This window comes from Bacillus sp. N1(2025) (genome assembly GCF_053470005.1).
In genome coordinates, this window is sequence record NZ_JBLTJB010000004.1 from 392,621 (window position 1) to 436,864 (window position 44,244).

The window sequence follows — 44,244 nt, forward strand, 5'->3', positions numbered from 1 at the left end:
CTGCACCATTTGACCGAATTCATCAAACAGACCGGATACAGGATGTCCGTTTTGGATTCGTTTTCCGTAGCCTTGCATACGTTCAACGAAGTCCGGGTTCGCTGATACATATACAGTCCGGACATGTTTATCGGCTGATTTCACCTTATCGGTAATTTTATTTTTTAAATGGTTGGCGATGGCGCCTTTTTGCCCGTTTGTCAGAACAACGGCAACATATGCGCTGTTTCCGGCAACGATCACAGTCGCATTTTTAACTTCTTTTAAATCAGTCACCTTGTCAGCGGCTTTATCAGCCACTCTCAGGTTACGATTGTCATTGTGATCGGTGTTTTGGTTATGACGGTTCACTGTATTCATATTTGTCGCACCGTCGTTAGGCGTGTTGCGGTAATTTACATTCTGGGTGCGGTTGTCATTTCGTTTTCCTTCCCCCTGGTTCCCCATACTGCACCCTGCGGTAATCAGCATCGGCAGAAGAAGGGCAGAGATAACTGCTTGCTTTTTTATCATGTGAATTCCTCCTTTCTCACTTTACGTATAGGTTTTTCTATTCGGCGGGATTTATGCACGCCGTTTGCATTCTGAGCGGTTTGGATAAATATCAGAAGGAAAGGGAAAGGTAAGCGTAATCAATTGAATGAGGAGGGATTTAACTTGTTCAGAAAAAAAAGCGGCATCAGCCCGACAGCGCTGCTGATCGGATCATCGATTCTGATTGCAGCTTTATCACCCGAAATCCGCCGGAAAATCTCCGGAATGGTTTCAGGCAGTATGCAGCATAAAGATGGCACACATTCCATGCAGCCTGCTGACCTGATTCAACAGGCGTTCGGCGGGGATTCCGGCGGACAGCAGCACACAGACAAAGCCCGGCATTCACAAAACGGCTCCACGCAGCCTGCCGAGCTGATCAAACAGGCGTTCGGCGGGGATTCCGGCGGACAGCAGCACACGGACAAAGCCCGGCATTCACAAAACGGCTCATTGCAGCCTGCCGAGCTGATCAAACAGGCATTCGGCGGGGATTCCGGCGGAAGGCAGCAAGAGCAGACTTCCCGCAATCACTCCGGCTCATCCCATACGGACGGACAGGCAGACCGCAGTAAAGAAACTTCGCCGAAGCCTCACTATACCGAGCCGATTCACTTCGAAGAAAGCGCGGTAAATGTTTTAAATGACAGCACCGTGATGAATATGCTGGAAGAAATTGAACCCGGAAATCATTAGAAACGAAAAAATCCTTCATTCGTTCAACGATGAAGGATTTTTCGTTTTAGCGCTCTATCTATTATTTTTCTATAAGAGAATGAACCATCGATCTGCTGTTAAGCTTCTTCAGCTTCAATGACGATTGAGGAATCATTGTACACCGCGGTATCGGTTTCCTTCGTCATTTTACTTGTTAACAGCCCTGCGGTCATACTGCCGCTCACATTTAAGGCGGTACGCCCCATGTCAATTAACGGCTCAATTGAAATGAGCAGCCCGGCAAGCGCGACAGGCATGTTCAAAGCGGATAGGACGAGCAGAGCCGCAAATGTCGCGCCGCCTCCCACGCCTGCTACACCGAATGAACTGATTGCCACGATGGCGATGACGGAGATGATGAATCCCGGTTCAAACGGGTTTTGCCCTACTGTCGGCGCAATCATCATCGCGAGCATCGCCGGGTAAATGCCGGCACAGCCGTTTTGACCGATCGATAAACCGAATGAACCGGCGAAGTTCGCAATTCCTTCAGGGACGCCCATGCTTTTTTGCGTTTTAATATTAAGCGGCAAAGCCCCTGCGCTTGAACGGGACGTAAACGCAAACACCATGACAGGAAATGCTTTTTTCACGTATGTGATCGGATTTAAACCGCTGAACGTAATCAGCAGCAGGTGAATGATAAACATGACGATAAGCGCGGCGTATGAAGCGATCACAAACATCCCCAGTTTCGCAATGCTGTCGATGTCGCTTGTCGCGATCGTCTTTGTCATAATCGCCAATACCCCGTAAGGCGTCAATCTTAAAATTAACGTCACGACGCGCATAATAATCGCGTATACCGCATCGACAATTCCGCTGAACGTCGCAGCGTGCTCCGGCTGCTTCCGTTTCACGCCCAGAAAAGCGATGCCGAGGAAAGCGGCGAAAATAACGACTCCGATGGTGGAAGTCGGTCTGGCCCCCGTGAAATCAAGAAACGGATTTCCCGGCAGAAGCTCAACGATTTGCTGAGGCAGCGTTTTGGCCGTCATATCCTCAGATTTTTGCTGCAGCTCCTGGCCTCTTGATAACTCGGTGCTTCCCTGGTCGATATGAACGGCTTTCAGATCAAAGGAAAGCGCCGAAACAATTCCGACTGCCGCAGCAATTGCTGTTGTAGCGATCAAAATCCCAATGATCAGTCCGCTGATTTTCCCGATGTTATGGGTCAGTTTCAGCTTCGTAAATGCGCCGAGAATAGAAATAAAGACTAGCGGCATGACGATCATCTGAAGCAATTTGACATAACCGCCGCCGGCAATATTAAACCAATCGGCCGTTTGTGTCACGATATGTGAAGCCGGCCCGTAAATCAATTGCAGTGCAAAACCGAATACAATGCCTAGTCCGAGCGCGGTAAAGACACGTTTAGAAAAGGAAACGTGTTTTTTTTGCATGACAAACAGACCTGCTATAAGCAAAAGCATAATAAAAACATGTAAGACTATAAATAAATTCTCCAAAACAGGTAAACACTCCCTTGCTCATTATCCTTTAACACTATATTATATGAATTCCGATCGGTCAAGTAAGGATTGACAAAATATGTATTTTTATAGACTTTTCTCTTTTCTTTCCACCCTTTCTCTAGTAACTTATATAAGGGTGATTGTTATGCTGAAGGAACTGTTTCTTAATTTGACGATTTTAATTACATTTAATTATCTGTTCACCCTTCTTTTTAAAGAGTCGCTTTCGTATAAAGAAGACCGTCTGATGTTTCAATTACTGAAGGGGACGGTCTGCGGGCTTTTAGGGGTTTTTCTGATTGCTTTCGGCTTTTCTTACTCCGATTCCATCATTGATCTCAGAAATATCCCCATTATCATCGCCGCTCTTTACGGAGGCTGGGTGTCTACGGCAGCCGCCTTTGCGATTATCGTCGCAGGCCGTATCCTGATCAATTTCAATGCCAGCGCCATTTTTTCCATCGCCGCCGTCGGGGTTATTGCGATACTTTCTGCGGCCGTCCTCAGAGAAAAAAAGCCGGATCACAAAATGGCGTTCGTTATGCTGCTTTTTTCAAATGTTATTTTCACCCTGACGCTGCTGTTTCTTATGCCCGAACAGCCTGCCGGGGCCCTCGTTTATTATTGGCTCATTTCCGTCTTGGGCGGAATGCTGTCGCTGTATATTATTAAACACGAAGCCGATGCCCGCCTTTTGTTCAAGCAATACAAGTTTCAAGCGAATTATGATTTTCTGACGGGGATTTTTAATAAGAGAAAATTCGAGGAAGTCTCGCGCGTTCTGTACGATCGGGCGTCTCAATCCCCCTCGTCTCAGCTCGCGCTTATTTATTTGGATATTGATCACTTTAAGCAGATCAATGATCAATACGGCCATTATGAAGGGGATCAAGTGCTGAAGGAACTGGGGGCGCGCCTGAGGTTCTTACTCAGCAGTTCTGATCCGTCAGCCCGCATCGGCGGGGAAGAATTTGCCGTGCTTATGCCCAATTGCACGTATACGAAAGGGCTTCACCTCGCAGAAGAAATCAGGCACACGATTGACTCGAACCCGGTTCTGCTGACGAGCGGAGATACAATTCCCGTGACCGTTTCCCTCGGCATCGCGCATTATCCGACAAATACATCGGATCCTCAGACATTGCCCCTGATCGCGGACCGGATGCTGTACAAAGCGAAAACATCAGGGCGCAATCAAGTGTGCAGCACTGAAAAAAAAGAATGATCGCCCGAAGCGGAAATCATTCTTTCTTTTCAGTGAGAAAGCCGCCCCTCAGGAAAACAGGAATCAGGCTGCCCTCATATTCTTTTTCAATAAACGCCGCGGTATCATCTGATTGATACAAAGACAGGAGTTTTTGCATCCGTTCATCATCTTTATCCTCAGCTCTGACGGCGACCAGATGAATATACGCTTCCTTCATTTGCGCCGATCGGATCAGCGCGTCCTTCTCCGCATGAAATCCTGCTCTTTTCGCCTCGCTTTGACTGAGAACTGCTGCGTCAGCATGTTTCGCCGTCTGATATGCGTTCTTTTTTGTTTCCGTTTTTAAGGTCAGATGCTTCGGGTTGTCCTTGATCATATCAGTTGAACCCGTACCGGTGAATCCCTTTTTCAATGTCATCAGTCCGGCCTCCTGCATGAGAAAAAGCGCCCTGCCGAAGGCCGCCGCTTCATCAGGCACGGCAATGACCGCTCCGTCCGGTATATCCTTCAGCCGTTTATGCTGCTTGGAATACACCCCCAGCGATACCGCATATGTCGTTCCTAAAGGAGCCAGCTTCTTTTTCACATGAGGCGGCAAAGATTGAAAATAAGAAACGGATTGAAACGCATTGGCGTCGAGATCCCCGCCGGCAAGCGCCAAATCGGCCTCGGCATAATCCGAAAACGTTACCAAAGAAAGCTGCAAACCTTCCTCACCGGCTTTTTTCGCGACAAACTCCCAGATCGATTGATCAGATTCATTGATTCCGATAGTAATTGTCCGGTTCCCGTCAGGATAATGGCATGAAGTAAGTAACATGATCAAAATGAAAAGAAACAGACTGTTTATAAGCCGCAGGTTCAAGTTGACCTACTCCCTATCTATTTTTATGTACAGAGGCTGCACCATGGTATTCGGGCTCATGATTACATACAATACCGATTAAAAAAAGGGTTGTCAATTGCTTCCTTAAGAGGCTGCAAAGCGGTTTTTATCAGCTGAAAATGGGCTGTTCTAGTCTCAAATCAGATTTCCGTATCAGAGCGTTCCCCTCTTAAAACATGTTATTTCGAAAAAAGTTACATTTAGCAGTTGTTTTTTCTTCGAATTACTGGTAGAGTAAAGGTAATTATTTTTGTTCGAACTATCTTTAAGAAGAAAGTTTTGTAAGAGTTTTCGTCTTGGAAGTTTGTTTTAGAGCAAGAATAGTGAATTTAAGCGTTATGTCGCTTTAGGAGGAAATTTCATGTTAGAAGGTAAAGTAAAATGGTTCAACTCTGAAAAAGGATTCGGATTCATCGAAGTAGAAGGTCAAGACGATGTATTCGTTCACTTCTCTGCTATTCAAGGCGAAGGCTTCAAAACTTTAGAAGAAGGCCAATCTGTTTCTTTCGAAATCGTTGAAGGAAACCGCGGACCACAAGCTGCTAACGTAACAAAAGCATAAATTGTTTAAAAAACCTGCCGGTTTACGCCGGCAGGTTTTTTTCATCTAAAACGAAAAGCTGTTTTGCAAAGGCAAAACAGCTTTTTTATATCAGGTGGCAATATCGCGTTTTAAGAAGACGCCGAATGCGAGCGCCAGAAAAATAACGAAGTAAATCACAAGCATCACAACCGAAAATGTCATCGTCATCCCCTCTACTAAAGGAGTCCCGTTCATATATTGCGACAAATCTGTGTTCGCAAATAAAATATATTTGGTCCATTCAAATTTCGCAGCAAGAAATACCGTCGCCGTGTTCCCCATAACCAATAGAAAAATAGAAAATCCGACCGCTAATGAGCTGTTCCGGAATACCGCAGACAGCATAAACGCCATCGTCGCAAGCATAAAAGCGGAGACAGATTCATAGACATATGTTTTAGCGAGGAAAGCGATGATATTTTGCTCAAAAACATGGCCGTCTTTGTATACGAGATGAACATCAGCCGCAGTATCTCCGCCTGTACCGAAAAAGACCAATCCCAACAGAGCGGAGCCGGCAAATAAAATCACAAGCATCAGCAGTCCGAACAGCAGCACCGTCATATATTTAGATAGCAAAATCTGAAAACGGCTGAGCGGACGGATGGCCAGCAGTTTGATGGTTCCCCAGTTGAACTCATTCGCCACGATGCCTGCGGCAATGATAATCGTAAACAGCCCGGTCAAAACAGTCATCATCGAAGAATCAGCTACGTATGACCACACTGTGTACCCTGTATCCTCGGGGATGTTATGATCCATACGGTATTGATTTATCGCGACATTCTGTTTCAGGTTATCAATGAGCGTCTGGTTTCCGGTTTCCTTCATCTGCTGTTTCATTTCTTTGTTTTCAGCTTGGAGCTCCTGTTTCCAATTCGGATTGGCTTCGTTCGAGGTGAAATGGTTTGACAGAAGCGCAAAACCGATCATCGAAACGCCTAAAATTACAATCATAGCCCACGTGCCGACGCGGCTGAAAATTTTTATCCATTCATTATAGATCAGCTTAAACATATTGAACCTCCTCTTTCGTCCCGCCGGTAATCTCCAAGAAACGGTCTTCCAAAGATTTTGTCATGATTTTCACTTCATATAAGCGGATGTTTTCACGGACGAGCAGAGATATCACATCAGGCACTTCCTGTTTTGACAGCTTGATCTCAATACCGTTTGTCTTCTTCACACAGTCAAACTGACTCAGAACGGCAAGAGCCTCTTCTCTTTGTTCAATATGGAAGAAGTATGTATCTTTGTCCTCTTTTCCTTCATCCCTTACTTTTTGAATATCGACAAGCTCCCCTTTTTGCAGAATGCCGATTCGGTCGCACATTAACTCCATTTCTGACAGCAGATGGCTAGAGACGATGACAGCCATTCCTTTTTCACGTGTCAGCTTTTTCAGATGGTCCCTGATTTCCCTGATGCCCGCGGGATCAAGGCCGTTTGTCGGTTCATCCAGAATCAGCACCTTAGGATTATGCAGCAGGCTTTGGGCGAGGCCGAGACGCTGTCTCATTCCGAGAGAGTAGGTTTTTACTTTGTCATGTATTCTGTCCTGCAACCCGACGAGCTCGATGACCTCATCTATTTTTTCTTTCGTAACGCCTTTTACCATCCTTGCGTACTGCTGTAAATTTTTATAACCGCTCAGGAATTTGTACAGCTCCGGGTTTTCCACGATGGCTCCGACGTGCCTGACCGCTTTTGCATAGTTTTTCGTAATGGATTCCCCGCAGATTACGATGTCTCCCTGAGACAGTTTCATTAATCCGACCATCATTCTGATCGTAGTGGTTTTCCCCGCTCCGTTCGGCCCTAAAAATCCAAACACTTCGCCCGCCCGGACGGAGAAGCTCAAATTATGAATAATCGTTCGTCCTTTTATCGTTTTCTTTACCTGTTGCAGTTCTAATACCGTTTCCAATTAGAATCCCCCTTCTATTTCGTGCGCCTGCATGACGCTTCTGTACCATTGCAGCACGGACATTCCTTCCTGTTCCCGGATTTCTTCGACCTCGCGCCGTTCAGCGATTTTCCCTTTTATGAAAACCATCACTTCGTCTAACAGCGTCTCAATCTCGCCGATCTCATGCGTGGCAATGACGGCGATCTGGCTGTCAAAATCAATATAAGATACGAGACTGTTGACAATCGACTCTCTGACCGCCGGATCAAGGCCTGAAAACGGCTCATCCAGCAGAATGACGGATGCTTTTCTCGACAGGGCCAAAACGATTTTCAGCCTGCCCCGGCTGCCTTTGGAGAGCTCTTTTATCTTCTGCTTCGCTGAAAGATTCATTTCCGTTAATAGGTTATGTGCTTTTTCCAGCTGAAAATCCGGGAATTGCGAATGATAAAATGTGAGCATATCACCGACGGTCGTCCGGGCGGAAAACATATCATGTTCGGTTAAATAAGCCGTACGAAACAGCATGTTCCTGCTTACTGCGCAGTCTCCGATCCGGACGGCGCCCGATGTCGGGAACGCAAGCCCGGCAAGCATTTTAAGCGTTGTTGATTTACCGCTTCCGTTCGGCCCTAAAATTCCGTAGATTTTACCCGGAGACAATGAAAATGATACATCGCTGACCGCAAGCCTGCGGCCGTATTTTTTTGTTACGCGTTCAAAATCAAGATTCATCGTTTGCTTCCTCCGCATATCGTTTGATCCCGTCGAGCATTTCCTCATGAGATAACCCCAGCTCCGCCATTTCCTGAATAAAGCGTTTGAAAACGTCTTTTGTCAGCCTGTCTTTCAGCTCCGCTTTCAGATCGGATCTTTCCGCTATAAAGGTTCCCTGTCCTCTTCTCGTCTCCACGATCCCCAGCCTTTCCATTTCACTGTACGTTCTTTGTATCGTGTTTGGATTCACTTTCATCTGTACGGACATCTCCCTTACGGACGGCAGTTTGTCCCCCGGTGAAAGCTCACTTCGGATCAGCCGGTAATATACACGATCGGCAATCTGCAGATAAATCGGCTTGGATGACTGAAATTCATTCTCCATCATTACACCTCAACCTTTCGATTCAGCAGCATAGAGGCCAGCGCGAGACAGAGCGCCGCAAGCACGATCACTGCCAAGAAGCTGAAAAGCGAAATGTGGACGGCTTTCAGCTCCATCGTCCATCCGGTCAATTTTGTATAATGAAAATGAAAATTCGCATACACTTTTACCGGCCATAAATCATGTTGAGATGAAGTGAAAGGCGTAATGATTTTATCGTCAATATAGGTCCAGACAAACGCAAGCACGATGCAGATCACCCAACGGAGGACGGGAACATGTTTTAATGAGTGAAAAACAGTCCAAAATACGGCCACGATCACAGATAAGTACGCTGAACTGATCAGCAGGTAAGCATTCAGTCCGGTTAATGTGCCGGCCAGGGGAATGGCGTGTTCCAGCGCTCCTTTTGCAGAAAGCATCCGGTACATCCAAATGCCGTAACCGGTCAGCGCCAGCTGCCCGATCAACTGATACAGCAGTGAGGCCGTCAGCTTGGAAGCCAGCAGATAAAATCCTCCATTCGGATTGTAAAGCCACAGCTGGTTTTTTCCTTCTTTATGAAGGTGATAGTACATAAAAAGCGGCGCTACAAGAAATTGAAAAAACCCCATTGCCGCAAAAAAGCCGAAAATGACGAGCGGTTCTTTCTGACGGGCAGCGATGACGTGGGCTGCAAACGCCAAGCAAATCATGCCGCAAAGCCACACCGCGAGCCAAATCCATGAAACCTTCGCATCTTTTTTCAGCAAACCTAAAAACGATGTCATTCTTGCTCTCTCCATTCGGATCAAGTGTATGAGTAACATAGTACACTAGATCATCACGTATTACAATATCTTCAATAAAAAAAAGACAAATCCGCTCTTACGCAGATTTGCCTTTTCAATTACTTCTTTTTGTTTTTTAAGGAGAGCAGCGCATCACGATAGCTGCTATCCTGCATTTTGCCGCCGCTATCAGGATCGTTTGTTTCCCGATCCGTCTCAGAAGTCTTAAACTTCTGAAGCGCCTGACGGTACACATCATCGCCCATTGTATTCTTTTTCTCACGGGGAGATTCAGATTTCACAACGACGGGAGCATGCTCGGCTGAGCGCTCCTCGGCCGGATCATGCTTTTCCGGCTGTTCGGCTGTAGTGCCGATCGCTTCTCTCTTTTCTTCTTTGACATCCTGTCCTGCAGAAGTGCTGCGGACATTGAATGTGATAAGAAGTGCAATCACAATGACAGCAGCAATAACCGCTATAATAATGGCCATATAACCCTCTCCTTACTGTCGTCCGGCAGTTAGATTACCTGTGACTTGGCTGACACGTCTGCCAAGCGCACGGCCTAATTGAAGGCCTTCTTCCGTCATCAGCACATCGCTGTCAACCGGGCATGTGACGCCTGCGCCGTAGTAAGAGCCGTACAGCGCGTTTTCAGGAACGTTGCCGGGAAGTCCGACAACAATCATGCCTTGGTGAAACATAGGAGTGATCAGATTGTGCATTGTCATTTCTAATCCGCCATGTGTTGTCGCCGTCGTACAGAATACGGCGCCGACTTTATCAATCAGCTCGCCTTCAGCCCACAGATAGCCGAGTCTGTCGATCCACGCTTTTAAGCCTGAACTGATGGTGCCAAAGTGTCCCGGGCATCCCCAGATAATGGCATCCATGTCTTTCAGCTTGCGGATGTCTGCTTGATCGACATGGTCGATCAGGACTTCAGCCTCAGCGTTTTCTCGCGCTCCTTCGGCAATGGCTTCAGCAAGGTGTTTTGTGTGTTCGCCTTCACTATCGTACACTACGTAAATTTTCATTCAGGAAACCTCCCATTCAGATGATTAAGATTCCTTCACTTCTTTAGGGGCCGGAAGCAATGACAGCTCCTCTTTTTTCTTCGCCCGCTGTTTGTCTTTCCGTACGTCACGCAAGAACAGACTCAGGACTACGCCGATAACCGCAAAGATCGTCGCCCACATAAACGCGTCATTAATCCCCATAACGTTGGAATTAAGTGAAGCTGTTTTGTAGAGATAAGAATAAACGGTTTGTTTCGCCGCATCAAGCGACATGTTCATGTTGACCATTAAATTCGAAACCGCGCTTTGGAACGACTGCATGAAGCTCGGATCAGCCGTGCTCGTTTTATCCGCAATCTGCGAATAGTGCATTGTCGTACGGTTCGTATAAATCGTTGTGATCAAACTTGTTCCGATTGATCCGCTGATCTGGCGGAGCGTGTTGCTCATCGCCGTGCCGTGGCTGTTCAATCGTGCCGGAAGCTGGTTCATTCCGGCTGTCATAACAGGCATCATTAACAGTGACATACCGAATGCGCGGATGGCATAGACAAGCATAATGTGCGTGTAAGGTGTGTCAATTGTCAATTTTGTGTACTGGAATGTCGTTGCGACCGTGATGACCAGCCCGATAATCGCAAGCGGTCTCGGACCGATTTTGTCAAACAGAATACCGGAAATCGGCGACATGATCAGCATGACAATCGCGCCCGGCAATAGCAAGAGACCCGATTGCAGCGCCGTAAAGCCGACTAAGTTCTGCAGGTAAATCGGAAGCAGGAACATTCCTGTGTAAAGCGCAACGGTAATAATGATGTTAATCACACTGGAAAGTGAGAAAATATCATATTTAAATACCCGGAAGTCGAGCATCGGTTTTTCAGAGCGCAATTGCTGAATGACAAACGCGGCAATCGCGATGACACCGACGATGACGGTAGACAGCACGATCGGATCTCCCCAGCCGTCGCTGCCCGCTTCACTGACTCCGTAAAGCAATGAGGCAAATCCGACAATGGATAGAATCGCACCCAAGCTGTCGAGTTTGATTTTTTGCGGTTCCACCAAGTTCTTAAAGAGGAAGAACGCTATGATAATAACGATTGCCCCGATCGGAACAAGGCCGTAGAACATAATGCGCCATGTGTAATGCTCGATGATCCAGCCGGAAAGAGTCGGTCCGACCGCCGGAGCAAACATCATCGCAAGACCGAAAATCCCCATTCCTTTCCCCCTGCTTTCAGGCGGGAAGATAAGCAGAATGGTTGTCATGACCAGCGGCTGCAGGATACCGCCGCCGACCGCCTGAATTAACCGGCCGATCAGCATGGTTGAGAAGTTAGGCGCGATTCCGCAGACTAACGTTCCCGCTGTAAAACAGAACATGGCTACGAGAAAGAGGCTTCTCTGTCCGAACCGGGTAATTAAGAACGCAGATAACGGAATCAAAACACCGTTGACCAGCATATATCCGGTCGTAAGCCACTGAATCGTCGTCGCACTCACACCGAACTCGGTCATTAAGTGCGGCATCGCCACGTTAAGAAGCGTTTGGTTCAAGATCGCCAGGAATAACCCGGCCATAAGCACAATAAGCAATGTTTTAGGACTTTTTACTTGATTATCTGATTTAGCCACCTAAGACAACCTCCCTTCATGGTTTGATGACTGATCTGTATTATTCAGAGATTTTTACAGATGCGTTCATACCAGGAAGCACCTTGTCAGATGGGTTGCTGAGTGAAATTTTAACAGGAACTTTTTGCGTTACTTTTGTGTAGTTGCCGCTTGAGTTTGAAGAAGGCAGCATATCAAATGTTGAATTTGTCGCATAACCGATTTCTTCTACTGTTCCGTCAAATGTTGTATTAGGATCGCCGTCAACAATTACGTCTACTTTGTTTCCTACTTCAATGTCTCTGATGTCTGTTTCTTTAATGTTTGCAGTGATGTAAAGGTGTTTCATGTCAATTTCCTGGGCAATTGTCGTACCGGCTTGCACCATTTGGCCGTTTTTCACTTCGTTTTTCACGATTGTTCCATCCATGATGGCTTTTACGTCAGCATTTTGCTGTCCTTTGATTTTTGCAACAACGTCGTTTTTGCTTACTTCTTTCCCCTCATCAAGGTTCCAGTCAGTTACTTTACCCGCAGCAGGAGCTGTGATAGCAGCCATGTCGCCGGCAACTTTTGCTTCATCGGTTTTTACATAGTGTGTGCTTTGATAATAGTAGTAAGCACCTCCGCCTATAATTGCAAGAACAACAATCAAACCGATAATGTTGGTCAGAATTAAACGTCCTCTGTTCATTTTGTTTTCTCCTTTCGTTTCTTCCTCTATCATTTTGTGGAATGATGATAAAAATATGTGGGGATTTTTTTATTTTCCGTTTTTCACTGCACAGCCGTTTGCAAGCTTCGTTAAACTTTCCGCAAGCTTGCGCAGGTACTGCAGTTCAGCGGTATTGAGCTGCCGGTATAAGACCGCCGCTTTTTCGGCATATTGAACAGCAGCTTTCTTTAGAAGTTCTTCCCCCTCTTCGGTTAACTGAATCATAACAACACGCCGGTCGTCGTGATAGTCGCTCCGAACCATTAGGCGGCGCTTATACAGAATATCGGTCATTCTCGTGACAGACGCCGGTTTCAGATCAAGCGACAAAGCCAGCCTTGAAAGCTGCGTGCTTTTGCTCTTATGTATTTTGAACATCAGCAGATACTGCAGTACTGTAATATCAAAAGGTTCAAGAACTGTCTCCAGAATCATTTTCTGCTTTTTGTAAATCGATCTGGAAGTATCAAACAGTTGTTCAAAACTGAGCAAAGCGAGCTCTGATTCAATCACCGTATTTTCACCTCATTCCCTTAATAATAGTTCACAAGATAAAATATTAATAAATGAAAGAAGGTTTGTAAAGAGAAAAGTTTCATTTTTTAAGGATTTTTTTTATGCCGTTTTTTCTCTTTATTTTTAATTTAAAAAAGCCGGGTGAAGAACCGCGGCCGCACGATTCTTCACTCGGCTTTATATTTAATACGATGCTTTGCTTACACCGGCTTCCTCATTTTTAAAAAAGCTTTTCAGCGCTTGAAATACGTCTGATTTCTGTTTCAGGATGTAGTATTTAAATTTATCATCTTTGACATTTTTATAGGCGGACATGAGGGTGGAATGCCTGTTATATTGATTGACCTCACCGTAACAGAACAGATTCGATTTTTTCATGATGTCATTGACGAGCTTTACGCACCGGGCGTTATCCGAAGTCAGGTTATCTCCGTCTGAAAAATGAAACGGATAGATGTTGTAGCGGGCGGGGTCATATTTTTCATCAATTAATTCAAGAGACTTCCGGTAAACGGAGGAACAGATGGTGCCCCCGCTCTCGCCTTTCGAGAAGAAATCTTCTTCCGACACAACCTTCGCTTCCGTATGGTGGGCGATAAATTCGATATCAACCGTTTCATACTTTGTCCGTAAAAATCGTGTCATCCAAAAAAAGAAGCTCCTCGCCATATACTTTTCCCATACGCCCATCGAACCGCTTGTATCCATCATGGCTAAAACGACAGCTTTCGATTCCGGCTTCGTCACATCATTCCATGTTTTGTATTTCAGATCTTCCGGATAAATAGGGTAAAACGACGGCTTGCCTGTCATAGCGTTTCGTTTATAGGCCGACAGCATCGTCCTTTTCTTATCGATATTCCCTGTCAGCCCGGTTTTCCGGATATCATTGAACTCGATATCGGTATGGACGATATTGTCCCTTTCCTTTTGCTGCAGATTCGGCAGTTCTAATTCCTGAAACAGCGCTTCTTCCAGATCCATCAATGAAACTTCCGCTTCATAATAATCCTCGCCTGCCTGATCGCCGGCTCCCTGGCCTTTTCCGGCACCCTGCTTTTTATCTGCGCCGTCTCTTGCGACGACATCGCCGACTTCGCTGTCGCCGTCGCCTTGGCCGACATGTTTATTTTTATCATAGTTATAACGGATTTTATATTCATCAAGCGAACGAATCGGGATTTTCACGACATCTTTTCCGTTGGACATAATAATGCTTTCCTCAGTGACAAGGTCCGGAAGGTTGTTTTTTATCGCTTCCTGTACTTTCTTTTGGTGGCGCTGCTGGTCGTCAAAGCCTTTGCGATGGAGGGACCAGTCTTCCTCTGAAATCAAAAAATTTCCGCTGTCATTACGGGACATGAATTCCCCTCCTTAACCGTTATGGTCGTTTTACATGTGTATTCCGGCTTGGTCCTGTTTATGAAACAAGTCCGGCGAAAAGATTTATTTTTATCTTATGCCGGCCGGACTCTCCAATTGACAAACAATTGCGAAAAACAGACAAAAGAACCCGTCCTTTTACAGACGGGCCTCTCAATGAAATCAAACATCAGCGGTTTAACAAGCTTCCGACATACTTCAGCAGTTCATTAGCGCTAGTCGAATTATAGCCGTGTTCATCTATTAACCTTGCCACTACCTCATTGACCTTTTTAAGCTGCTGCTCATCCGGCGTTTTGGTGGAGGTCGTAATTTTCACCACATCTTTTAAGTCTGCGAACAGCTTTTTCTGAATCGCTTCGCGGAGTCTTTCGTGCGAATTATAGTCAAAGCGTTTTCCTTTTCTTGCATATGCGGATATGCGGATTAAGATTTCTTCGCGGAACGCTTTTTTCGCGTTTTCTGAAATGCCGATCTGCTCTTCAATGGATCTCATCAATTTTTCGTCAGGATTCATTTCTTCTCCCGTCAGCGGATCGCGGAGCTTATTTTTATTGCAGTACGCTTCCACATTATCTAAATAATTGTCCATGAGAGTTTTCGCGGATTCTTCATATGAATAGACGAACGCCTTCTGCACTTCCTTTTTGGCGATGTCATCGTACTCTTTTCTGGCGGCGGAAATAAAATTCATATACCGCTCTTTGTCCTCGGCGGAGATGGACGGATGCTGGTCGAGTCCTTCTTTTAAGGAACGCAGCACGTCAAGCGAATTGATCGATTCCATATTTTTTCTGATAATCGTTGAGGAAATGCGGTTGATGACATAGCGCGGGTCAATTCCGCTCATTCCTTCATCATGGAATTCCTTCTTCATATCCTCCAGATCAACGGAATTGTAACCTTCAACGCTTTCTCCGTCATAGAGCCTCATTTTTTTGACGAGATCAATATCAGAGCGGTTCGGTTCCTTCAGCCTGGTCAAAATAGAAAACATCGCTGCCACTTTTAATGTATGGGGGGCGATGTGTACGTCAGAAACATCACTTTCAGAAATCATTTTTTCATAAATCCGTTCTTCCTCTGACACCTTTAAATTATAAGGAACAGGCATCACGATGATCCTGGAGTGAAGGGCTTCATTTTTCTTATTGGCAATAAACGAGCGGTACTCCGTTTCGTTCGTATGCGCAACAACCAATTCGTCGGCTGAGATGAGCGCAAACCGTCCGGCTTTGAAATTGCCTTCCTGCGTGAGTGACAGAAGGTGCCACAGAAATTTTTCATCGCATTTCAGCATTTCCTGAAACTCCATCATTCCGCGGTTCGCTTTATTTAATTCACCGTCAAACCGATAAGCGCGCGGATCTGATTCCGAGCCGTATTCGGCAATCGTTGAAAAATCAATACTCCCCGTCAAATCGGCGATATCCTGTGATTTCGGGTCAGACGGGCTGAAGGTTCCGATTCCGGTACGTTTATCCTCCGAGAAGAATATACGTTCAACTTTTACATCCTCAATTCTGCCGCCGTATTCTTCTTCAAGCCGCATGACATTAAGCGGAGAAAGGCTGCCCTCAATTCTGATGCCGTATTCTCTGTAGAAGTCGTCGCGCAGATGATGGGGAATGAGATGGAGAGGATCTTCATGCATCGGGCAGCCTTTAATGGCGTAAACAGCGCCGTTGTCTGTCAATGAGTAGGCTTCAAGCCCTTTTTTCAGCATGGTGACAAGAGTTGACTTTCCGCCGCTGACGGGTCCCATCAATAGTAAAATCCGTTTTCTTACATCGAGCCGCTTGGCAGCCGGGTGAAAGTATTCCTCCACGAGCCGTTCCAGAGATTCCTCAAGGCCGAACAGCTCCCGCGAGAAAAAGCTGTATGTCTTTTTACCGTCATCCTCCTCGATTCCGCTGTCTTTTATCATATTAAAAACGCGAGAATGAGCAGACTGCGCGACCAATGGATTTTCTTTTATGATCTCCAAATAATCAGCGAACGTCCCTTCCCATTTGAGACGCTGCTCTTCCTCTCTGTACTTTTCAATTTTCTTTAATATATCCATAAGAACCTCCTCTATCATGGTTAATGCACTAGAAATAAGGTACTTTGTTACAATCTATGCGGTGACGTGATAATACATGCTTTTCGTTTCTTAAAAATAAAGACGTTATAAGGCCGTCATTGACAAGGGTCCGGTGCACCGTTCATAATGAAAGAAATACAGTTTCATCCAGACTCGGACATCAAATGGAAAAGCAAAGAGGAGGAGAAATGATGAAAACGATCATTTTACTTGGGGTCATTCTCACTTTTTTAGTATCCATTTTTACGGCGGGTTACGACAGCAAACCTGAAAACAAATAACGGCAAAAGGGTGCTCTTCATAAAGAGCACCCTTTCCTGTACAACATAACAATGTTTCATATTTGAATATGTTCTTGGACAGTTGATTTTTCATGAGATTTGCAGCTTGTTTGATACTCGATTTTTCCGATTTTGCAGCCCGGGCCGATTTCCACATGCTTTCCTCTGACGATGTCCGCTTCCGTGTATTCGAGGTAAATTGCGTCCCCTTCGATCAATTCAGCTGAAAGCGTGCCGGCTTTCCGTTTAAGAAAACCGGGTTTCCGTCTGACGGTGATCGATGTGCCGCCGATTTCTTTCACGCGGCTTCGGTCATAACGCAAATGGATGTTTACGTCCCCCGCGTTTAACAATCCCGCCACATTGATACATCCTGTTACATGAAGCAGCTCCGTCTCGCAATCGCCGCCGACTGTGAGGCTGCCTTTTATATGACACTGCTCTCCCGCGGCCCCGCCGCCAATTTCAGCAAGTCCTTTCAGCCTCATCGTGGCGAAACGCACGGAGCCGCCGACTTTCAATGTGCCCATCACATTTGCTGAACGTGCTGATAAATCTCCTGCAACTTCATGCTCTCCGAAAATTTTCAGCCTGTTGATCTCGGCATCTCCGAGAAAAAGTCCCGTACCGAATATCCGGCAGCGTTCGCTTTGAAGTCCTTCGCCGACAGTTCCTTCCCCTTTAATGCTTACATTTTGGTAGGAGCCGCCGGAGGCGTGTCCGGCTCCGTACATTTTTAAATGACTCAATTTTTTTGTCGTTTCCATCGCAGTTCCTCCTATCGTTTCACGACTTTGTTAACCAAAGCGGAAGGATCACATGTAAAATCGCCGCTGTATTCCACAGTCCCAATGGTGCAGCCTGCGCCGATCCGCACATGATTTCCGCGGACTGTCTTCGCGTTCGTGTCCGCCAATTCAATGATGTCACCTTCAATCAGCTCCGCTGTCAGCACCGGGGCCGGCATCAGCTTAAAACGCGTAAGCACACTCTTTCTGCTCATCACTTTCAAATGGCGGCAGCCGATCTCTTTCACATGGCTTTCTCCCGCCGCCAGCTTAATACTGACTTCATCGGCATTCAGCAGGCCGCCGATCTTGCATTTGCCTTCCGAACGGAACGTCTCTGTCTCGCAATCGCCTTCAATCCCGGCTTTCCCGGATATGAAAATATCATCAGCTTTCACACCGCCGCCGAAAGATGAAAATCCCGCGACGTTCAGCCGCTCCGTTTTGACATCACCTTTAATGACACCCGTTCCGTTGATACGGATGGATTCAGCTTCGGCACTGCCGGAAATTTTCCCCGAACCGCTGATCGTCAGCGTTTGCGTCTTGACATGTCCGTCTGTTTTTCCGCTGCCGTTAAACAAAAAGCTCGCGCACTCCACATCACCTGACACCGTGCCGCTTCCGTTGATCTCCACTGTATGAAAACGGCCTCCTTTTGAACTTCCTGAACCGTTGATGATTAATTTATCTGTTACTTCCATTGATGGTCCTCCTGCATCCATTTCGTTTTTAATTCTTCCGATGCCGCAGCAAGCGCCACCCGTTCAACCACTTTGACAGTCGGTTCAAATAAAATATGTTCCGCGTCTGCGATGAAGCACGTCGTTACGCCAAGCTTTCGGAGCATGACAAGCTCCGTATTTGCTTTCAGTTCGGAAGCCTCATACGTTTTCAGCACCCCTGCCGCCAATTTTCCTTCCTCAAGGCTGATATTGCCCGATCGCAAAAGTCCTTCAAGCACATATAAAGACAGCAGCGCGCGGGACGTGAATGTCACGCCGTCTTCGCCATAAACTTGCAGCGCGGCCTTTGAAATCAGCCCCTTTTGAAGCAGCTCCGCAGACGTTATATTGACATCAGTCATTTGCGGAGACAGCATTTCTCTCATTTCATCCAGAGACAGATTTTCTTTCATTTTCTGTATTTTTGAGATACGTTTTAATATTTCCGCTCTCGGAAAAAATGTTTCCTGGCCTGTAAATGTTGATTTTCGGATAAACCATTCTTCAGGAATTAAATTTTTCCGTTTCCAGCGGTACAGCTGCCCGTATGAAATTGATGTTTCTTCCAGCAATTCTTTTTTAGAAATCAGTTGTTCCTCCATGAATCCAGCTCCTTCGATGAATGCATTGTAACATAACACTGTTACGTTGTTAAGCCTGGAAATATAAAAATGCCGTGAACCGCTGCTGTCCGTCTTTTTTATTCAATAAAAAAACGCCCGGATGCGGGCGTTTTTTTCTCACGTCAAATCTCTGTAATTTTGCTGGCGCAGCGCTTCATATACAAGAATCGCGGCCGTGTTGGACAGGTTTAATGATCTCACATGCTCGGTCATAGGAAGACGCAGGCAGCGGTCCATATTGTTTTCGATCAATTCTTTCGGAAGTCCGCTCGTTTCTCTGCCGAATACGAAGAAAAAGTCTTCCTCCGTATTTGAGTAATCAAATGATGTGTGCGGCTTTTGGCCGAATTTTGTAATGAAGAAAAACTTTCCGTTCTCATATGCCTCAAATAACTCTTCCAATGAATCATGATATACGACGTTGACGAACTCCCAATAATCGAGTCCGGCGCGCTTCAGCATTTTATCATCGGTCGAGAATCCGAGCGGGCGGATCAAATGAAGCGTTGTGTCTGTTGCCGCACAAGTACGTGCGATATTTCCCGTATTGGCCGGGATTTCGGGTTGATATAAAACGACATGTAATGCCACGATGTTCACCTCTGTTTTTTATTCCGCCCACCATTATATCATTAATTACTCTTTTGTCGTATCATCCGTAATATGAAAAAACGCATATCTGATGGAAGGAGTATACGCCGTTGAATCCTCATATGACCAATATCTCATTCTGCTGTCATACGTTTGGGCATTGACAAGCGGCATATTGCTTTTATCTTTCGCGACCACGATCGCCGTATGATTAAAACGGCCGTCTCCTTCAAAATCATAGCAAATGATATCTCCGGGCATCAGTTCTTCAGCTCTTGATACTTGCACCGCGCGAAGCCCTGCCTTGGATTGGGCCAGATACATCTTCATCGAATGCGCGACCGTCCAGCTGTAGCTCCACGAGCTTGCCTTCATCCACCAGCCTGAGCCTCTGTTCGGATGCCCCCGCATCGGTGCTTTTCCGGCATGTAAACATTGGGAAATAAAATTGGTGCAATTATCGCTGAAATTTTTATAAGCGGGATTTCGTTTATTCCAAAACTTCTCCGCGTACTGCACGGCAGCCAGACGGTCGTATTGAAACGCCCGCCCGAAATCTTCCCGTTCACTCCGCTCATATTCAATTACGCTGTTCCCGTCAGAAAATCCAGCCGGTTTTTTCTTTACTTCCCGGTCTTTAATCAAAAGCTGATCATAGAGAAATGCAGTCCGTTCCTCAATCTGCTCTTCTAAGTAAAGGTGTCCGTCATGCTCCTTGCACAAATATTCGAAATGAATCGTGTACATGACGCATAACGTGCCGTCGTCCTCAAGGCTGCTTTTGACAATGACGGCTTTTGCCTTCGCTTTCACGATATCAACTTTCCGTTTTTTAAACAGCTCTTTTTTTCTCGTCAGAACCTCAAGATCGCCGGCCTGCCCATTCTGCCTCATCTCAGTTCCGTTGATTAAATAATGAAGCCGGGCCTCCGCTAAATCTTCAATAATATGCTTCAAGCGCTCCACCCACCATACTGTTTTATAAAGAAAAAACACTTGAACTCCGGCCAAGTGCTTTTTCTCTATACATATGTCAGGACCGGCCGGTTTTAGTCTTATCAGAAACCGATAACAGCTCCAGTCCCTTTTCAATTTCCCGTATGGCTTCCTCATCCTGCTCCTTTTGAAGCGCTTTTTCTAATTCCCCCGCATAATCAGGGTCACCGATTTTCCCGATGGCCCAGGCGGCCGTCCCCCTGATGACGGGGCGCGGATCTTGGTGCATCAAGGCCGTTAATTCCGGAAGAGACGAGGCATCTTTAAAATGAGCCAAAGCTAAAATCGCATTCCGCTGTATCGGCTTCTTGCCGCGCCATGATCCCGATACATGTCCGAATTTTTCTTTGAATTCGCGGTTGCTTATGGTCAAAAGCGGCTTTAACAGCGGCTTTGCGATTTCCGGATCAGGCTCCATCTGCGGATGAAGATGAAAATCTTTCCCCTTATTAATCGGACAGACCGTCTGGCACGTGTCACAGCCATACAGACGGTTTCCGATTTTCGTGCGGAACTCATCCGGCAAAAATCCCTTTGTCTGGGTCAGGAACGAAATACAGCGCTGGGCGTTAAGCTGTCCGGGATTGACGAGCGCGCCGGTCGGACACGCGTCTAAACATTTTGTGCACGTACCGCACATATCTTCAATCGGCACATCCGGTTCAAAGGGCAGATTGGTGATCATTTCAGCCAGATAGACGTAAGAGCCGTATTCAGGCGTGGTGATCATGCAGTTTTTGGCGCTGAAGCCGATTCCCGCCCGTTCAGCCACGGCCCTGTCGGACAATTCCCCTGTATCCACCATTGACTTTGTGCGGATATCCTCATGTTTGCTTTGGAGAAAATTCTCCAGCAGATCAAGCTTTTCGCGCAGCACGTCATGATAATCCTTCCCCCAGGAAGCTCTGCAAAAAATGCCGCGCCGGCCGTCCCTCGTGCTCCTCGGCGCATCTTTCATTTTGGAAGGATAAGCAAGGGCGATGGCGACGATTGATTTGGCTTTCGGCAGAAGCAAAGACGGAGTGACCCGTTTTTCAATATCCGGCTCTTCAAAACCGGATAAATAGCCGAGTGATTCCTGAAGAATCAGCCGGTCCCGCAGACTGTCGAACGTATCAGCCGTCGTAAACCCGATTTTGTCGACTCCGATGCTTTTGGCGTATTCGATTAATTCCTCTTTCAGTTTATGAATATTCATTTTTTGCACAGCCTCCTTTCTTTGTGATCAGGCTCCCGCACAGGTATAATAGAGTTTTATCATCCCGAAATGGAGTGAACACACTTGAACATCAGTTTAGATCCACTTATTGCTGAACGGGTGCCGGGGATCAAAGCGGCAGCCGTCTTATATGAACAGATCGAAGTCGGGCCTGCTCCGCAAATGCTGAAAGGCCGCCTCCGTTTATTTCAAGAATCTCTTTACTTTGATTATGCTGACGGGGGTATAGAAGAGCAGCCTTTTGTAAAAGAGTGGGCGCGTATAATGGAACAGCTCAGTCCCGCCTTTTCAGGACAAAAAACGCCGATGGAGCTTATGCTCGGCGATATTTCCCGGGAACGATTCATTGAAAGTGTGAATTCAGCCCATGATACCATACTTTTTTTCTCCTTGAAATATTCATTGCCTATCATGGCGTATGACGCCGCAGAAATAGATGAACTGATTTCGATTACGATCGGAGAAAAAGAAAGCGTACTGTCCTTTTCCGGACCGGACGGCGTTTTCGGCGATTTCACCGGACATATCAATACCCGACCGGTCACGCCCGGCACAAAGAAAATGCTGCAGCTGATCTTTTTCCCGCCTTCATTTCATGCCGACGCGGCGGATGAGCTGCTATCATCCTTAACCAAAATGTTTGAACAAATTCACGGAGGCACGCATACCGTCTCTTGGCTTTCATAAAAAGACACGCCTTTCGTGTCTTTTTTCACATAAAAAAACGCAATACTTCGTTTATCAGAGAAACGAAACACTGCGTTAATAACGTATGTATGGAGCGGGTGATGAGAATCGAACTCACGACATCAGCTTGGAAGGCTGAGGTTTTACCACTAAACTACACCCGCATCAAAATTCTTTTTTGTCAGTACCGCTTTGACGTTTCTAATATTACATGTTTATTTTTTTTTCGTCAAGGGAATGTTAAAAAATTTGTCGAAAAAAATTCTTTTTTTGTCCACATGTTAAGTTGGGTTTACATTTTGTTAAGAACCTCATACAATATGAAAAAGAAGAAAACTTGAGGTATGCGTGATGATGAAAAATAAAGTAAAAGAGCTGAGAGCCAGATTCGGCTATTCTCAGGAAACGCTCGGAAAAGAAGCCGGAGCCACCAGACAGACGATTGCAGCGATTGAAAAAGGAGATTATGTGCCTTCACTTTTATTGGCGCTTAACATCTGCCGGGCTTTCTCCCTGCCGATGGAGGAAGTTTTCTGGCTGGAGGAGGAGAAAAAATGAGTTTGAAAAGAAAAGCGTGTTTTCACCTTGCACTCTACGGATTGGCCTGCTGGACGCTTATTTCCTTTATGGAAGCGGCGCCGCGGATCGCTCAGTTTTTCCAGACGGAGGGGAGCGGTTCATTCGAGCTGAATATCACTCCGTTTCTGCTGTTTACCGTTTGTGCCGCATTGTATATCTATGCCGAAAAGAAAAAACGAAACGGCAAAAAGCACAGGCTTGTGCCCGATGAATTTGAGGAACAGGATGAAAGAGAACGGATGATGACGGCTAAAGCCTGCCGTTCCTCGTATATTGCCGTTTACTTCTCATTGCCGGCCGCAGCCGTTCTGCTTTTGTTTTATCCGCTGATTCAGCCGCATCTTCCCTTTTTTCCGATTCTTTTGATTTTCATTCTGATGATGATTCAGCATTTGGCTTATGTTTTCACTTTTCATAAGCACGGCAAAAACTCCGGTTCATGACAGATCCGGAGTTTTTTACATTACCAGCTCGCTTTTTTCACCCCGGGAATCCGGCCTTTATGGGCCAGCTCCCTGAATGCGATTCTGGACAATTTAAATTTTCTCATAAATCCGCGGGGCCGCCCCGTCACCGTACAGCGGTTATGAAGCCTGGCCGGAGCAGAATCACGCGGCAGTTTGCTCAGCGCTTCCCAGTCTCCTTTTGCCTTTAATTCTCTTCGGATGTCCGCATATTGTTCAACAAGCTTCTGCCGCTTGAGCTCTTTGATCACTTTTGATTTTTTGGCCATTTCAGCACTCCTCTCAAATCGTAATTATTACGTTTTGTATCATATCATCCATATGATCATCGTGCAAGCTAAGCGCTTAAAAAGGCGGGTATCACCCGCCCTGCTTGTTCACCTTCACATAATAGAGCAATGCGTCAGAATGGCTGATCAGCATCTTTTTATCCCGTGACATATTGACGGGCTCCCCTGAATTCTTCACACTCGCACCGATCAATACAGGTTTCCCATAAGTCACTGGCTCGGCAGAGGAGATAAACACGGACGCTCTGTCATCTCCCTGATACCGGGTAAAAACAGCGTCTGCCGAGACTTTCCCGCTGTCATCGACGATACCGAAACGAACCTTGTCTTTTTCCTTTTTCCCTTTGTCTTCTCGGTCTGTGTAAAAGATGAATTGCAATGCTTTTGGTTTATTTACATCGCCGCCGTAATCTGATTCAAGCGGCCCTGCCTTATCCGCCAGTTTTCCGTTTTGATAATGCTCAATATACATCTGTGCGGCCGCCAAGTCTTTTGTGACACCGGTTACTACTGCCGCTCCGCTTTCTGAAGAGGCAATTTCCATTCTGTATTTCTCTGTCTTTGATAAATCAGCTTCTTTTATCTGTATGCCGTTGGAATGTCCGCATGCCGTTAATCCTGCCAGCAGACAGCATGCTGCCGTCCATTTGAATACCTTCAGAAAAAACAGCCCCTTTTTGATGATTGTATCATTATTGAAAAAAAGAGGCATTTATTTATTCAGACTGTCGCTTTATTTCCTCTTGCAAAATGGTCGTTTCCCATTGCTTCACCCAGTCTGCGCTCAAGCTTTTTAGTCCGTTCATTCTGAAACGGCAGAAGCGGAAACACGAGTTCAGCCAGATAATAAGCTTCTTCCAGATGCGGGTAGCCTGAAAAGATAAACGATTCAATGCCGAGTGCCCGGTACTCTAAAATTCGATCGGCGACGGTCTGGGGATCACCGACAAGCGCCGTGCCCGCTCCGCCTCTGACCAGCCCGATGCCGGCCCAGAGATTCGGGCTGATCTCAAGCTTCGTCCGGTCGCCGTTATGAAGATCGGCCATCCGTTTTTGTCCCGAAGAATCAGCGCGCCGGAGCGCAGCCTGCGCTTTCGCAATCGTCTCTTCGTCTAAATGGCTGATTAATCGTTTAGCCGCTTTCCATGCCTCTTTCTCAGTCTCCCGGACAATCACGTGAAGCCTGATGCCAAAACGCATTGTCCTTCCTTCCTTGGCAGCCTGTTTTTTAACGGTTTCAATCTTTTCTTTTACCTGCTCCGGCGGCTCTCCCCATGTTAAATAGACATCTGTATGCTTCGCCGCAGCCTCAATTCCCGCCTGTGATGAACCGCCGAAATATAATGGCGGATGCGGAGACTGTTTTGGCGGAAACAGCAGATTGCTGTTTTCCACTTTGATATGGTCCCCTTCATATGTCACCGTTTCGCCCCGCATGAGTCCGCGCCAGACGGTTAAAAATTCTTCAGTCGCCTTATAACGTTCATCGTGGCTGATAAACATGCCATCTCCCGCCAGTTCATAAGGATCTCCGCCCGCTACGACATTTACGAGCAAACGGCCGTCTGACAGCCGGTCCATTGTCGACGCCATTCTCGCGGCGACAGACGGCTGCATCAGTCCCGGACGGACCGCCACTAAAAATTTCAAGTCACTCGTTTCCCCCGCTAAAGCCGCAGCCGTCAGCCACGGGTCTTCACATGATCTCCCCGTCGGCAGCAGAACCCCCGTATACCCGAGTCTGTCCGCCGCCTGTGCCACTTGCTTAAAATAAAGATGATCCGCCGTTCTCCCTCCCGTTTGCGTCCCTAAATACCGGCTGTCACCATGCGTCGGAATAAACCAAAGAATCTCCATATGAATCTCTCCTTTTTTAATAGGTTACCCTTCATAACTGTTCCGCCATTTTAATAGTTTCCGTTCGAGCATTCTGACCAATGCATCTGTCAGCTTGCCGACAGCCGCAAAAATGATAATGCCGACAAACACCTTATTTGTCTGTGAAAATTGTCTGGCATCCATAATCATATAACCGACGCCCTCGCTCGAGCCCATCAGTTCCGCCACCACAAGACCGAGCCACGCAATGCCCAGAGAGAGCCTGATGCCGAGCAGGATATTCGGCAGAGATGCCGGAAGAATTAATTTCGTCATCTGCTGATACCAGCTAAATTCCAGCACCCGCGCGACGTCAAACAGCTTCGCGTCCACACTGCGGATTCCGAGAAACGTATTAATGTACACGGGGAAAAAAGCCCCCAATGCGATCAGCAGAATTTTTGATGTCTCATCAAATCCGAACCACAAAATGAACAGAGGAGTCACGGCCAAGTGCGGAACCGTTCTGAGCATTTGCAGAGACGGATCAAGATATGCTTCCGTCCGCTTTGAGAAACCGACCAGCAGCCCGAAAACAAGTCCGAGGCCCGCGCCAAGCAGAAATCCGGCAGCCGCCCGGTATAAGCTGATCTCTAAATGACCCCAAAGCTCACCTGAAAGAAGAAGTTCCTGAAACGTCTGCAAGATGACGACAGGCGACGGGAGCACCGTGGCCGAGACGATACCCAGACTTGCGATAAACTGCCATACTGCGATGACCGCAGCCGGGAGTACAACCCCCTTCATCCATTGGTATGAATACTTCCGGGATCTTGCCAGAGCTTTCTTTTCTGATTGGCTTATTGCGCCGGCAGCCGTTGATGCTTCTGCTTTCATTACTTGCCATCCCCCGTTTCAAGCGCTTTTTTAATAAATGAATTGTCGACAACGTCTTTTACATGAATTTTCTTATGAATCGCTTTTGTTTGATATTGAAAATCAGCGGTTTCCTGCTGGGCTTTGACAATATCATCATTGATCGGTTCATTGAGAGGCTCAGTATTGTTAAGCACGTTTCTGACGACTTTCGGATCAAGATGTTTGATTTTCGCATATAAGGAGACAGCTTCATCTTTGTGTTCCTTTTGCCATGTAACTGCCTGATTGAACACTTTCAGAAAACGGACAACCTCATCCGGGTGTTCTTTGGAAAATCCCGTTCTGACTAACGTGAAACCGGGAGAATATAAATCTGTGCTTTCTCCGTTCGCCAATATTTCCGCCCCGTGCTGCAGCGTTTCAATCGACAAATACGGCTCCCAAATGGACCATGCGTCAACTGATTTGTTTTCAAAAGCGGAAACCGCCTCATCAGGCTGAAGCTGGATGATGGTGACGTCATCGGCGGAAAGCCCCGCTTTATCTAAAGCTTTATAGAGAAAATCAAAGCCGCTGCTGCCTTTGGCTACGGCGATTTTTTTACCTTTCAATTCTTTCAGGCTCTGAATCCCGCTGCCCTTGTTTACGAGAATGCCGTTTGCCTTTAACCCGTCCTGAGACAGCCCGATCTCTTTAAAATCAATTCCAGCCGCCTGACCGGAAATGACCGGTGAATTGCCGACCTGGGAAAAATCAAGCTTATCGGCGGCAAGACCTTCAAATTGCGGAGGACCGCTTTGGAATTCGACCCATTTTACTTTTATTCCGTCTTTTTTGAAGGCCTCTTCAAACCAGCCTTTTTCCTTGGCAATGAGAAGCGGGCTTAAACTCTGCTGGATGCCGATCCGGATTTCTTTCACCGTTTTCCCGCTCCCTCCTGTCCCGTCTGCACTGCATCCGGCTGACATCATGACTGCTGCGGCTAAAAGAATGATAATTTTTTTCACTTCGCTTCGTCCCTTCTATATCCCGGACCCATCCGCAAACCGGAGGTCTTCCGTTTTCTCAAACTCAGAAAGCACCTTCTGCCGGACGGCCTGAAAATCCGCTGACGTCCGATTGCGCGGATGCGGAAGCTGAATCGGCATCAGACTGTGCAGCCGGCCGGGCTTTGCCCTGAGGATCGCCAGCTTATCGCCTAAATAGACGGATTCATCAATATCATGCGTGACCAGAATCATCGTCGTTTTTTTCTCGCGCCATATATCAAGCAGCACATCCTGCAAATGTTTTCTCGTAAAAGCGTCAAGCGCCCCGAACGGTTCATCTAAAAGCAGCACCTCCGGCTCGCGCAAAAGGGCTCTGGCGATGGCAACCCGCTGCGACATGCCGCCGGATAATTCGCGCGGATAAGCGTTCTCCGCTCCCTGCAGCCTGACAACCTCAATCAGATCATCCACTTTTTTCCGAACGGCCGGGTCGTTCATATTGAGATCGGCAGCGATGTTTTGTTTTACCGTCAGCCAGGGAAACAGCCGGTGCTCCTGAAAGATAAATCCCTGCCGGATGCCCGGTCCCGACACATTGCGGCCGTTTATTGTGACAGAGCCTTTATAATCGGTATCAAGACCGGCAATCAATTTTAAAAGCGTGCTTTTGCCGCATCCGCTCGGCCCGATGACAGTCAAAAATTCTCCCGAAGCAATTGACAGCTCAATATCATTCAGCACCGGTGTTTTCCGGCCTTCATGCTCAAAAGCTTTTTCTTGTATGCTGATGGTTACAGCCATCTGTCTTCCCCTCTCTTTCTGCCGCGTGCGATCGAAAAACAAAAAGGCCCCCATCTCCGATTGCTTACAGAGATGGGAGCCTTCGGCGGTCCGATCGGCAACCCGTTTGTTTTTAAATTTGAATATCATGTTAATTCAAATTATTCCGACTTGTCAACTATTTTTTATAAGGATTAAAATACGCTCTCCGGCATAATCCTGCCAGAGAGCGCATCGGCTGTATCACGTGTTTACTTCCTTTTCTTGCCGGGCGATTTTCAATAATGTTCGCGCATTGTTGCCGAATATGTTTTCTATATCTTCTTCCCGCATATTGATTTCCCGGCAGGTCCTCACCTGCTCCTGAAGATATCTGTATACATATCCTCTCGGAAATCCGTTCGAATCCGTCCCGAAGATGATCCGTTCAGCACCGATTAATTCAGATGTCTTTCGAAACAGAATTTCCAAATCAAGCGGATACGGCATCCACCTCATCCACTGATTTGAGCCGGACGTGTCAATATACACATTCGGGCAGCTCCAGCACAGCTGCAGCAGTTCCTGATAATATCCGGCGCCGAAATGCGGAATGATGAACGGGATATCAGCATACTCTCTCGCGACGCGATAGATGGAGAGCGGGTTGATGTTGCGATGGCTGACAATACCCCCCGCTCTCCCTAAAAGCCCGAAGTGAATTAATACAGGCAGCTTTTTGTCAGCCAGATACGTCCACAGCTTTTTCAGCGACGGATCATGAAAATCGATGTCTGTCAGCGGTCCGAACAGTTTATATCCTTTCAGACCGAGCTCTTCTACCGCTCTTTTCAGCTCTTCATACGCATCCTCCCTCTCCAAAGGATGATATGCAAATCCGGTAAATCTCGCGGGATTGGCTTGAATAAACGCCGCCATCCGGTCATTGCTCTCTGCTGTTAAAAAATTCAGCACGTCAATGCCGTACTTATCTAATTCTTTCTCCCATCTTGTCATCAAAGCGATTTCGCCGTCATCGTCATCAACATCATGCGGATCAGGAAAATCCCAAGTCAGATTCATTCTTTCTGACCGCTCCCGGTTATAATCGGAAAATGTCTTATCGTTTTTGCCAAAATAAAGGCTGTACGGCAGATGACCGTGAATATCGACAGGTTTAAAATGCTGCCGGAAAAGCATACAATCGCCGCCTCCCTTACCGCCTGACAATAAAAAAAGGCCCTTATCCAGTGAAGAATAAGAGCCTCTTGTGTCCAAGTCAGCGGTTTCTATTTTTCCTCATCTTAAACCCATTATTCCCGTCAGTCAAGTAGGCTTTCAAATCCAAACCCTTTTTTTCGATAATAAAAATAATTATTTTATAATCATTATAAAATAATATTGACTTTTTACTGATAGGTGATATTATGTTTTTATAAATCTAAAGAGGTGATCACATGAGTTCAAATAAATTGACAACCAGCTGGGGCGCTCCTGTCGGAGATAACCAAAACTCAATGACGGCCGGCGATCGCGGTCCTGCTTTAATACAAGACGTCCATCTGCTTGAGAAATTGGCGCACTTTAACAGAGAACGCGTTCCGGAGCGTGTCGTTCACGCAAAAGGCGCGGGCGCACACGGTTATTTTGAAGTCACAAATGACGTTACAAAATATACGAAAGCCGCATTTCTGTCAGAAGTCGGTAAACGCACGCCGCTCTTCATCCGTTTCTCAACCGTCGCGGGCGAACTTGGCTCTAGTGACACAGTGCGCGATCCGCGCGGATTTGCCGTTAAGTTTTATACAGAAGAAGGAAACTACGACATCGTCGGAAACAATACACCCGTGTTCTTCATCCGCGATGCCATCAAGTTCCCTGACTTTATCCATACACAAAAAAGAGATCCGAGAACACATCTGAAAAATCCGACGGCCGTTTGGGATTTCTGGTCTCTGTCACCGGAATCCCTGCACCAGGTAACCATTCTGATGTCAGACCGGGGCATTCCGGCGACTCTTCGCCATATGCACGGATTCGGAAGCCATACATTTAAATGGACAAATGATAAAGGCGAAGGCGTCTGGATCAAATATCACTTTAAAACAGAGCAAGGCGTGAAAAACCTTGATGTTAATACAGCAGCAAAAATCGCGGGCGAAAATCCCGATTACCATACGGAAGATTTGTTCAATGCGATTGAAAACGGCGATTTCCCCGCATGGAAATTATATGTTCAAATCATGCCGTTAGAAGACGCAAACACATATCGCTTTGATCCGTTTGACGTCACAAAAGTATGGTCTCAAAAAGACTATCCGCTCATTGAAGTCGGCCGCATGGTTCTGAACCGCAATCCGGAAAATTACTTTGCGGAAGTAGAACAGGCGACGTTCTCTCCCGGCACATTAGTCCCCGGCGTCGACGTCTCACCTGACAAAATGCTTCAAGGCCGGTTGTTCGCATACCATGACGCGCACCGCTACCGTGTCGGCGCGAACCATCAGGCGCTGCCGATCAACCGTTCCCGCAATGAAGTGAAAAACTATCAGCGTGACGGACAAATGCGTTTTGATGATAACGGCGGCCGCTCCGTCTATTACGAGCCTAACAGCTTCGGCGGCCCGAAAGAGTCACCTGAAGATAAACAGGCGGCATATCCTGTATCAGGTTTCGCTGACAGTGTAAGCTATAATCATCATGATCATTACACACAAGCCGGCGACCTGTACCGCCTGATGAGCGAGGAAGAGCGCGCGCGCCTTGTCGCCAATATCGTCAGTGCGATGAAACCTGTGGAAAAAGAAGAAATTAAGCTGCGCCAGATCGGCCACTTCTACAAGGCTGATCCTGAATACGGCAGACGCGTTGCCGAAGGACTCGGACTGCCATCACCAAAATAGCATCAAAAAACCTGCCGGTCTGCCCGGCAGGTTTTTCCTGTTTATTATCAATAAAACCGTTTTTTTCTCAATTACACGAAGTGGCATGCCGCAAAATGATGAAGCCCTTTTTCTGACAGCGCCGGACTTTTCTCAGCACATATCTTCTTGGCTGCCGGGCATCTCGTTCGGAATTTACAGCCTGAAGGCGGATCAGAGGGGCTCGGTATATCACCCTTTAAAATTATCCGCTCCCTTTTCGCTCCGGGATCAGGAACAGGCACGGCTGATAACAGCGCTTTCGTATAAGGGTGAAGCGGCCGTGAAAAGAGCTCCTCCTTTGACGCGTATTCCACAATCGTCCCTAAATACATAATGGCGACCTTCGTACATAAGTGCTCCACCACGCTTAAATCATGAGAAATGAACAAATATGACAGCCCGTGCTGTTTTTGAAGGCTGCTGAACAAATTGATCATCTGCGCCTGGATGGAGACATCTAAGGCCGCCACGGGTTCATCCATAATGATAAATTGCGGCTTGAGCGCCATCGCTCTTGCAATCACGATCCGCTGCCGCTGCCCTCCGGAAAATTCATGCGGATATCGGTCGATAAAGTTTGCGGAAAGTCCGCAGGCTTCAAGAACCTCCGCCGCTTTATCACGCGCATTCCGCTTCACCGCCAATTGATGCTCGATCATCGCTTCACCGATGGCTTCTCCGATCCGGCGCCGGGGATTTAAAGAACTGAACGGATCTTGAAAGATGAGCTGCGCTTCTGATCTGAAAGTTTTCAGCTCGCGCCGGCTCATCCGAAACACATCACGTCCCTGAAAAAACACCTCTCCCCCTGTTTTTTCATGAAGCCTCAAAATGGTCTTGCCGATTGATGACTTTCCGCTGCCCGATTCTCCCGCTAAGCCAAACACTTCTCCTTTTCCTATCGTAAAACTGACACCGTCGACCGCTTTTACGGGATTTTTGCGGGTCTTTCTCATCCCCCCATGTTCCTCGTAATATTTTTTCAGCCCCTTGACCTCCAGCAACGCATCACTCATCTGCTTTCTCCTCTCTGTAAAGCCAGCACGCCGCCTGATGTCCCTTCCCGAATTCAGTAAAATGCGGGCTCGATCTCCGGCATATTTCCGTGCTGTGTTCACATCGCTCCGCAAAATAACAAGACGATCCCGACAGGTCCGCAAGCTCGGGGACCTGCCCCGGAATGGTGTACAGCATCTCCCTTCTTTGACCGATAACCGGCTTGGCCGCGAGCAGCCCTTTCGTATACGGATGCTTCGGATCAGAAAACAGCTTTGCAACCGGTCCTTCCTCCACAATTTTTCCCGCATACATGACAATCACATAATCAGCCATTTCAGCAACCACGCCCAGGTCATGTGTAATGAATAAAATAGACGTGCGAAATTGCTTTTTCATATCCCGCAATAAATCCAATATCTGCGCCTGAATGGTTACGTCAAGCGCTGTCGTCGGCTCGTCGGCAATGATCAGTTTCGGATCGCAGCTTAGCGCGACAGCCGTCATGATGCGCTGCAGCATGCCGCCGCTCAGCTCATGAGGATATCGGTGCATAACCTGCTCGGCATGCGGGATCTCCACTAACGTGATCAGTTCAACGGCCTTCCGCCATGCTTCTTTCTTACTCAGCAACAAATGTTCGCGAATCGGTTCGGCCAGCTGCTCACCGATTGTAAACACCGGATTCAAAGATGTCATCGGTTCCTGAAATATCATCCCGATTTCGCTGCCGCGGATTTTCTGCATGTCTTTTGGTTTCAATTCCAACAGGTTCCGTCCGGAAAAATGCACCGCTCCCCGTTCGATTCTCCCCGTCTCGGGAAGAAGCTGCATAATGGACAATGACGCCATGCTTTTCCCGCAGCCGGACTCCCCTACAATACAAACCGTTTCCTCCTCATGTATCGTAAAGCTGACATCGTCCACAGCCTTTACCGCCCCCTCCTCTGTATAAAAAGCCGTTTCCAAATGCCTTACTTCTAAAAGCGGTTTTTTCATTTCACTTTCACCTGCCGTTTTACCTTAGGATCAAAAGCGTCTCTTAAACCGTCTCCAAGCAGATGAATCGCCACAACGGTCAGAAAAATGGCCGTTCCCGGCGGAATCCACAGCCACGGGCGGAGTGTAAAATCCATAAAATGATTCGCCGCTTCCATCATGTTTCCCCAAGAAGGTGTGGGCGGAGCAACGCCAAGTCCGAGAAAACTCAGCGCCGATTCACTCAGCATCGCTCCCGCCACATGCAAAGTCGCCGCTACCAGTAATAACGGCAATGTATTGGGAAGCAAATGATAGAGGATTTTCCGTTTATCACTAAGCCCCAAAACTTCCGCGGCCATCATAAACGGCTGCTCCTTCAGCGACAAAATCTGTCCGCGTACAAGCCGCGCCAAACCGGGCCATCCGATCAGGCTTAACATCATCATAATCAGGTACATTCTGTATTCAGAAGGCACTTTCCACTCCGACATCACCGCAGCCAAAATCAAAAGCAGCGGCAGGCCCGGGATGGACATGAGCATATCAGCGATGCGCATAATGATCATATCTGCGGCTCCCCGATAAAATCCGGCCGCAGCCCCGAGTAAAGAACCGATGACAAGCGACATCACCATTGAAGCAAGCCCCACGGTCAGAGAAATCTGCCCCGCCAGCATCAGCCTCGTCAGCACATCTCTCCCGTACTGGTCAGTTCCCAGCCAATGATGGATTCCCGGCTGCTGATTGGCATTTGAAATATCCGTCCGATCTGTTATGTACGGAGAAAAAGACGGCCCGATAAAGCACAATAAAAACATAAAACATAAGAAAAGAAGACTGATGACCGTCAGCTTATGCTGCAGCAGGCGGCGGTACGTCTGCTTCCAAAGAGAAGGCGGCACCCCTTTTTGTTTTTTCATTCCGAACACCCCCTATTTCAGCCTGACCCGCGGATCAACCGCGGCATAAGCGATATCCGCTAAGAAGTTCCCCACAATCGTTAAACAAGACAAAAACAAGGTAAACGCCATCAAAACCGGATAATCACGATAATGCACAGATTCCAGCTGAATACGTCCGACTCCCGGCCACCCGAAAATCTGTTCAATAATGATGGCTCCGGAAAACAGTCCCGGCAGTTCAAAAGCAAGCAGGGTGATGGCCGGAATGAGCGCGTTTTTCAACGCATGTTTCCAGATGACGGTGCGCTCTTTCAATCCTTTCGCTCTCGCCGTTCTGATATAATCCTGTCTGATCACGTCCAGCATGCCGGAGCGGAAATACCTTGTCAGCGAGCCGATGCCGAGCATAGATAAAATCACGACCGGAAGAATCATATGTCTGGCGGCTTCAAGCACGTACGAAAAACCTGTACTCGTGCTTCCGGTATCAATCATCCCGCCGACGGGCAATATTTTCAAATCCACCCCAAACCACTTAATAAACAGAAGGCTGATAAAAAAAGACGGAAACGCCATGGAAGCAAACACAAGAAACGTCACGATCCCGTCAAACCATGAGTATTTCCTGACAGCGGATATGACACCCGTTATCATCGCGGCTGACCATGTGACAAGCAACGCCAAAAACGCGACAAAAAACGAATTCCAGACATATTTCCGAAGCAGTGACAGGACGTTCTCCTGATATTTCAAAGAAAACCCAAAATCTCCGCTGAGCACATTTCCGAGCCACGTCACATAACGCTGCCAAATCGGCTGATCCAGCCCGTAAAGCGCTTTTAACTCCTTCGCTCTTTCAGGAGTCAGGTTTACATTGGAATCGATATAGTCGCCCGGCAGCATGGCGAATAAGAAAAAAATAATAAAAGACGTACCGAATAAGATCACAAGCATTTGAATGAATCGTTCTGCGGCATACCGTTTCATAAAAAGCCCCTCCTTTCCGCTGAAAGGGCAAAATCCCCAGGATGCACCGGGTATTTTGCCCAACCGTTCTATTGAATTGAGACATTTGAGAGACTTGAACTGATTCCAGAATAATTGTCAGGCTCAAGCCCTTTTATTTTTCCGCTGACCGCCCTTGCGCTCTGACGGTAATGAATCAGAATGTAAGGCGGGTTTTCCCCGAGCTCCCGGTACAGCTGGTGATAAATCTCTTTTCTTTTGCTGATATCAAGCGTGCCGGCTCCTTTCTCTATCAGCCGGTCCGCTTTCGGATTGGAATATCCCGTTACATTATTGGGATGGCCGGAAGCCAGCTTTTCCACCGTGTCATTCGGATCAAGAATCTGCGAGGTGGAAACGGCGGCAAGGTCGTATTGTTTGTCATTTATTTTCGCTACTTCTGTATTAAAATCCATGACTTCCGGTTTTAATGAGATTCCGATGTCCGCGTAATTTTCTTTCGCGATCGGGATGAAATCATCATCCGCTTTAGACGTGTAATAGCTGATTTCAAGCTTTTTGCCGTTTTTTTCACGTACACCGTCTTTGCCCGTTTTCCAGCCCGCTTCATCGAGAAGCTTTTTGGCTTTTTCAGGGTTAAACGCGTACCGATTGACACCTTTGTCATCATAAGCCCACGAAACCGGAGACACCGGAACATTCGCGACCTCTCCGTAGCGTTTAAAGCGGACATCGACGATTTTTTGACGGTCAAGTCCGTAAATAAGCGCCTGGGACACTTTCTTATCTTGAAAAGGCGGACGCTTGTGATTGACGTACACAAGCCCGTAATCATTCACGACAGATACGCTTATATTGGCAAAACCGAGACTTTTTAAATGCTGAACCGTATCATCATCAGGTGAGAAAGAAGCGTAATCAAGGTCACCCGTTTCAAACAGCTGAAGAGAAGTTGACGGATCGATAATTTTATAAATCAGCTTTTCCGTTTTCGGTTTTCCGGCATAATAGTGTTCATTAGCCTGATAACGTATTTCCTGTCCCGGAAGGTATTCTGTAAATTGATAAGGTCCCGCTCCGAGCGGTTTGGCATAAAGCTCTTTTAAATAGTCCAGTTTGCCGAATTGATATTTCTTCCCGTAGTAGGCTTCTGACAGCACCTGCCCGCCTAAAAGAAGCAGCGACTTCGCACTGACTTTCTCAGTCGTAATTTGAATGGTTCTGTCATCAAGGACGCGTATGCCCTCTATCGTCTTTGCCTTTCCTTCTTTGTAAGCCTTACCGCCTTTAATATAGGCCGTGGTGATATCTTCATAGCCCGCGTATGCAGGATCATGCAGCAGTGTTAAAGTGAATGCGGCATCCTTTGCGGTCAATGGTGAACCGTCGCTGAAAACGAGATTTTTTCTTAAACGGAACGTGTATGTAAGCTGATCTTTGGAAATTTTCCAGCTTTCCGCAAGAGCCGGGGCAGGCTTCCCCGTTTTATCCAGTTTGACTAACGGTTCAAAAATAGGATCTGTCGCATTTCCGTCCCAGCCGTTTTCGTAAAAGTACGGCAGAAACACGCCGCCCGGCGCGGAAATCCCAGCAACAAAAGTGTCAGTTCTGGCTTTCGATTTAGCGGGAATCGCCGCCGGATGAGAAGCTTTAAATTCCTTTGTCTTGACATGGGCGATACGTGTTTCTTCCTTTTTATCAGCCGCAGATGACGGTTCTTCTCCGGCACTCCCTAACGCGCACCCTGATAACATGATGGATACCGACAGCACGAGTACCGTTGTTTTTATCCTCCATTTTCTCTCCTTCATCTTTATCGAACCCCCGCATGCTTTTCATCTATCTTTATATAAATCTGCTCCATCTGTTCCTCATTTCTCATAATCTCCCGTTTGTTTTTCTCTACAAGCAGTTCGAAATTCAATGTGTGTTTTCTGTACTTTTTTCGTTTTTTGCTCTTTTTGCGCACATGTGATACCTTTTTTAACGCCACTTTTCATCCCTCCGCTTTTCATTTCATTCAATGACTTTCACGCAAAAAAGGCCCTTATCTGTTTAAAAGATAAGAGCCTTCGGTGATCCGATCAGCCATCGTTTGGAAATATGTAATGATTATGTTAATTCATACAATCCCTACCTGTCAACTATAATTTAAAATATCGTTTCCTTCCGGGGGTTTTCCTCATACACTCTCTCATTTTTCCGCATATGCTAGAAAACATAGCAGAGTACAAGTGAAAGTGAGTGAGAATGTGGAAAAGACAACATTGACCGGTCGCATCGTCAAAAAAGATGACCCGGACTATAATGCTGCAAGAACCAATATCAATTTAAGCCTGCAAAGATATCCAGACATCATTGTGTTTTGTCAAAATAAACATGACGCCCTCAATGCGCTGAGATGGGCGCGTGAGAACAATGTGCCTTTCCGTATCAGAGGCGGAAGACACAGCTACGAAAATTTTTCCCTGTTAAATAACGGACTAGTCATTGATCTCAGTGAAATGAAGAAAATAAGAGTAAATGAGGATACGCGGCTGGTCTCGATTGAAGCGGGAGCCGAATTGGGAGAAGTCTACCGGACACTCTGGCGGTACGGCTTGACCCTTCCTGCGGGAACCATTGCGAATGTGGGAATCACGGGGCTGACGCTCGGGGGAGGAATCGGATATTTAACAAGGACAGCCGGACTTACTTGCGATCGTCTCCTCCAGCTCGAAATGATCATAGCGGACGAAAAAGCGGGTGCTGACTTGATCACAGTCAACCGCTCAAAGCACTCTGATCTATTTTGGGCGTCTCAGGGCGGAGGGGGAGGCAACTTCGGCATTGTCACATCCATGATGTTTAAAGCCGTGCCGATCTCGTGCGTGTCTGTTTTTTCTGTCACTTGGGGCTGGGATGATTTTGAGGAAGTATTTAACACATGGCAGCGCTGGGCTCCATTTACAGACAACCGGCTTACCTCATCAATTCAGTTTTGGCCTAAGGAAGTAAACCGCATAGAAGCGCTCGGTCAATTTACCGGGACAAAGGATGAGCTGAAAGAACTGCTGGCTCCGTTAATGAAAGCGGGAAAACCGGCAAGCGGCATGGTCAAGACAGTGCCATTTATTAAAGCGGCAGCCTTTTTTAACAGCCCGGGAGGCAATCAGCCGCAAAAGATGAAGCGGTCAGGATCCTTTATTGAAAAACCATTATCTTCACGCGCGATTTCCACTTTAAAGCGCTATTTAGAGCACGCTCCGAACGAAAACGCCAGTGTCTGGCAGCAGTCTCTCGGCGGGGCGGCCGGACGGATCGCTCCGGACCAAACGGCATTCTACTATCGCAACGCAATCATTGCCCAAGAATATATTACAACTTGGACAGCTGCTGAAGAAGAAAGACAAAATGTCCGCTGGATCGAAGGACTGAGAACCTCCCTATCAAGAGAAACGATGGGAGATTACGTGAATTGGCCTGATAGAGAAATCAGAAACTGGCTGCAAACATATTACGGAGAAAATGTTCACCGCCTCCGTCAAGTCAAAACGAAATACGATCCGGAAAATATATTCCGATTTGAACAGAGCATTCCGCCGCTTCGCCGTTCACCGTTTTTCTAAAAAAGATGAAGATGGGCAAACTCCATCTTCATCTTTTCTTTTATTGATATAAGCGGCTTCCCTTCTCCGCAAACTCTTTTGCTTTTTCTTTCAGCCCTTCATTGACGGCCTCGTCTTCAGTAAGTCCGTTTTCCTTCGCATAATCACGAATATCCTGAGAAATTCTCATGCTGCAGAACTTCGGACCGCACATCGAACAGAAGTGAGCCGTTTTTGCGCCTTCAGCCGGCAGCGTTTCATCATGATATTCGATTGCTCTTTCAGGATCAAGCGACAAATGAAATTGATCACGCCACCGGAATTCAAACCGCGCCTTAGACAGAGCATCGTCACGGATCTGTGCACCCGGATGCCCTTTAGCAAGGTCTGCGGCATGTGCCGCGATTTTGTACGTAATGACGCCTTCTCTTACATCATCACGATTCGGCAGCCCCAAATGCTCCTTCGGCGTGACATAGCAAAGCATCGCCGTCCCGTACCAGCCGATCATCGCCGCGCCGATTGCTGAAGTAATGTGGTCATAACCCGGAGCGATATCCGTCGTTAATGGCCCGAGCGTGTAAAAAGGCGCCTCTTTACAAATTTCCAGCTGCTTGTCCATGTTTTCCTTAATTTTATGCATCGGCACATGACCCGGTCCTTCGATCATCACTTGCACATCGTGCTTCCACGCGATCTCCGTCAATTCTCCGAGAGTCTCCAATTCCGCAAACTGCGCCTCATCATTGGCATCCGCAATCGAACCGGGGCGAAGCCCGTCACCAAGTGAAAAAGCGATATCATAGGTCTTCATGATTTCACAAATTTCTTCAAAATGCGTGTACAGAAAGCTTTCCTGATGATGAGCCAGGCACCATTGCGCCATAATCGCCCCGCCGCGGGATACGATTCCCGTCGTGCGTTTGGCCGTTAACGGGACGTAACGAAGCAGTACGCCGGCATGGATGGTGAAATAATCCACGCCCTGCTCCGCCTGCTCAATCAATGTGTCACGATAAATGTCCCACGTTAAATCCTCGGCAATGCCATTTACTTTTTCAAGCGCCTGATAAATCGGCACCGCCCCCACAGGCACGGGACAGTTGCGGATAATCCATTCACGCGTCGTATGAATGTCTTTTCCCGTGGATAAGTCCATCATCGTATCGGCGCCCCAGCGAATCGCCCACGTCATTTTTTCGACTTCTTCTTCGATAGAAGATGTAACAGCCGAGTTGCCGATATTTGCATTAATTTTCACATGAAAATTCCGGCCGATAATCATCGGCTCGCTTTCCGGGTGGTTGACATTAGAAGGAATAATCGCCCGTCCGCTCGCCACCTCTTCCCTGACAAATTCGGGAGACACATGCTCGCGAATTGCGATAAACTCCATTTCCGGCGTAATGATGCCTTTTCTCGCATAATGCAATTGTGTTACATTTTTCCCCGGCTTGGCCCGAAGCGGTTTTCGCTGTAGGCCGGGGTATTCGGCGGCACGGCCCTCTTTTTTATAACCGTTGTCTTCAGGCTTCACGGTCCGTCCGTTATATTCTTCTACATCTCCGCGCCCGGTAATCCACTTTGTGCGGAGCGCCCCCAGCCCTTCATGAATATCAATTTGTACATCCGGGTCTGTATACGGCCCGCTCGTATCATAAACACGGACCGGCGCATTCTCCTCTTCCCCGAATGCCCCCGTAGTCGCACTCAGGCTGATTTCCCGCATCGGCACTCGTATATCGGGCGAAGAACCTTCTGCATAAACCTTTTTACTGCCGGAAAAACTCGACATAATGGAAATGTTCGCTTGCTGTACTGATTGATTTTGCATACAAATCTCTCCTTTATCATTTGAATAACAGAACCAAGCTCAGCACCAGCACAAAAAAACCGGGTTCAAAGAAGAACCCGGTTTTGCAGTCAGAAAGAAACTATTATTGTTTTCTTCAACAATAATAAAACCTTTACTTCCCCACGCTGGTACGAACCAGATCAGGTCCAAAGGGTTAAGAAGCCGCCGCTTCTCTCTCAGCCCGCTCAGACGGGCACCCCCAGTAACTATTGATTTCGCTCTCATCGTAACATAAGTTGTGTACAAAAAAAAGCATATTATCAAAATTCAGATAACGGGACAGTCATAAGCTCTGTTTCCCGAACGCCTTCTTCGGTATTAAAAACCCGATAACCCTTTGCGGTTTCCCGGGAAGAGACAGTCCGGATCAGCTGACCGTCTTTATAATGAAGCGCAGCGCCGTCATCAGCGGCATAGCCCTCCCTGAGTTTCTTTTCTGAAATCAGACGGTGATACACCGGCCGGCGCTCCGCTTCTCCGTCATAATGCGGACAAAAGCTGCCCGGCAAAAATCCTAAAGCTCTTAACTCTCTCAAACCTCCAGCTGAATCCGTCAACCCTTCTTCATACCAGCAAATCGCCCCGGCGCTGAGACCCGCCAACATGATGCCGTTTTCCCAAGCCACACGAAGAATACGGTCAAGCCCCCATTCTTTCCATAAGACAAGCATATTGCGCGTATTTCCGCCGCCGACATATATAATATCTTTCTTCATGAGAAAGGATCTGAGATCAGAACCCGGCGGTTTAAACAACGACAAGTGATCCGGCTCACACCGCAGCTTTTGAAAGGCCTGATAAAACCTGCCGATATAATTCTCCGAATCTCCGCTTGCCGTCGGCAAAAAACAAACTTTCGGCTTTGACCGCGCCGACTGCTCTAAAATATACTGATCCAGCACAAGATGATCCGGCTCCATGGAAAAGCCTCCGCCGCCCATTGCAATAATCTGCTTCACGTCATCACCTCTTTTTTTCTCTAGTATAACAGCTCATAAAAAGGCGTTATCCCATTTTCGGATAACGCCTTCAAAAAGTATTTGTTATCTGAAAAATGAAAACGCACCGTATAACACAACGGAGATCCCTGCGGCGATAAGCGCCGGAACAAGCTTCGAACGGGCATACTTCACAACATCGATCCCCAACACCGTACAGGTTGTCACCGTATTATCACTGAGAGGAGAAGCAAACGCTCCAAATGTTCCGCTCGCAAACACAGCCCCGATCGCTAATAATAAGCTGGTATGTGACTGAACCGCCAGCGTTACGCCGAGCGGCATTAATAGCCCCCAAGTCCCCCAGGATGACCCGATAAAATAGGATATAACAGCCCCCAGTATAAAAAGAGACGGCGCAATAAACATATGAGGGATCCATGACGTTAAATGAGAAGTAACATATTTCGAGAATCCCAGATCTTCAGATACTGCTGTTACGGCCCAAATCAGCGATAACATAATAATAACGTTGACCAATTCGTTTCCGCCCTTAATAAAATGGGTAACAAGCTCGCCTGCATGAAAACGCTGAAACATAAAAAGAGCAAATGCTGCAATAACCGCTGCCAATAATGCGGTTAACATGACGCCAAGCATATCACTTTTGATAAAAGCATTCAAAAACCCTTGTGCTTTTGAATGACCGTCCCACCAGCTGAGAAAGAGTGTTAATAGCAAAAACAGACCGATCGGAATGATTAAATTCCAAGGCCGAATCGGTGTTTCCTTAATATAACCACGGTGCGCCGAATCCAGCTCCTCCTGCTGGTCAGCATTCTCATCACTTTCGAACATTCCCGTATGTCCACCGTGAATATCTGAGATCGTCCCTGTTTCCATGTTGAATGAACCTGAGCCTTTTGAAAGCAACACACCGCTGTTCCGCGGAATCGGTTCCGTATTTTTGCTATGTTTGCGAGCAGAAGTTTGTCCGCTCTTTTCTGTTTTTTTTAAGCTTTCGTCCGCTTTTTGTTTCTTAAAAAAGCAGTAATAAATTCCGACTAATATAATCACAATGGAGAAAAAATTGAAGGGAATACTTTTCACATACACCGTATAAGCCGGCTGATCTATTCCTGACGTTTTAAGGGCCTGTCCGATAATGGAAACCATGTAGCCGACAAATGCCGTTGCTATCGGAATCAAGGCAATTACAGGGTTTGCCGTAAACTCAATGGCATACGCAATTTTCTGTTTCGACAGGTCCAGACGCTTGCTTAACGCTTTCATGATCGGTGCAATTGTGACGATGCGAAAGTCCGGTTCACTGAACGTGCCAAATGTCGACAGCCATGCAAGCAGCATCGCACCTTTTTTGGTTTTAACCTTTTTACTGATCAAATGGACGAATCCTTTTATCCCGCCGGTCAGCTTTATAATCCCTACAAGGCCGGCAAATGAATATAGAAACACAATGATTCTAATATTATTGGTGACGACAATATTGCTGATTACATATTGAACCATATGTTCAATCCCGCCAAGCAAGCTGGGATGCAAAAGATAGCTTCCGACCAGCAAACCGATAAACAGACCGGACTGCACTTGCTTTGTAATGATTGAAATGGGAATGACCAGAATAAATGGGATAAGACAAGCCCAAGTCCCTTCCACTAAAAACACCTCTTTCAAAGAACTTCTTGTTAGTATCTTTGAAAAAAGCGGATTTATACAATCAGCAGGTATCATGTTTTCACAAGCCTTGGAGGATATTTTCATACAACAAAAAAGGCTTCTACATATTGTAGAAGCCTTTTTATACCGGTGGCCGGGGTCGAACCGGCACTCCAGAAGGAACACGATTTTGAGTCGTGCGCGTCTGCCAATTCCGCCACACCGGCATGTAATGCGTCGTGTTCAACCGACGTATATAAATATAACATGTATTTTATAAACCGTCAACGGTTTTAGCAAAGTTTTTTAAATGGTAATGCAGTATATCCGATACAAACAAGAAACTTATATTGATAGTCATTACGTTTTTATTATATAAAAAAAGTGATCTGCAATATGCAAATCACTCTCATATATGTTTTATAATGTGAAAACTGATGACCAATTTAACATAGTTCGTTCAAAGTTAAATTGGTGCCGAGGGCCGGACTTGAACCGGCACGGTAGTCACCTACCGCAGGATTTTAAGTCCTGTGTGTCTGCCAATTCCACCACCCCGGCAATAGAAAGGCGACACCCGGATTCGAACCGGGGATAAAGGTTTTGCAGACCTCTGCCTTACCACTTGGCTATGCCGCCGTAATTTGGAGCGGAAGACGGGATTCGAACCCGCGACCCCCACCTTGGCAAGGTGATGTTCTACCACTGAACTACTTCCGCAACATGTAAAAGAACTTAATACATCTTATGCTGTTGTTTTTAAAAAATGCAACTGGGCTAGCTGGATTCGAACCAACGCATGACGGAGTCAAAGTCCGTTGCCTTACCGCTTGGCTATAGCCCAATGATAAAATGGGGCGATTGATGGGAATCGAACCCACGAGTGCCAGAGCCACAATCTGGTGCGTTAACCACTTCGCCACAACCGCCATAATCTGAAGATGAATAAATAATATAGTGGCAGGGGCAGTAGGAATCGAACCCACACCGGAGGTTTTGGAGACCTCTGTTCTACCGTTAAACTATGCCCCTATTTATAAAATGGTGGAGGGGGGCAGATTCGAACTGCCGAACCCTGAGGGAGCGGATTTACAGTCCGCCGCGTTTAGCCACTTCGCTACCCCTCCATCATTTAGAGTGCCGGCCAGAGGACTTGAACCCCCAACCTACTGATTACAAGTCAGTTGCTCTACCAATTGAGCTAGACCGGC

45 protein-coding genes, 10 tRNA genes and 1 riboswitch (1 of these 56 running past the window's edge) are annotated in these 44,244 nt (G+C 46.9%); of the genes, 8 read left to right on the forward strand and 47 right to left on the reverse strand.

Annotation, left to right across the window (positions count from 1 at the left end):
• Nucleotides 1-513: the 5' portion of a YhcN/YlaJ family sporulation lipoprotein gene (locus tag ACNFN4_RS12380; RefSeq protein ID WP_003155362.1), read on the reverse strand. 27 nt of this gene lie to the left of the window's left edge; the window shows 513 of its 540 coding nt (coding positions 1-513); it begins with the start codon at nt 511-513; the stop codon falls past the left edge of the window.
• Between the two features lie 144 nt (nt 514-657).
• On the opposite strand from ACNFN4_RS12380, the gene ACNFN4_RS12385 reads away from it, so the two are divergent.
• Entirely contained in the window at nt 658-1,230 is a 573-nt protein-coding gene (locus tag ACNFN4_RS12385) for a hypothetical protein (protein WP_448200207.1), read from the forward strand.
• Nucleotides 1,231-1,328: 98 nt separating this feature from the next.
• On the opposite strand, the gene ACNFN4_RS12390 is transcribed toward ACNFN4_RS12385, so the two are convergent.
• Nucleotides 1,329-2,720, reverse strand: a complete 1,392-nt coding sequence (locus ACNFN4_RS12390; protein ID WP_014417276.1) for an L-cystine transporter — start codon at nt 2,718-2,720, stop codon at nt 1,329-1,331.
• Between the two features lie 151 nt (nt 2,721-2,871).
• Here ACNFN4_RS12390 and ACNFN4_RS12395 point away from each other — a divergent pair, with 151 nt between their 5' ends.
• Entirely contained in the window at nt 2,872-3,951 is a 1,080-nt protein-coding gene (locus tag ACNFN4_RS12395) for a GGDEF domain-containing protein (RefSeq protein WP_448200208.1), read from the forward strand.
• 16 nt (nt 3,952-3,967) lie between these two features.
• Here the strand turns inward: ACNFN4_RS12395 and ACNFN4_RS12400 are convergent, their stop codons facing one another.
• Nucleotides 3,968-4,798, reverse strand: coding sequence for a MetQ/NlpA family ABC transporter substrate-binding protein (locus tag ACNFN4_RS12400; protein WP_448200209.1), 831 nt, complete (start codon nt 4,796-4,798; stop codon nt 3,968-3,970).
• 382 nt (nt 4,799-5,180) lie between these two features.
• Here ACNFN4_RS12400 and cspB point away from each other — a divergent pair, with 382 nt between their 5' ends.
• Nucleotides 5,181-5,381, forward strand: a complete 201-nt coding sequence (cspB, locus tag ACNFN4_RS12405; RefSeq protein WP_003155376.1) for a cold shock-like protein CspB — start codon at nt 5,181-5,183, stop codon at nt 5,379-5,381.
• Nucleotides 5,382-5,471: 90 nt separating this feature from the next.
• Here the strand turns inward: cspB and ACNFN4_RS12410 are convergent, their stop codons facing one another.
• The 18 genes from ACNFN4_RS12410 to queG form a co-directional block, all read right to left on the reverse strand.
• Nucleotides 5,472-6,419 carry an ABC transporter permease gene (locus ACNFN4_RS12410; RefSeq protein ID WP_014417273.1) on the reverse strand — a complete coding sequence of 316 codons (948 nt, stop codon included), beginning with the start codon at nt 6,417-6,419 and terminating at the stop codon, nt 5,472-5,474.
• Complete coding sequence (locus ACNFN4_RS12415; protein WP_173613617.1) at nt 6,412-7,329, reverse strand: ABC transporter ATP-binding protein; 918 nt, start codon at nt 7,327-7,329, stop codon at nt 6,412-6,414. The genes ACNFN4_RS12410 and ACNFN4_RS12415 overlap by 8 nt, the downstream gene beginning before the upstream one ends.
• A complete protein-coding gene (locus tag ACNFN4_RS12420) occupies nt 7,330-8,046 on the reverse strand; it encodes an ATP-binding cassette domain-containing protein (RefSeq protein WP_448200210.1) in 717 nt (238 codons plus the stop codon).
• Entirely contained in the window at nt 8,036-8,413 is a 378-nt protein-coding gene (locus tag ACNFN4_RS12425; protein WP_448200211.1) for a GntR family transcriptional regulator, read from the reverse strand. The genes ACNFN4_RS12420 and ACNFN4_RS12425 overlap by 11 nt, the downstream gene beginning before the upstream one ends.
• 2 nt (nt 8,414-8,415) lie before the next feature.
• Complete coding sequence (locus ACNFN4_RS12430; protein ID WP_094295647.1) at nt 8,416-9,183, reverse strand: hypothetical protein; 768 nt, start codon at nt 9,181-9,183, stop codon at nt 8,416-8,418.
• 119 nt (nt 9,184-9,302) lie between these two features.
• Complete coding sequence (locus tag ACNFN4_RS12435) at nt 9,303-9,674, reverse strand: hypothetical protein (protein WP_014417269.1); 372 nt, start codon at nt 9,672-9,674, stop codon at nt 9,303-9,305.
• 12 nt (nt 9,675-9,686) lie between these two features.
• Nucleotides 9,687-10,220, reverse strand: coding sequence for an NAD(P)H-dependent oxidoreductase (locus ACNFN4_RS12440; protein WP_003155386.1), 534 nt, complete (start codon nt 10,218-10,220; stop codon nt 9,687-9,689).
• 24 nt (nt 10,221-10,244) lie between these two features.
• Complete coding sequence (locus ACNFN4_RS12445) at nt 10,245-11,840, reverse strand: MFS transporter (protein ID WP_003155387.1); 1,596 nt, start codon at nt 11,838-11,840, stop codon at nt 10,245-10,247.
• Nucleotides 11,841-11,880: 40 nt separating this feature from the next.
• Nucleotides 11,881-12,546: an HlyD family secretion protein gene (locus ACNFN4_RS12450; protein ID WP_007610259.1), complete on the reverse strand. Its 666-nt coding sequence runs from the start codon at nt 12,544-12,546 to the stop codon at nt 11,881-11,883.
• Between the two features lie 36 nt (nt 12,547-12,582).
• Nucleotides 12,583-13,047, reverse strand: a complete 465-nt coding sequence (locus ACNFN4_RS12455; protein WP_003155389.1) for a MarR family transcriptional regulator — start codon at nt 13,045-13,047, stop codon at nt 12,583-12,585.
• 186 nt (nt 13,048-13,233) lie between these two features.
• Complete coding sequence (gene yhbH / locus ACNFN4_RS12460; protein ID WP_017417325.1) at nt 13,234-14,412, reverse strand: sporulation protein YhbH; 1,179 nt, start codon at nt 14,410-14,412, stop codon at nt 13,234-13,236.
• A gap of 190 nt (nt 14,413-14,602) precedes the next feature.
• The gene (gene prkA / locus ACNFN4_RS12465; protein ID WP_003155391.1) at nt 14,603-16,498 is read right to left on the reverse strand and encodes a serine/threonine protein kinase PrkA; all 1,896 of its coding nucleotides are present in this window, start codon (nt 16,496-16,498) and stop codon (nt 14,603-14,605) included.
• Nucleotides 16,499-16,856: 358 nt separating this feature from the next.
• Nucleotides 16,857-17,567: a hypothetical protein gene (locus tag ACNFN4_RS12470; protein WP_448200212.1), complete on the reverse strand. Its 711-nt coding sequence runs from the start codon at nt 17,565-17,567 to the stop codon at nt 16,857-16,859.
• Between the two features lie 11 nt (nt 17,568-17,578).
• Nucleotides 17,579-18,292, reverse strand: coding sequence for a polymer-forming cytoskeletal protein (locus tag ACNFN4_RS12475; RefSeq protein ID WP_017417324.1), 714 nt, complete (start codon nt 18,290-18,292; stop codon nt 17,579-17,581).
• Entirely contained in the window at nt 18,283-18,915 is a 633-nt protein-coding gene (locus tag ACNFN4_RS12480; RefSeq protein ID WP_007408428.1) for a YhbD family protein, read from the reverse strand. The genes ACNFN4_RS12475 and ACNFN4_RS12480 overlap by 10 nt, the downstream gene beginning before the upstream one ends.
• Before the next feature lie 138 nt (nt 18,916-19,053).
• A complete protein-coding gene (gene trmL, locus ACNFN4_RS12485; RefSeq protein WP_007610253.1) occupies nt 19,054-19,536 on the reverse strand; it encodes a tRNA (uridine(34)/cytosine(34)/5-carboxymethylaminomethyluridine(34)-2'-O)-methyltransferase TrmL in 483 nt (160 codons plus the stop codon).
• 36 nt (nt 19,537-19,572) lie between these two features.
• The gene (locus ACNFN4_RS12490; RefSeq protein ID WP_031304428.1) at nt 19,573-20,484 is read right to left on the reverse strand and encodes an amidase domain-containing protein; all 912 of its coding nucleotides are present in this window, start codon (nt 20,482-20,484) and stop codon (nt 19,573-19,575) included.
• A gap of 76 nt (nt 20,485-20,560) precedes the next feature.
• A complete protein-coding gene (queG, locus tag ACNFN4_RS12495) occupies nt 20,561-21,721 on the reverse strand; it encodes a tRNA epoxyqueuosine(34) reductase QueG (protein ID WP_015239452.1) in 1,161 nt (386 codons plus the stop codon).
• A gap of 84 nt (nt 21,722-21,805) precedes the next feature.
• On the opposite strand from queG, the gene ACNFN4_RS12500 reads away from it, so the two are divergent.
• Complete coding sequence (locus ACNFN4_RS12500) at nt 21,806-22,429, forward strand: hypothetical protein (protein ID WP_121984759.1); 624 nt, start codon at nt 21,806-21,808, stop codon at nt 22,427-22,429.
• A 90-nt stretch (nt 22,430-22,519) separates the two neighbouring features.
• Here the strand turns inward: ACNFN4_RS12500 and ACNFN4_RS12505 are convergent.
• A tRNA-Gly gene (locus ACNFN4_RS12505) sits at nt 22,520-22,593 on the reverse strand.
• A 190-nt stretch (nt 22,594-22,783) separates the two neighbouring features.
• Here ACNFN4_RS12505 and ACNFN4_RS12510 point away from each other — a divergent pair.
• Together ACNFN4_RS12510 and ACNFN4_RS12515 are read left to right on the forward strand one after the other, a co-directional pair.
• A complete protein-coding gene (locus tag ACNFN4_RS12510; protein WP_003155407.1) occupies nt 22,784-22,987 on the forward strand; it encodes a helix-turn-helix transcriptional regulator in 204 nt (67 codons plus the stop codon).
• Nucleotides 22,984-23,451 carry a hypothetical protein gene (locus ACNFN4_RS12515; protein WP_012117138.1) on the forward strand — a complete coding sequence of 156 codons (468 nt, stop codon included), beginning with the start codon at nt 22,984-22,986 and terminating at the stop codon, nt 23,449-23,451. Before ACNFN4_RS12510 ends, ACNFN4_RS12515 begins: the two co-directional genes overlap by 4 nt.
• Nucleotides 23,452-23,471: 20 nt before the next feature.
• Here ACNFN4_RS12515 and rpsN read toward each other — a convergent pair whose 3' ends face one another.
• The 7 genes from rpsN to ACNFN4_RS12550 form a co-directional block, all read right to left on the reverse strand.
• Nucleotides 23,472-23,741 carry a 30S ribosomal protein S14 gene (rpsN, locus tag ACNFN4_RS12520; RefSeq protein WP_003155409.1) on the reverse strand — a complete coding sequence of 90 codons (270 nt, stop codon included), beginning with the start codon at nt 23,739-23,741 and terminating at the stop codon, nt 23,472-23,474.
• A gap of 91 nt (nt 23,742-23,832) precedes the next feature.
• Nucleotides 23,833-24,474, reverse strand: a complete 642-nt coding sequence (locus ACNFN4_RS12525) for a hypothetical protein (protein WP_017417316.1) — start codon at nt 24,472-24,474, stop codon at nt 23,833-23,835.
• 8 nt (nt 24,475-24,482) lie between these two features.
• The gene (gene ssuD, locus ACNFN4_RS12530; RefSeq protein ID WP_448200213.1) at nt 24,483-25,619 is read right to left on the reverse strand and encodes an FMNH2-dependent alkanesulfonate monooxygenase; all 1,137 of its coding nucleotides are present in this window, start codon (nt 25,617-25,619) and stop codon (nt 24,483-24,485) included.
• Between the two features lie 24 nt (nt 25,620-25,643).
• Nucleotides 25,644-26,477 carry an ABC transporter permease gene (locus tag ACNFN4_RS12535; RefSeq protein WP_021494885.1) on the reverse strand — a complete coding sequence of 278 codons (834 nt, stop codon included), beginning with the start codon at nt 26,475-26,477 and terminating at the stop codon, nt 25,644-25,646.
• Nucleotides 26,477-27,466, reverse strand: a complete 990-nt coding sequence (locus ACNFN4_RS12540; RefSeq protein WP_280144963.1) for an aliphatic sulfonate ABC transporter substrate-binding protein — start codon at nt 27,464-27,466, stop codon at nt 26,477-26,479. The genes ACNFN4_RS12535 and ACNFN4_RS12540 overlap by 1 nt, the downstream gene beginning before the upstream one ends.
• A gap of 15 nt (nt 27,467-27,481) precedes the next feature.
• Nucleotides 27,482-28,249 carry an ABC transporter ATP-binding protein gene (locus ACNFN4_RS12545; RefSeq protein WP_014417255.1) on the reverse strand — a complete coding sequence of 256 codons (768 nt, stop codon included), beginning with the start codon at nt 28,247-28,249 and terminating at the stop codon, nt 27,482-27,484.
• Nucleotides 28,250-28,471: 222 nt separating this feature from the next.
• Nucleotides 28,472-29,407: an amidohydrolase family protein gene (locus tag ACNFN4_RS12550; RefSeq protein ID WP_448200214.1), complete on the reverse strand. Its 936-nt coding sequence runs from the start codon at nt 29,405-29,407 to the stop codon at nt 28,472-28,474.
• Between the two features lie 257 nt (nt 29,408-29,664).
• On the opposite strand from ACNFN4_RS12550, the gene katA reads away from it, so the two are divergent.
• Complete coding sequence (gene katA, locus ACNFN4_RS12555) at nt 29,665-31,110, forward strand: catalase KatA (protein WP_003155420.1); 1,446 nt, start codon at nt 29,665-29,667, stop codon at nt 31,108-31,110.
• Between the two features lie 71 nt (nt 31,111-31,181).
• Here the strand turns inward: katA and ACNFN4_RS12560 are convergent, their stop codons facing one another.
• The 6 genes from ACNFN4_RS12560 to ACNFN4_RS12585 form a co-directional block, all read right to left on the reverse strand.
• Nucleotides 31,182-32,147, reverse strand: coding sequence for an ABC transporter ATP-binding protein (locus ACNFN4_RS12560; RefSeq protein WP_014417253.1), 966 nt, complete (start codon nt 32,145-32,147; stop codon nt 31,182-31,184).
• On the reverse strand, nt 32,140-33,126 hold the full coding sequence (locus tag ACNFN4_RS12565; protein ID WP_426553971.1) for an ABC transporter ATP-binding protein: 987 nt from the start codon (nt 33,124-33,126) through the stop codon (nt 32,140-32,142). Before ACNFN4_RS12565 ends, ACNFN4_RS12560 begins: the two co-directional genes overlap by 8 nt.
• A complete protein-coding gene (gene opp4C / locus ACNFN4_RS12570; protein ID WP_017417311.1) occupies nt 33,123-34,028 on the reverse strand; it encodes an oligopeptide ABC transporter permease in 906 nt (301 codons plus the stop codon). The genes ACNFN4_RS12565 and opp4C overlap by 4 nt, the downstream gene beginning before the upstream one ends.
• 12 nt (nt 34,029-34,040) lie before the next feature.
• Nucleotides 34,041-34,997, reverse strand: a complete 957-nt coding sequence (locus ACNFN4_RS12575; RefSeq protein WP_007610211.1) for an ABC transporter permease — start codon at nt 34,995-34,997, stop codon at nt 34,041-34,043.
• 68 nt (nt 34,998-35,065) lie between these two features.
• Entirely contained in the window at nt 35,066-36,787 is a 1,722-nt protein-coding gene (locus tag ACNFN4_RS12580; RefSeq protein ID WP_448200215.1) for an ABC transporter substrate-binding protein, read from the reverse strand.
• Nucleotides 36,788-36,789: 2 nt separating this feature from the next.
• On the reverse strand, nt 36,790-36,969 hold the full coding sequence (locus ACNFN4_RS12585) for an FbpB family small basic protein (RefSeq protein ID WP_003155431.1): 180 nt from the start codon (nt 36,967-36,969) through the stop codon (nt 36,790-36,792).
• A 259-nt stretch (nt 36,970-37,228) separates the two neighbouring features.
• Between ACNFN4_RS12585 and ACNFN4_RS12590 the strand changes: the two genes are divergently transcribed.
• A complete protein-coding gene (locus tag ACNFN4_RS12590; protein ID WP_202735267.1) occupies nt 37,229-38,584 on the forward strand; it encodes an FAD-binding protein in 1,356 nt (451 codons plus the stop codon).
• Nucleotides 38,585-38,624: 40 nt separating this feature from the next.
• On the opposite strand, the gene thiC is transcribed toward ACNFN4_RS12590, so the two are convergent.
• The 12 genes from thiC to ACNFN4_RS12650 form a co-directional block, all read right to left on the reverse strand.
• The gene (gene thiC, locus ACNFN4_RS12595; protein WP_029973241.1) at nt 38,625-40,397 is read right to left on the reverse strand and encodes a phosphomethylpyrimidine synthase ThiC; all 1,773 of its coding nucleotides are present in this window, start codon (nt 40,395-40,397) and stop codon (nt 38,625-38,627) included.
• 121 nt (nt 40,398-40,518) lie between these two features.
• Nucleotides 40,519-40,629: riboswitch (TPP riboswitch) on the reverse strand.
• A gap of 49 nt (nt 40,630-40,678) precedes the next feature.
• Complete coding sequence (locus ACNFN4_RS12600) at nt 40,679-41,377, reverse strand: Type 1 glutamine amidotransferase-like domain-containing protein (RefSeq protein WP_448200216.1); 699 nt, start codon at nt 41,375-41,377, stop codon at nt 40,679-40,681.
• An 84-nt stretch (nt 41,378-41,461) separates the two neighbouring features.
• Nucleotides 41,462-43,033 (reverse strand): Na+/H+ antiporter NhaC family protein, encoded by a 1,572-nt coding sequence (locus tag ACNFN4_RS12605; protein WP_448200217.1) that lies wholly within the window; start codon nt 43,031-43,033, stop codon nt 41,462-41,464.
• A 145-nt stretch (nt 43,034-43,178) separates the two neighbouring features.
• A tRNA-Leu gene (locus ACNFN4_RS12610) sits at nt 43,179-43,260 on the reverse strand.
• Nucleotides 43,261-43,505: 245 nt separating this feature from the next.
• Nucleotides 43,506-43,594, reverse strand: a tRNA-Leu gene (locus ACNFN4_RS12615).
• Nucleotides 43,595-43,601: 7 nt separating this feature from the next.
• A tRNA-Cys gene (locus ACNFN4_RS12620) sits at nt 43,602-43,672 on the reverse strand.
• 6 nt (nt 43,673-43,678) lie between these two features.
• Nucleotides 43,679-43,753 (reverse strand) — tRNA-Gly (locus tag ACNFN4_RS12625).
• Nucleotides 43,754-43,805: 52 nt separating this feature from the next.
• Nucleotides 43,806-43,877: transfer RNA gene (locus ACNFN4_RS12630), tRNA-Gln, on the reverse strand.
• 9 nt (nt 43,878-43,886) lie between these two features.
• Nucleotides 43,887-43,962, reverse strand: a tRNA-His gene (locus ACNFN4_RS12635).
• Nucleotides 43,963-43,991: 29 nt separating this feature from the next.
• Nucleotides 43,992-44,065 (reverse strand) — tRNA-Trp (locus tag ACNFN4_RS12640).
• 10 nt (nt 44,066-44,075) lie between these two features.
• Nucleotides 44,076-44,160: transfer RNA gene (locus tag ACNFN4_RS12645), tRNA-Tyr, on the reverse strand.
• An 11-nt stretch (nt 44,161-44,171) separates the two neighbouring features.
• Nucleotides 44,172-44,244, reverse strand: a tRNA-Thr gene (locus ACNFN4_RS12650).

Excerpts from the sequence above, each read along its gene's own strand:
- ACNFN4_RS12395 (WP_448200208.1), top strand. The coding sequence starts at position 2,872 with ATGCTGAAGGAACTGTTTCTTAATTTGACGATTTTAATTACATTTAAT.
- cspB (WP_003155376.1), top strand. The coding sequence starts at position 5,181 with ATGTTAGAAGGTAAAGTAAAATGGTTCAACTCTGAAAAAGGATTCGGA.
- ACNFN4_RS12410 (WP_014417273.1), bottom strand. The coding sequence starts at position 6,419 with ATGTTTAAGCTGATCTATAATGAATGGATAAAAATTTTCAGCCGCGTC.
- ACNFN4_RS12420 (WP_448200210.1), bottom strand. The coding sequence starts at position 8,046 with ATGAATCTTGATTTTGAACGCGTAACAAAAAAATACGGCCGCAGGCTT.
- ACNFN4_RS12425 (WP_448200211.1), bottom strand. The coding sequence starts at position 8,413 with ATGGAGAATGAATTTCAGTCATCCAAGCCGATTTATCTGCAGATTGCC.
- ACNFN4_RS12430 (WP_094295647.1), bottom strand. The coding sequence starts at position 9,183 with ATGACATCGTTTTTAGGTTTGCTGAAAAAAGATGCGAAGGTTTCATGG.
- ACNFN4_RS12435 (WP_014417269.1), bottom strand. The coding sequence starts at position 9,674 with ATGGCCATTATTATAGCGGTTATTGCTGCTGTCATTGTGATTGCACTT.
- ACNFN4_RS12440 (WP_003155386.1), bottom strand. The coding sequence starts at position 10,220 with ATGAAAATTTACGTAGTGTACGATAGTGAAGGCGAACACACAAAACAC.
- ACNFN4_RS12450 (WP_007610259.1), bottom strand. The coding sequence starts at position 12,546 with ATGATAGAGGAAGAAACGAAAGGAGAAAACAAAATGAACAGAGGACGT.
- yhbH (WP_017417325.1), bottom strand. The coding sequence starts at position 14,412 with ATGTCCCGTAATGACAGCGGAAATTTTTTGATTTCAGAGGAAGACTGG.
- prkA (WP_003155391.1), bottom strand. The coding sequence starts at position 16,498 with ATGGATATATTAAAGAAAATTGAAAAGTACAGAGAGGAAGAGCAGCGT.
- ACNFN4_RS12470 (WP_448200212.1), bottom strand. The coding sequence starts at position 17,567 with ATGGAAACGACAAAAAAATTGAGTCATTTAAAAATGTACGGAGCCGGA.
- ACNFN4_RS12475 (WP_017417324.1), bottom strand. The coding sequence starts at position 18,292 with ATGGAAGTAACAGATAAATTAATCATCAACGGTTCAGGAAGTTCAAAA.
- ACNFN4_RS12480 (WP_007408428.1), bottom strand. The coding sequence starts at position 18,915 with ATGGAGGAACAACTGATTTCTAAAAAAGAATTGCTGGAAGAAACATCA.
- queG (WP_015239452.1), bottom strand. The coding sequence starts at position 21,721 with ATGAATATTCATAAACTGAAAGAGGAATTAATCGAATACGCCAAAAGC.
- ACNFN4_RS12510 (WP_003155407.1), top strand. The coding sequence starts at position 22,784 with ATGAAAAATAAAGTAAAAGAGCTGAGAGCCAGATTCGGCTATTCTCAG.
- ACNFN4_RS12515 (WP_012117138.1), top strand. The coding sequence starts at position 22,984 with ATGAGTTTGAAAAGAAAAGCGTGTTTTCACCTTGCACTCTACGGATTG.
- rpsN (WP_003155409.1), bottom strand. The coding sequence starts at position 23,741 with ATGGCCAAAAAATCAAAAGTGATCAAAGAGCTCAAGCGGCAGAAGCTT.
- ACNFN4_RS12525 (WP_017417316.1), bottom strand. The coding sequence starts at position 24,474 with ATGCCTCTTTTTTTCAATAATGATACAATCATCAAAAAGGGGCTGTTT.
- ssuD (WP_448200213.1), bottom strand. The coding sequence starts at position 25,619 with ATGGAGATTCTTTGGTTTATTCCGACGCATGGTGACAGCCGGTATTTA.
- ACNFN4_RS12535 (WP_021494885.1), bottom strand. The coding sequence starts at position 26,477 with ATGAAAGCAGAAGCATCAACGGCTGCCGGCGCAATAAGCCAATCAGAA.
- ACNFN4_RS12545 (WP_014417255.1), bottom strand. The coding sequence starts at position 28,249 with ATGGCTGTAACCATCAGCATACAAGAAAAAGCTTTTGAGCATGAAGGC.
- ACNFN4_RS12550 (WP_448200214.1), bottom strand. The coding sequence starts at position 29,407 with ATGCTTTTCCGGCAGCATTTTAAACCTGTCGATATTCACGGTCATCTG.
- katA (WP_003155420.1), top strand. The coding sequence starts at position 29,665 with ATGAGTTCAAATAAATTGACAACCAGCTGGGGCGCTCCTGTCGGAGAT.
- ACNFN4_RS12560 (WP_014417253.1), bottom strand. The coding sequence starts at position 32,147 with ATGAGTGATGCGTTGCTGGAGGTCAAGGGGCTGAAAAAATATTACGAG.
- ACNFN4_RS12565 (WP_426553971.1), bottom strand. The coding sequence starts at position 33,126 with ATGAAAAAACCGCTTTTAGAAGTAAGGCATTTGGAAACGGCTTTTTAT.
- opp4C (WP_017417311.1), bottom strand. The coding sequence starts at position 34,028 with ATGAAAAAACAAAAAGGGGTGCCGCCTTCTCTTTGGAAGCAGACGTAC.
- ACNFN4_RS12575 (WP_007610211.1), bottom strand. The coding sequence starts at position 34,997 with ATGAAACGGTATGCCGCAGAACGATTCATTCAAATGCTTGTGATCTTA.
- ACNFN4_RS12580 (WP_448200215.1), bottom strand. The coding sequence starts at position 36,787 with ATGAAGGAGAGAAAATGGAGGATAAAAACAACGGTACTCGTGCTGTCG.
- thiC (WP_029973241.1), bottom strand. The coding sequence starts at position 40,397 with ATGCAAAATCAATCAGTACAGCAAGCGAACATTTCCATTATGTCGAGT.